This window comes from uncultured Sphingomonas sp. (assembly GCF_964250165.1).
Taxonomy (GTDB): Bacteria; Pseudomonadota; Alphaproteobacteria; order Sphingomonadales; family Sphingomonadaceae; genus Sphingomonas.
Map to the genome: position 1 here is coordinate 1,320 of NZ_CAXUEK010000013.1, position 54,636 is coordinate 55,955.

Consider the following 54,636-nt stretch of genomic DNA (forward strand, 5'->3'; position numbering starts at 1 on the left):
CCCGCGCTCAAACCGCGCATCCGCGCCGCGACCTGGATCGGCAACCGACGCTGGGATCTGCGCTTCGACAGCGGTGAGACGCTGAAGCTGCCGGAAGAGGATGCCGGCGCCGCGCTGCTCGATTTTGCCCGGCGCGACGGCGCGCATCCGCTGCTCGGGCGGGGCTGGATCAGCTTCGACCTGCGCAATCCGGACAAGCTGGTCGCGCGCAAGCCCGATCCCGACGCGCAGAAACAGGTTGCCGATCCCGGCGAACCCGTCAGCATGGGCGCGCATGCGACCGGCATGGAAGGATAAGGCATGGCCAAGGCAGCCCCCGAAGGTCTCATCACCGCGCTCGACATCGGCTCCTCCAAGGTGTCGGCGATGATCGCGCAACCGGGCGACGGCGGCGAGCTGATCGTGCTGGGCACCGGCCAGCGCGAGAGCCGCGGCGTCAAGCGCGGCTATATCGCCGACATGACCGCCACCGAGGCGGCGGTACGCGAGGCGGTGGAGCAGGCTGAGCGTATCGCCGGGCTCAACATCGAGAATGTCTGGGTCGGCTTCTCCGCCGGCGGGCTGGTCAGCGACGTGGCGGAGGTGGAGTTCGAGCTGGGTGGCCACCGCGTCGAGCAGGGCGACATCGACGCGCTGCTGGCGGCCGGGCGCAACTCGATCGATCCGCAGGGCCGCATGGTGCTGCACGCGCAGCCGGCGCTCTACACGCTGGATGGGCTGACCGGCGTCAAGAAGCCGCTGGGGCTGCACGCCGACCGGCTCGGTGTCCACATCCATGTCGTCGCCGCGGACGGCTCGCCGGTCCGCAATCTCGATCTGTGCGTCCGCTCGGCGCATCTGGAGGTGAAGTCGATCATCGCCGCCCCCGTCGCGACCGGGCTCGCCTGCCTCTCCGACGAGGAGCGCGAGCTGGGCGTCGCGCTGGTCGAGCTGGGCGCGGGGATCACCAACGTGTCGCTGTTCGCGGGCGGGATGTTGGTGGGGCTGACCAGCCTGGCGATGGGCGCGGCCGACATCACCGACGACATTGCCTCGCATTTCGGCACGCGCCGCGCGCAAGCCGAGCGGATGAAGTGCTTCCATGGCTCGGCCAATGCGAGCCCGCGCGACAATCACGAGATGATCCCGCTGACCGGCCTCGGCGAGGATGACGACAAGGCGGACGGCGCGCAGATCAGCCGCGCGCATCTGATCGCCACCATCCGCCAGCGGCTGGAGCACCAGATGGCGGAGATCCGCAAGGCGCTAACCGCGCTCAAGTTCGAGGGGCCGGTCGGGCGGCAGGTGGTGCTGACCGGCGGCGGCGCGGAGCTGAACGGCATCGCGGATTACGCCCAGGCGGCGCTCGGCCGCTCGGTGCGGATCGGCCGCCCGCGCGGGTTGACGGCGCTGCCCGAGGCGCATGGCGGGCCGGCCTTCGCGACGCTGGCGGGGCTCGCCTTCTATGCGGCGGCGGACCCGATCGACCTCCGGAGCGTCGCGCCCCAGCAGACGGTGCATCGGCCCAAGGGCGCGGGGCTGGTCCGCAAGCTCATCCAGGCCGCGCGCGCGAATTATTGAGGGCGCCCGCGTTTTCCTGCTGGAACCGCGCGAATCCTTGGGGCACAAAGGTTAACATGACCGCTTCGATGCGGTCCGGGGTGGGCGGAGAGTCAAAGATGAGCATCGAGTTCCTGACGCCGGAAGTGGACGAGCTGACCCCCCGCATCGCGGTGATCGGCGTGGGCGGCGCGGGCGGCAACGCCATCGCCAACATGATGCGGGCGGACGTGCAGGGGGTCGATTTCCTGGTCGCCAACACCGACGCGCAGGCGCTGAAACAGTCGAATGCGCCGCATCGCATCCAGCTCGGCGCGAAGATCACCCAGGGCCTGGGCGCGGGCAGCCGGCCGGAGATCGGCCGCGCGGCCGCCGAGGAGACCATCGACGATCTCGCCAAGCGGCTGGAAGGCACACACATGTGCTTCATCGCCGCCGGCATGGGCGGCGGCACCGGCACCGGCGCCGCGCCCGTCATCGCCAAGGCGGCGCGCGACATGGGCATCCTGACGGTGGGCGTCGTCACCAAGCCATTCGCCTTCGAGGGCAATCGCCGGGCCAAGAGCGCCGACGGCGGCATCGAGGAGCTGCAGAAATATGTCGATACGCTCATCGTTATCCCCAACCAGAATCTGTTCCTGATCGCCAACGCGAACACCACCTTCAAGGAGGCGTTCAGCATGGCGGACGAGGTGCTGCAGCAGGGCGTGCGCGGCATCACCGACCTGATGGTCATGCCGGGCCTCATCAACCTCGATTTCGCCGACGTCCGCTCGGTGATGCAGGAGATGGGCAAGGCGATGATGGGCACCGGCGAGGCGTCGGGCGACAACCGCGCGCTGGAAGCGGCGCAGAAGGCGATCGCCAACCCGCTGCTCGACGGCGTGTCGATGCAGGGCGCCAAGGGTGTCATCATCTCCATCACCGGCGGCGACGACATGCGCCTCCTGGAGGTGGACGAGGCGGCGAACCATATCCGCGACCTGGTCGATCCCGACGCGAACATCATCTGGGGATCGGCGTTCAATCCGGAGCTGGAGGGCAAGATCCGCGTCTCCGTGGTCGCGACCGGGATCGAGGCGCAGGCCCGCCCCGCCGCCGTCACTGCCGCGGAGCCGGCGCGGAGCTTCGGCTTCGGCGGCGCGCCGCGGCGGGACGAGCCGGTGTCCTTCCGCCCGCAACAGGCGCAGCCTGCGCCTGCGCCCACGGCCGAGACTGCCGCGCCCGAGACCGGCGGGGCGGAGCCGCTGGAGCTGACCGAGACGGCGACTGTCGCCGATGCGGCGCCGGAAACGGCCGACGCCGCCAATGAGGAGCTGGTGCTGGGCGCCGATGCGATCGTCGCGCAGCCGCCGCAGACCTATGCCGACGACGCCTATGGCGCGCCGCCGGCACAGCCGGACGAAGCGGGCCGCCGTCGCTGGCTGTCCCCCGGCAGCGAGGCCGACGCCGCGCCCGTGGCGCCGACGCCGCGCGTGAAGCTGGGCGGCACGCTGTTTGAGCGCATGTCCAACGCCGCCCGCGGCGCGACGCGCGAGGAGGCGGCGGACGCGGAGCAGCCGATCGACATCCCGCGCTTCCTCCACCGGCAGGGGAATCAGTAGGGCGCAGCGCGGCAGCCGGCCACGACCGGCTGACTCGCGCAAGCGCGGCCGGCGGCCCGGCCCGGCCCGTCCGACGACGCGGCTTGGCCGCAGCGGTACGCCATGCATCGTCATGCCCGCCTTGTGCCGGCATCCACGCTTGGTTCGTCCAAAGCTCCCGGCGACCGGGCAGCGCAACGGTGGACCCCGGCACAGGGCCGGGGTGACGAGGGGGATGTCGATCCCTCACTCGGCGGAAGCGCACCGCGGCGAAGCCGCATCGTCGAACGGGCGCTTGCGCCCGCCGGTCGCGCTTGCGCGTCTTGGTCGCAGACTGGCTGCGGCCATGCGCGCGGCGTGTTGGTCGCCGCAAAGCCTCCACTCATCGCGCGTCCGTTGCCCGCGATCCGACCGCGGCGTCTAAGCTTCCGCCCACACCATGCCGCTCCCCCGCTTCACCGCCATCGCCCTGGCGCTCGCCCTCGCGCCCGCGCCGCTCCTCGCCCAAGCGATCGTCCAGCCGCTCGGCACGTCCGATGCCGACCAGCTCGCCGATCAGGTCCGCCGGCTCGGCGCGAACCCGCTCGACCTCGATGCGCTGCTCACCGCCGGCGAGCTGTCGACGCGGCTGGGCGACCTGACCGCCGCCGCCGCCTTCTTCGCGCGTGCCGAGAAGATCGATCCCCGCAACGCACGCGCCAAGGCCGGCGAAGGCGCGATCCTGGTCCGCTCCGAACGGCCCGGCGAGGCGCTGCGCTATTTTGGGCAGGCGGAGAGCCTAGGCTTGCCGCCCGCGCGCTTCGCGGCCGACCGCGGGCTCGCCTATGATCTCCTCGGCGATCAGCCGCGCGCGCAACGCGATTATCGCGCGGCGCAGCAGGCCGGCGACAGCGACGAGGTGCGGCGGCGCTACGCGCTGTCCTTCGGCATCGCCGGCCGCAAGCAGCAGGCGCTGGACCAGCTCGCGCCGCTCATCCGCCGCAACGACCGTGCCGCGTGGCGGGATCGCGCGTTCATCCTGGCGATGACCGGCGACGGGGCGGAGGCGCTGGTCATCGCGCAGACGATGATGCCGCCGGGCAGCGCGCAGGGGCTGCGCGGCTTCTTCGCGCAGCTGCCGAGCCTGCCGGCGATCGATCGCGCGTTCGCGGTGCATTTCGGCGAGGTCCATGCGACGGCGGCGCGGCTCGCCGACGCCCGGCTCGCGCCCGCGCTGACGCCGCTGTCGCCCGAGCCGGAGCCGGCCGTGCAGGTCGCGGCCGGCACGCCGATCGTCACGACCGGATCGGGCAAGGGCAAGAAGGGCAAGCGATCGCAGGTCGCGGCCCCGTCCGCGCCCCTCCCGCTCGTCGCCGCCGCGCCCGATCCGGCGCCGCCGCCCTACCAGCCGCCCGCCTATCAGCCGCCGGCCGATCGCGCGCCGGTTGCGGTCGCGGCGGCCGATCGGCCGCTGACGCCGGGCGAGCAGGCGAGCCTGCTGGCCGCGGGGCTGCGCTCCGGGTCGTCGCGCCGCTCGCGCCCGACGCCGACGGCCGGGAGCCTGGCGTCGGCGGCGCGCCCGCTGACGCCGGCGGAGCAGGCCAACCTCGCCGCCGCGACGATCGGGCGCAACGCTGCGCCCGCACGCCGAGAGGCGGCAATCGCCGCGGCATCGCCGATCCTGCCCACCACGTCGTTCACCGCGCCGTCGCCGCGCGCCGTCCTGCCGAGCGTGGGTGCGGGCGCGAACACGCCGGCGACGCCCGCGGCTCCCTTGCCGGCGGTGGCGCGCCTGGCCCCAGCGCCGGTCGCCGCCGGGAGCGATGCCGCCCGTGGAGGCCTGATCCCCGCGGCTCCCGGTGGTCCTGCCCCGGCCGCGACGAGCGTGGCCGCGCGTACGCCGCCCGCGCCGCTGATCGTCGCCACGCCGCCGGTCGTGACGCCGGTGCCGGCCATCGGCCTGGCAATGGCCAATGTCGCGCCCGCTCCGGCGGTGACCGGCGTGCCCTCGGCCCAGCCGACCGCGCCGGCAGCCGTGCTGCCGAACGTAGCTCCCGTGCTCGCCTCGCCTTCGGCCACGGCACCGGCAGACACCGCGATCGCAAGCGCCACGCCCTCGGCGCCGGGAGACGCAACGCCGACGCCTAGGCCCGCGCGTTCCGCTCTGCCCACGACACTTGCGTCCGTCCCACCGTCTGCGCAGGTCGCAGCCCGTAGGCCGACACCAGGCGCGGGTCGGATCGGCCACACGCAAGCCGACGCGATCCTCGCGCGGATCGTCGCCGGCTTGTCCATCCCGGCCTCGGAACTCGACGTCACCGGTCCGGCGCGTGCGGCGCCGGGGGCGCGGGCGAGCGCGTCCGGCCGCATGGCCGCCGGCAAGGCGACGGCCGCGGCGAAGACGCCCGATCGCCGCACCGTCGTCGATCGCGGTAGCCCGGCGGAGGCCGCGTCCCTCTCGCGCGGCGAGCGGCGGGCGGTCGCGCAGAAGCTCGCGGCGGGCGAGAGCCTCAGCCAGGAGGAGACGGCGGCGTTGCTCGCGGGCGCCGACGTGCGTCCCGCGACCTGGCCGGTGACCCGCGCCGAGCGTCGCGGCGTCGCCGCCGCGATCGCGGCCGACCGGCCGCTGACCCGCTCGCAGCAGCGCGTGATCGCGGCGTCGGTGGCGGCGGACGCACCCGCGCGGGGCGGCAAGCGCGCCGTCGCGGCGAGGGACGATACGCCTGCCGCGCCGACGCCGCGCGAACGCCGCGCGCTGGCGGCGAGAGTGGCCGCGGGCACGCCGCTGGGCGATGACGATCGGGCGGCGCTCGGCCTCGGCGACGTGACTCCTGCCAAGGCGCCGCCGACCCGCGCCGCGCGCCGGGCGCTCGCCGCCGCGGTGGCAAGCGGCGAGCCGCTCAGCCACGTCCAGCAGCGCCAGCTCGCCGCGCTCACGGACGCGGACGCGCCCGATGCCAGGCCCAGGCGCGGCGGCGTGAAGGACGCCGACGATGCGCCCGCGCCCAAGGGCAAGCGCGGCAAGGACACCGACGACAAACGCGCCGCCAAGTCGGAACCGAGCCGCATCTGGGTGCAGGTGGCGGGCGGCGCCAACGAGGGCGATCTCACCAAGGCCTGGGCGGCGACCAAGGCCAAGGCGCCGGGCGCGTTCGCCGGGCGGCAGGCCTGGACGACGCCGCTGCGCGCCACCAACCGGGTGCTGACCGGCCCGTTCAAGACGGACGCTGCGGCGCGCGCCTATGTCAACCAGCTGGCGAAGGGCGGCGTCTCCGCGTTCGCCTTCACCAGCGACGCGGGGCAGAAGGTCACCCGACTGGGAGACGAATGACGCCGTCCCCCTGGGCCAGCTACCCGGCCGAGAGCCGCGGCCGGCTCCATCCCGAGCCGTCCGACGCGCGGCGCGGCCCGCGCGACGCGTTTCAGCGCGATCGCGACCGCGTCATCCATTCCATCGCCTTCCGCCGGCTGCGCCACAAGACGCAGGTGTTTCTCGCCCCCGACGGCGATCATTTCCGCGTGCGGCTGACGCACAGCCTGGAGGTGGCGCAGATCGGCCGGACGCTCGCGCGCGCGCTCGGGCTCAACGAGGATCTCACCGAGGCGATCTGTCTCGCCCACGACATCGGCCACCCGCCCTTCGGCCATGCCGGCGAGGACGCGCTCAAGGCGGCGCAGCAGGAGACGGGCGGTTTCGACCATAATGGCCACACCCTGCGCGTGCTGACGCGGATCGAGCGTTCCTATCCCGACTGGGATGGGCTCAACCTGAGCTGGGAGACGCTGGAGGGTCTCGCCAAGCACAACGGACCGCAGCGGCATCCCGGCTGGGCGCTGCGCGCGGTGGACGCGCAATGGCCGCTCGCGCTGGACAGCTGGCCGTCGCTGGAGGCACAGGTCGCCGCACTCGCCGACGACATCGCCTACGACAATCACGACATCGACGACGGCCTGCGTGCCGGGCTGCTGACGCTCGACCAGCTGATGGCGCTGCCGCTGGTCGCGCAGGGGTGGACGGCGGTGCGCGCGCGCTGGCCCGATGTCGCGCCCGACCGCCTGGCGCGCGAACTGGTGCGCACGCAGATCGGGACCATGGTCAACGATCTTCTCGCCGAGACGCGCGCACGGATCGCCGAGGCGAAGGTGGACAGCGCCGACGCGGTGCGCGCCACGCCCTACGCGCTGGTCGGCTTTACCGCCGGGATGCGCGAGGCGGAGCGCGACCTGAAGCGCTTCATGTACGCCAACCTCTATCACCATCCGCAGCAGCTCACGGCGGCGGCAGCAGCGCGCGACGTGGTGGCGGGGCTGTTCGCCGCGTTCCGGGCCGAGCCGGCGCTGATGGGCGAGGGGTGGGGCGACGCGCCGACGGACGAGCCGGACCGGAGCCGCCACGTCGCGGACTATATCGCCGGCATGACCGATCGCTACGCCGTCGCCCGCTACCGCGCGGTGATCGGCCCGGTGGACATGCCCGACGGGCTGTGACGGGTGCTCGCCCTCCCGCCGCGAGCGTGCGGCGGGAGGACGAACAATCGGCTCAGCGCGCCGCCAGCGTCACGGCGCCGCCGCGGGGCGCCGGAAACGTCACGTGCTGACCACCGGACACGCCGTCGACCAGATCGCCGTCGACCACGAGATGGAATTGCGAGCCGCCCGGCAGGCTGCGGCCGTCGATCACCTGCCGCCCCTTGGCGTCCGGGGTGACGGAATAGATATAAGTCACGCCGGATCGCGTGAACCGCTGCTCCGCGCCCTGCGCCCAACCGCAGGCGGGCAGGGAGACGGCGGCGACTGCCAGAAGCTTGTAGAGGTTGCGCATGATCGAACTCCCGCGATGGATGGCGTTGAGCCGGTCAGGTCCCGTCCTGTGCGATTATTGTGCAGCGCACCTAAGATGCAGCACGATCGGTTGCAAATGCATACCGATCAGTCACGAATGCACCGGACGCATCCGGCATAGTTTTGCGACACGCGGGGTATAGCCACGCCGGCGAGAGGAGCGGATCATGTCCGACTCGAGCATCGCGCTCAATCGCTTCGGCCTCGGCGCGCGGCCGGACGAGCCTGTGCCCGCCGATCCGAAGGCTTGGTTGCGCGACCAGTTCGCCCGCTTCGAGCCGCGCCCGCCCGCGCTCGCTGCTGCGCCGGCCAGCGGGGCGGTCGCGGCGGACCTGCGTGATTATTTCGTGCAGCTGCGTGCGGCGCGGCAGGCCTCCATCGGCGCGCAGTCGCAGCCGGCGCCGGTGCCGGACCTGTCGCCCGCCAGTCCGCTCGTTCCGTTACAGCCGATGCCCGCACCCGGGGCGATGGCGCCGGCGCTGCCCGCTCGCTCGGATGCGCAGATGCAGGTCCGCCAGGTCGCGCGGCGGCAGGCGGACGGGCAATATGGCGGCGCGGTCGCCGCCCGCGCCGCCGCCGCGCTCGTCACGCCCGCGCCCTTCGTGGAGCGGCTGGCGCATTTCTGGGCGAATCATTTCGCGGTCTCCGCCGACAAGCTGGAGCTGATCGGGCTCGCCGGCACGCTGGAGTTCGAGGCGATCCGCCCCCATGTGCTCGGCCGGTTCGGCGACATGCTGAACGCGGTCGAGCGCCATCCGGCGATGCTGCTCTATCTCGATCAGGCGGTGTCGATCGGCCCGGCCAGCCCGTTCGGCGCACGCGCGGCGGCGCGGGGCAACCGCAAGCTCGGGCTGAACGAGAATCTCGCGCGCGAGATCATGGAGCTGCACACGCTGGGCGTCCGCAGCGTCTATACGCAGGCCGACGTGACCGAGTTCGCGCGCGCAATGACCGGCTGGACGGTGGGCGGGATCGGCAACGGGCCGTTCGCGCGCGTGCTCGGGACGGATGGCGAGGCCGGCCGGTACGTCTTCGCCGCACCGCTGCACGAACCCGGCGACCGCACGATCCTGGGCCGGCGTTACCCGCAGGCCGGCGAGGCGCAGGCGCAGGCAGTGCTGAACGACCTTGCCAACCACCCGGCGACCGCGGCGCACCTCGCCACCAAGCTCGCGCGGCACTTCGCCGGCGATGCGCCGCCGCCGGCGATGGTGGCGCGGCTGCAGGCGGCGTTCCTCCGGTCGGGCGGCGATCTGCCGACGGTCTATCGCGCGATCATCGATTCGCCCGAAGCGTGGGTCCCACAGCCGCTCAAGTTCCGCACCCCTTGGGAATGGTCGCTCGGCTGCCTGCGCGCGCTGGACTATCGCGAAACGCCGGCGGGGCCGCTGGTCGGCCTGCTCAACCAGCTCGGCCAGCCGACCTGGCGGCCGGGCGCGCCGGCCGGCTATGACGACATCGCCGCGAGCTGGGCCGGGCCGGACGCGGTGCTGCGCCGGGTCGAGGCGGCCGAGCGCCTCGCCGCCCGCGCCACGCAGATCGACGCGCGCGCCGTCGCGCCGAAACTGTTTCCGGCGGCGCTGCAGCCCGCTACCGGCCAGGCGCTCGATCGTGCCGAGAGCCCCGGCCAGGCGCTGGCGCTGCTGTTCGTCTCGCCCGACATGATGCGGAGGTGATCCCATGCTCGCCCGACCCCTGATCGATGGCGCCCTGACCCGCCGCACGCTGCTCGCCCAGGGCTCGCTTGGGGTATTGGCCAGCGCCTTCGCGCCGCGTATGGCGTTCGCCCGCGCGGCGTCCGACCGGCGGTTCGTGTTCATCATCCAGCGCGGCGCGGCGGACGGCCTCGGCACGATCGCGGCGACGGGCGACCCCGCCTTCGCCGGCGCGCGCGGCGATCTCGCGGCGGACTTCGCCACGGGGACGAAGCTCGACACCATTTTCACCCTCCACCCCGCCATGGCGCAGGCAGCGGCGCTCTACGGGCAGGGGCAGGCGCTGTTCGCGCACGCGGTCGCTTCCCCCTATCGCGACCGCTCGCATTTCGACGGGCAGAATGTGCTCGAGACGGGTGGGGCCGGCGCCTACCAGGTCAAGGACGGCTGGCTGAACCGGCTGCTGACGCTGCTGCCGGCCGACGAGGCGCGCGCGATCGCCATCTCCGCGACCGTGCCGCTGGCGCTGCGGGGCCGGCACGAGGTGGCCTCCTACGCGCCGTCGTCGCTCCCCGCGGCGTCGGACGACCTGCTGATGCGCGTCGGCCAGCTCTATGGCGGCGACCCGCAGCTCCACGCGCTGTGGAGCGAGGCGATGCAGACCCGGATGCTCACCAGCGACCTCACCGCCGACAATGGCCGCAACGCCGCCGCCACCGGCCAGCTCGCCGCGCGGCTGCTCCAGCCCGCCGACGGCGCGCGCGTGGCGATGATCGAGACCGGCGGGTGGGATACACACGCGGGCCAGCGCGGCCGGTTGGCGGCGCAGTTGAAGGGGCTGGACGCGATGGTCGGCGCACTCAAGGCCGGGCTGGGGCCGCTCTGGGCGGACACGCTGGTGCTGGTCGCGACCGAGTTCGGGCGAACGGTGGCGGTCAACGGCACCGGCGGCACCGATCACGGCACCGGCGCGGCGGCGATGCTGTTCGGCGGCGGCGTGAAGGGCGGCCGCGTCCTCGCCGACTGGCCGGGGCTGGCGACCACCCAGCTCTACGAGGCGCGCGACCTGCGGCCGACGACGGGGCTGGACGCGCTGATCGCCGGCGCGGTGGCGGAGCATTTCGCGGTCGACCCGGGGCGCGCGCTGCCGACGCTGTTCCCTGGCGGCGGGAGCGGTCGGCCCAGCGACGGGCTGCTGCGGGCCTGAACGGCTGGTGTGGTGCTTCAGAGCCAGGCAGGTTTCGGCCGTCGTCGGTCACTTGCGACCGATCCGAAGTGAGGCCTAGGCTATCAGCTATGGCCGCAGTTGTGACGCTGAGGGTTGCCCGCCCGACCGACGATATAGAGGCCCTGCTTCCCTTTTATCGGGAGGGCCTCGGCTTTGATGTCCTGTATCGGTTTACAAACCACAATGGCTTCGACGGCATCATGCTTGGGAGCAAGGGCGCACCATATCATTTCGAGTTCACGAAAGCGCATGGCCATGTTGCCGGACAAGCCCCGACGCAGGATAACCTTCTGATCTTTTACCTGCCCGCTGTCGAGGAATGGCAGGCGGCGGTGGATCGGATGGAGGCTGCGGGCGTCCCGGCGGTTCCAGCGTTCAATGCCTATTGGGATAAGCAGGGCAGGACCTTTGAAGATCCTGACGGGTATCGGGTCGTCATTCAAAATGCAGCATGGAAGGGCTGATTATTGTCAGCCTTTTAATGCGACCCATCAACGACTCGGTGCTTGGATTTGGCCGGAAGCTGCCGTTTCGTCATCCTGGGTTTCAGCGGGATCCCGCTCCGTCCTAAACCGCGCAAGGCAGGGTGATGCCGGATCACGTCCGGCATGACGGAAGAGGCCGATAGACCAACGTTGCACCTCTTCTGTCCTACGCCATAGCGCCCCCGCTCTTTCTCAGCTTCGCTCCAGCACGGCCAACCTTCGCGCCCACGCACCCGAGAGGGCGCCCACCTTGGCGACGTTCGCTGATGGTGCGAACATGGCGTTCTCGCCTCAACTTCCGCGCCGCAAGCCCGGTTTGCCGGGGTGGCATCGTTCCGCTAACGCCCAGCCATCATGACGCTGTACACCCGTTTCGCCGCTGACACCGACGCGGCGCTGGACCGGCTGGTCGCCGCCGGCGCGCTACCGGGCGGGCTGGACCGCAAGGCGGTGACGGTCGAGCCGCCGCGCGACGCCGGCCATGGCGATCTCGCTACCAACGCCGCGATGGTCCTCGCCAAGCCGGCAGGGACCAATCCGCGCGCGCTCGCGACGGCGCTCGCGGCTGAGCTGGGCGCGCTGGATGCGGTGGCGTCGGTCGCGGTCGCCGGGCCGGGGTTCATCAACCTGACGCTGACCGACCAGGCCTGGCGCGACGAGCTCGCCGCGATCGCCACCGCCGGCGCGGATTACGGGCGCTCGGACGCGAATGCGGGCGTGACGGTGAACATCGAATATGTCTCCGCCAACCCGACCGGGCCGATGCACATGGGCCATTGCCGCGGCGCGGTCGTCGGCGATGCGCTCGCCAGCCTGCTGGAGTTCGCCGGCGCGCGGGTGATCCGGGAGTATTACGTCAACGACGCCGGCGCGCAGGTGGACGTGCTCGCCCGCTCGGTCCAGCTGCGCTACCGCGAGGCGCTGGGCGAGACCGTCCGCATCCCCGACGGGCTCTACCCCGGCGATTATCTTGTGCCCGTCGGTCAAGCGCTTGCGGCCGAGTTCGGCGATCGGTTCGCAACCACGCCCGAGCCGGAATGGCTGCCGCTGTTCCGCGCCCGCGCGGTCGCGGCGATGATGGACCTGATCCGCGCCGACCTGAAGCTGCTCGGCATCGAGCACCAGGTGTTCGCGTCGGAGGCCGCGCTGCAGGCCGCCGGCAAGCCCGCCGCCGCCGAGGCGGAGCTGCGCGCGCGCGACCTTGTCTATGACGGCGTGTTGCCCGCGCCCAAGGGCGAGACGCCGCAGGATTGGGAGCCGGTCGAGCTGCCGCTGTTCCGCTCCACCGCGTTCGGCGACGACCAGGACCGGCCGATCCGCAAGTCCGACGGCAGCTGGACCTATTTCGGCGCGGACCTCGCCTATCACTTCCAGAAAAGCCAGGCCGCCGACCAGCTGATCGATATCTGGGGTGCCGACCATGCCGGCACCGTCAAGCGCATCACTGCCGCCGTCGCCGCGCTGACCGGCGGCCGGACGCGTTTCGACGTCAAGCTGATCCAGATGGTGCGGCTGCTGCGCAATGGCGAGCCGGTGAAGATGTCCAAGCGTTCCGGCAACTTCGTGACGCTTGCTGACGTGGTGGATGAGGTCGGGCGTGACGTGGTGCGCTTCACCATGCTGACCCGCCGCTCCGACGCGCAGATGGATTTCGACTTCGCCAAGGTGGTCGAGGCGTCGAAGGACAACCCGGTCTTCTATGTCCAGTATGCGCATGCCCGGATCGCCTCGCTGCACCGGCGCGCGGACGAGGCGAGGCTGACGCTGCCGCCGGCCGATCTGTCCCTGCTCGGGACCGAAGAGCTTGGCTTGGTCCAGCTCGCCGCACAGTTCCCGCGCGTCGTGGAGACCGCCGCCGCGATGCGCGAGCCGCATCGCATTGCGTTCTATCTCTATGACTTGGCGGCTGGGTTTCACGCGCTCTGGAATGCCGGCAACGACGATCCGGCGCGGCGCTTCCTCCAGGTAGACGATCCGGCCGTCACCGCCGCGCGTCTGTCCTTGGCGGATGGCGTGGGGCAGATTATCCGCAATGGGCTCGGCATCATGGGGGTCGAGGCGGTCACGGAGATGAGCTGATGGCGTCCGACGAGATCAGGGTGGTGAACCATGAGGACCGGCTGCCCTGGCTGGAGACCGTCGAGCCCGACGAGCCGGACGGCGCGCCGCTCGGCCGCGTGGTGGCGCTGGTGCTGCTCGGCCTGGCGGTGCTCGCGGCGATCGTGTTCGGCGTCTACAAGCTCCAGCACCGCCAGCCGGCAGGCGGCAGCGACGGCGAGCTGATCCAGGCGCAGGCGGGCGACTACAAGGTCAAGCCCGCCGATCCCGGCGGGCTGAAGGTCAAGGGCGAGGGCACGGCCGCGGTCGCGACCAGCGACGGCAAGACCGGCAGCGGCGCGATCGATCTGAAGCAGGTGCCGGAGGCCCCGGTCGCCGGCCATCGCGCGCAGCCGCTGCCAGCGACGCCCGCGTCGGCGGGGCGCAATGCGGTCGCCGCCGTGCCCGCGGCCGGCGGCAAGCTGGTCGCCAGACCGCCGGTCGCCACCGCCGCCGCGGCGGCGCCGGGCGCGGCGTCGGGCGGATCGTTGGTGCAACTCGGCGCCTATCCTAGCGAGGCGGTGGCGAACGCGGCGTGGACGCGCTTTGCCAAGCGGTTTGCCTATCTGGCGGACCTCGGCAAATCGGTGCAGCCGGTCGCGGCGGGTGGGCGCACGCTCTACCGGCTGCGCGTCAACGCGGGCGGCGCGAACCAGGCGGCGGACATTTGCGGCCGGCTGAAGGTGGCGGGCGAGAGCTGCTTCGTGGCAAGTTGACGCTTACCAGGCTGGCATGACGAATCGAGGGCGAGCCGCTAGATCGTCGCGATGAAGCCCGTCATCTTCGGCATCGCCGGCCTCCAGCTCGACTCCAGCGAGCGCGCCTTCTTCGCCGATGCCGCGCCGCTCGGCTTCATCCTGTTCAAGCGCAACGTCGCGACCCGCGAACAGGTGCGCGCGCTCACCGACGCGCTGCGCGACCTGACCGGGCGCGACGACCTGCCGATCCTGATCGACCAGGAGGGCGGGCGCGTCGCCCGACTCGGGCCACCCGAATGGCCGGCCTTTCCCGCCGGCCCCGCCTTCGACCGGCTGTACGACATCGCGCCGATGTCTGCGATCCAGGCGATGCGCGCCAATGGGGAAGCGCTGGGGCTGATGCTGAGCGAGGTGGGGATCACAGCCGACTGCGCGCCGATCCTCGACGTTGCGCGGCCGGACACGACGGAGGCGATCGCCTGCCGCGCCTATGGCGCCGAGCCGATGCGCGTCGCGGCGCTCGGCCGGGCGATGCTGGCGGGCCTGCGCGCCGGCGGCGTGGTCGGTATCGTCAAGCACATGCCCGGCCATGGCCGCGCGGTGCAGGACACGCACCATGACCTGCCCACCGTCGCCGCCGCGGCCGCGGAGCTGGAGGCCGACCTCGAGCCGTTCCGCACGCTGCGCGACGCGCCGATGGGGATGACCGCGCATATCCTCTTCTCCGCCTGGGACGCCGCGCGGCCGGCGACGCTCTCCCCGGTGGTGGTGGAGCAGGTGATCCGTGGCCAGATCGGCTTCGACGGGCTGCTCATGACCGACGATATCGACATGAAGGCGTTGAGCGGCACGCCGGCGGACAAGGCGGCGGGCGCGCTGGCGGCCGGCTGCGACGTCGTGCTCGATTGCTGGGCGCGAATGGCGGAGATGGCGGCGATCGTCGAGCGGATCGACGACTGCGGCGCGCGGACGCTCGCCCGGCTCGACCGTGCGATGGCGATGCGCGATGCGCCCGCGGGCGAGATGGCCGCGCTGATCGCACGGCGCGACGCCTTCCTGGCGCTCGCCGATGGATGACACGCTCGCCCTCGCGCTCGATCGTTGGGAGGAGCCGCTCGGCCTGCTGCTGCCCCATGCGGCGGCCTCGGAGCGGCGGGCCTGTCGACCCGGTTGACGTGCTATTAGCGAAGGATGTGGAAAAGGACGCCGAGGACGCCTAGATGCGTTCATGGTCTCCAGGAGTTAGCGCCATGGGCGGTTTCAGCCCCATTCACCTGCTCATCCTCGCCGTCGTCGCCATCCTGTTGTTGGGCGGCGGACGCTTCTCCAACCTGATGGGCGATGTCGCCAAGGGTGTGAAGAACTTCAAGAAGGGCATGGCGGAGGAGGACGAGGACATCCGCAAGCCCGCCGCCCGGCTGGAGGCGAAGGCATCGGCCGATCCGGCCTTCGACCGGGAGGGCAAGCGCGTCCGCGAAGACCGCTGACGCCGCCCGCCCCGGCGACCGTTCCCGCGCATGTTCGATATCGCTCCGTCCGAATTGCTGCTGGTCGCCGTCGTCGCGCTCGTGGTGATCGGCCCCAAGGACTTGCCCAAGGCATTGCGGGTGCTCGGCTACTGGGTCGGGCGCGCGCGGGGCGTCGCGCGCCAGTTCCGCGCCGGTTTCGACGAGATGGTCCGTGAATCGGAACTCGCCGAGATGGAGAAGAAATGGGCATCGGAGAACGAGCGCATCATGCGGGAGCATGATGGCGGTGCCGAGGCGGACGTGGCCGCCTCGCCCGCGCCGGAGATTGCCGCGGCCGAGCCGGTAACAGCCGATCGGGACGAGCCGACGCTCCCGCCGTCCGAGCCGTCGGACGCGGCCGAGCTGGTCGATCGGGCCGCGGTCCACGCGCGAATGCGCGAGAGCCGCGGCGGACCGCCCGTCGCCGACGCGCCGGTGATGGTCGAGCGGCCGCATGTCGCGCCCGCGCCGGGCGCCGCCACGCCGCCCGCGGACCCGGCTTCGTCGTGAGCGACGACCTCGACGCCAGCCGCGCGCCGCTGCTCGACCATCTGATCGAGCTGCGCCGGCGACTGCTCTACAGCATCGCCGCGCTGGTCCTGTTCTTCGGCGTGTGCCTGTATGTGGCGCGCGACATCCTGCGGCTGCTTGTCGCGCCGCTGCACATGGCCGGGCAGTCGGAGCTGATCAATACCGACGTCTATGGCGGCTTCCTGGTCGAGGTGAAGGTCGCCTTTTTCGCCGGGCTGATGCTCGCCTTCCCGATCATCGCCAACCAGATCTGGCGGTTCGTCGCACCGGGGCTCTATCGCAAGGAGAAGCGGGCGCTGCTGCCGTTCCTGCTGGCGACGCCGGCGCTGTTCACCCTCGGTGCCTCGCTCGCCTACTTCATCGCCATCCCGCTTGCGCTCAAGTTCCTGCTGGGCTTCCAGGGCGATCTCGGTGGCGTGACGCAGCGCGCGCTGCCGGACGTGAACAGCTACCTCAAGTTCGTGATGCAGTTCCTGTTCGGCTTCGGGCTCGCCTTCTTGCTGCCGGTGCTGCTCATGCTGCTGGAAACGGCGGGGATCGTGACGCGGGCGCAGCTGGTGGCGGCGCGGCGCTATGCCATCGTGGCCAATTTCGCCGTGGCTGCGGTGCTGACCCCGCCGGACATCGGCTCGATGCTGCTGCTCGCGCTGCCGCTGGTGCTGCTGTATGAGCTGGCGCTGTTCGGAATCTGGTTCACCGAGCGCCGTCGCGCCCGCGAAACGGCTGTGATTACTGCCGACGACTAAGCCGCGATCAGCAGCAGGTTCGCCGTTGATCGGCCAACTCCTCGTGCCCAAACGAATTAAGGCCCAGAAGCGCCTCCAGGGGGGGGGGAGGGGAGACGCTTCCGGGCCTATGTCGTGGATAGCGAGAGCGGGGGGGCATATTTCGCTATCCGAAGAGTAGAACGGCGCTTCAAGAGAAGGGTTCCGGCGCCCCGATATTTTTTGTCGTCAGGGCCGTCCGACCACCGCAAAGGCGATCTCGTAGGCGCCGACCATCGGATCGTGGTGGAGCGGGGCACGGAGCTGACGGGCGAGGCCCTCCATCACCCGCGCATAGCGGGTGACGGCCAACGTCCGCAGCCGATCGGTTTCGATCAGCGCACGCGAGACGACGCGGAGTTTCGCGCGGTCCTGCTCCTCGCCGGCGCGAACCGCGATGCGGATCTGCGCCCGAGGATCGCAGCCCATCGCCAGCTCGACCGCCTCGGTGATCAGGAAGGCCAGCGCGACGCCCACATCCTGGTTCACGCATAGCGACTCGATTTCCAGCGTAATGCCCAGACCATGCGATTCCGGCGGCGCGGTGGCGCGGATGTTCGCGGCCAGCTCGCCGATCATGGTGCGCAGATTGAGCCCGCGATTGTCCTCCAGCTCGGCGAAATGGTTGCGGTGCACCACTGCCAGCGCATCCACCCGCCGCTGGATGGAGCCGTAGGCGGCGCTCGCATCCGCGCTGATCGCTCCGCGGGAATGGAAGTTGATGAGGCTGGAAATGACCTGGAGGTTGTTCTTGACGCGGTGATGCACCTCGCGCGTGAGCTTGGTCTGGCGCTGCAGCCCCTCGGCAAGCCCCGCCTCGTGGATGGCCACCGTGCGGCTGATCGCGCGGAAGGTGTCGCCCAGCTCGCGGATCTCGGCGGCGGGCAGCGGACCGTCGGCGCCGACGTCGATCACCTCGCCCGGCGTGAAGGCGGCCACGCTGGCCCGCAGCCGCCGGAGCGGCCGGATCAGCAGGCGGTCGACGACCATCCAGGCGATCACCGCCGCTGCCGCCCACATCAGCAGCGGCAGCAGCATCGCGACGACCAGCGAGGAGGTGATCGGCGCGCGGCGCATGCTGGTGCGCAGCGACAGCCTGCCCACGCCGAGATCGGAGCGCAACGTCTCGATGCGATCGAGCGGGCCGGCGGCGGCCATCGTCTCCAGCACCAGGCTGTCGTCGCCGAGCGTCAGCGCGCTGCTGAGAGGCGTGCTGCGGCTGGTCGGCCGGCCCAGCGCCGCCAGCGTCGCGCGGGGGAACAATGCGCGCGCCCGCAGCCCATTCGGCGCGGTGCGCAGCGTCAGCAGCACGCCCGTTCCCGGCAGGATCGCGGCGGCCACCGGGGATCCGGCGATGCGCGTGACGGCGTGCGACGGCACCGGCTCGCCGCATAGCACATGGCCGGCGCGGTCGAGCACCGCGAAACTGGTGCCGCTGGAGGAACGCTGCGCGAACACGCCCTGTGCGCGCGCGCAGCTCGGTACGTCCTGGGGATCGTGGCCGAGCGCCGTCACCGCGGCGGTCAACGCGGTCATGTCGCCGATCAGCTCGGTTGCGATCACCCTCGCGCTCTCGTTGCTCACGACATGCAGCCGCGAGCGCGTCTCGGCGTCCGCCAGCCGGGTGGTCTGCAACGTCGCGAACACCGCGATGAGCGCAAGTGGCAGCAGACCGACGCTGAGGATCAGGAACAGCTTGGCTCCCGTGGGCAGTCGGGCCAGGGCAGGCAGGGCAGAAATGCTGCGGCGGTCAGCGGGGCCCGGGCGGACGGTGGCCATTTCCCAGCATCAATCGAGCTTGCCCAGCAGGGCCAGGAACTCGTCGGGCACCTGTTCCTCCACCGTCTGCTGGTACACGGACCGCAAGGCTTCGCCCATCGCACTGTCGTCGGCAGGCTTGCTATCCTCGCTGCGGGGGCCGGAGCGGCGATCGAACTTCTCGGCCAAAGCGGTTACTTCCCCCTGATCCTCCGGGTCTGCGCGTCGTTCGTGACGGACCGGAGATACGGCGCGGCCACGGTTCGCAGTCCCCCGCGTTCCGCGACCGCAACATGTTCTGAGCAATCTGCGATGGTGGAAACCAAACAGCCATTCGTCGGTTCCAGTGGAAGCGGGGAAAACCGGTTCATAGTGGGACGGCAGGGCTTCCGAAAATCGGGGCTCGCGCGTAGCGACGCAAGGCGGCCGCGCTGTCCGACGGTCAAGGAGTGAATGTCGCTTATGTCGTTGGGTCAGCAACTCGCACCGCACCTCCCTTTCCTGCGGCGCTATGGCCGGGCGCTGACCGGCAGCCAGCAGCAGGGCGACAAATACGTGCGCGCGACGCTGGAAGCGATCGTCTCCGCGCCCGACCAGTTCCCGCGCGGGGTCGAGCCCCGGCTGGGGCTCTACCGCATGTTTCAGGGTATCTGGAACTCGGCCAATTTCGATGAGACCGGCGCGGAGTCGGCTGGCGACACGGATTCGCAGGAGGCGATCGCGCGCGCGCGCCTGGCGCAGATCACGCCGCTGTCGCGGCAGGCGTTGCTGCTGACCGCCATGGAGGGCTTCACGCCCGAGGATGCGGCTTATCTGATTGAAGTCGAGCCGGACGAGATCGAGCAACTCGTCACCGAGGCGCTGCAGGAAATCGAGAAACAGACCCATTCCCGTGTCCTCATCATCGAGGACGAGCCGATGATCGCGATGGATATCGAGACCATCGTGCGCGATCTGGGCCATGAGGTGACGGGCGTCGCGGTCACCCGCGACGAGGCGGTGGCGCTGGCGATGGAGGACCGTCCCGGCCTGGTGCTCGCCGACATCCAACTGGCGGACGACAGCTCCGGCATCGACGCCGTCAAGGACATCCTCGCCGAGTTCGAGGTGCCGGTGATCTTCATCACCGCCTTCCCCGAGCGTCTGCTGACCGGCGAGCGTCCGGAGCCGACGTTTCTCATCACCAAGCCGTTCCAGCGCTCGACGGTCAAGGCCGCGATCAGCCAGGCGCTGTTCTTCGACCAGAACACGGCGCCGGCCCCGGTCGCCTGAGCGCGGCGGGCACGCATCCAAAACGACGCAGGAAGGTTGAACGCGCATGCCCGATCCCGAGGACACTCCGCACCTGAATGCCACCGAGGCGCGGGGTGCGGCGACGCCGGGCGTCGCACGTTATGTCTTGGGCATCTCGCTGGTCTTGGTGATCGTCGCGTTTTTCCTGGTCTGGAAGCTGGCTTAATCTGAGGCAATCTGCCCGGGCTGGCGCTGGCGGCCCGCCTTTCCTATGTTGCGTGCGGGGCGCTGGCCGCCCGGCGTGGGGGTCGACTTTTTCCGATGACGGACAGCGTGCGCAACGACGAGGATGAAGCGGCAGACGCGCGCCCGGCGTTCGAGCATGTCTCGCTCTCCGATCCCGAGTTCAAGACGCAACTGGCCCAGGTCATCCCGCACCTGCGCGCGTTCGGTCGATCACTGTCGGGCAGCCGCGACCTCGCCGACGATCTCGTGCAGGAGACGCTGCTCAAGGCCTGGGCGGCGCGCCAGCGATTCCAGGCCGGCACGAACATGCGTGCCTGGACCTTCATCATCCTGCGCAACCTGTATCTCAGCCAGATGCGGCGCGCGCGCTTCAAGGGCGAGTGGGACGATCTGGTCGCCGACCGCATCCTCGCCGCGCCCGCCAGCCAGGACCGGCACGTGGAACTGGGCGACATGCAACGCGCGCTGCTGCACCTGCCGCAGCCGCAGCGCGAGGCGCTGATCCTGGTCGGCGCGGGCGGGTTCGCCTATGAGGAGGCGGCCGAAATCTGTCAGGTGGCGGTCGGCACGATCAAGAGCCGCGTGGCGCGTGGCCGGGTCGCGCTGGAAGCGCTGCTGAGCGACGGCGCGTTGCCGTCCCGCCGGTTGCACGAGCAGGACCCGGACAAGACCGCGCTCGACACGATCATGGGCAGCGTCGAGGAGCTGAGCCGCGGGCGTTGACGTCGCGGTCATGCTGGCGGGCGATCGTCTCGCCGACGCGATCGCTCGGGCGCGCGCCCATTCTCCCTTTCTGGCGTCGGCGCTGCAACGCGAGCCGGCGATCGCTTCGGCCTGTGAGGCAGGCGCGCTGACCCTCGACCTGGCGGAGATCGCCGCCGATCAGCCGATCACCGTGCGGCTGAGGCGACGACGACGCGCGCTCGCATTGACGGTGGCGCTAGGCGATCTGGCCGGGCTGATGGACCTGACCGCCGTGACCGGCGCGCTGACCCGCTTCGCCGACGGGGCGCTCGACGAGGCGATCGCGGCGGCCATTTTCGAGCGCACCCCCGACGCCGAGCTGCGGGGCTTCACCGCGATCGCGCTCGGCAAGCAGGGCTCGGGCGAGCTGAACTATTCGTCCGACATCGATCCGATCCTGCTCTACGATCCCTCCACGCTGCCGCGCCGTGCGCGCGAGGAACCGGCGGACGCGGCCGTGCGGATCGCCCGGCGCGTCGTCGAGCTCCTGCAGGCCCGCGACGCCGACGGCTACGTGCTGCGTGTCGACCTGCGGCTGCGGCCTTCGCCGGAGGTCACGCCGATCGCGCTGCCGGTCGATGCCGCGATCGGTCATTACGAAAGCCAGGCGCTGCCCTGGGAACGCGCGGCGTTCATCCGCGCGCGCGCGGCGGCGGGCGATCTGGCGCTCGGGCGGCGCTTCCTGGCGGCGGTGCGCCCGTTCGTGTGGCGGCGCGCGCTCGATTTCGGCGCGATCGGCGAGATCCGGGCCCTGACGCACCGGATCCGGGACCATTATGCCGGCGGCCAGGCGTTCGGCCCCGGCTATGACCTGAAGCGCGGGCGCGGCGGCATCCGCGAGGTGGAGTTCTTCGCGCAGGTGCAACAGCTGATCCATGGCGGCCGCGACCCGAGCCTGCGCGCGCCGGCGACGCGCGATGCGCTGGCGGCGCTCGCGGCGGCGGGGCGGATCGGCGCGGACGAGGCCGCGTCCCTGACCGAGGCCTATACGGCGCTGCGGACGATCGAGCACCGGCTGCAGATGGTCGACGATCGGCAGACGCACACCTTGCCGAGCGGCGCCGCGCTCGACGGCGTCGCGCGCCTGCATGGTCTGACCGACGGCGCGGCGCTGCTGGCCATGCTTAGGCCGCACGTGGCCGCGACGGCGCGCCGCTACGACGCGCTCGATGACGGCGCGCCTGCGGGCGCATCGCTCGATCTGCTCGGCCGCCTGGGCGAGACGGGGGCGCAGCGCGTGGCGCAGTGGCGCGCGGCCACCTATCCGGCGCTGCGCAGCGCCCCCGCCCAGGCGGCGTTGGAGGCGGTGCTGCCGATCCTGCTGCCCGCCTTTGCCGCCGCGCCGGAGCCGGACAAGGCGCTGCTGCGCTTCGACCGGCTGCTGGAGCGGCTGTCGAGCGCGGTCAATTTCCTCCGGCTGCTGCAGGCGCGCCCCGGCCTCGCGCTGCTGCTAACGCAGGTGCTGAGCCACGCGCCGCCGCTCGCCGAGGAGCTCGGGCGGCGGCCGGCGCTGCTCGACGGGCTGATCGATGCCTCCGCGCTCGCGCCGGTCGGAGATGTCGAGGCGCTGACGGCGCTGCTGCGCGCGGGCGATGTCCACGATTACGGCAGCCGGCTCGATCATGTCCGCCGCGTCGTCGGCGAGCTTCGCTTCGCATCGGGGGTGCAGATCGTGGCGGGCGCCGCGGACCCGCTGGCGGTGGCGGGCGGCTACTCACGCATCGCTGAGGCAACGCTCGAGGTCCTGGCGGAAGCGGCGGTGGCCGAGTTCGCGCGTGCGCACGGCCGGGTGCCGGACAGCGAGCTGGTTATCCTCGGCCTCGGCCGGTTGGGCGGCGGCGCGCTGACGCACGCCTCGGATCTCGACCTCGTCTACCTGTTCACCGGCGATTTCCGGGCCGAGTCGGATGGCCCCAAGCCGCTGGGGGCGACGCTCTACTACAACCGGCTGGCGCAGCGGGTGACGGCGGCGCTGTCGGTGCCGACCGCGGCGGGGCCGCTCTACCCCGTCGATACGCGGCTGCGGCCGTCGGGCGCGCACGGGCCGCTCGCCGTCAGTCTCGACAGTTTCGCCCGCTATCAGCGCGAGGAGGCGTGGACCTGGGAACACATGGCGCTCACCCGCGCCCGCCCGATGTTCGGCTCGCCGTCGGCGCGGGCGGCGACGCAGGCGGTGATCGACGGCGTGCTCGCGGGCGACCGGCCGGTGCGCGACATCGTCGCGGATGCGGCCGCGATGCGGGCGGAGATGGCCGCGCACAAGCCGCCGCAAGGCCCGTTCGATGCCAAGCTGCTGCCGGGCGGGCTGGTCGACCTGGAGTTCGCGGTGCATGTCGCGCAGCTGACGCGGCGCACCGCGTTCACGCCGCGGCTCGACCGGGCGGTCGATGCGCTGGTCGCAGCCGGGCTCGCCGCTCCGGCGCTGAGGGACGCCCACGATCTGCTCACCGGCCTGCTCGTCACGCTGCGGCTGGTCGCGCCCGATGCCGCCGCGCCCGACCCGGGCACCGCGACGCTGGTCGCGCGGGCGCTGGGGTTGCCGGACTGGGCGGCGGTGGTTGCCAGCCTTGCCGCCACGCGGCAGGAGGTGGAGCGTTATTGGCGCGAGGTGACGGGCGATGGAAACGGGAACGGCGCTGCCTGACGTGACGGTGACGCTGGCGGACGGGAGCGCGCAGGCGCTCCCCGCGCTGGCGGGTCATCCGGCGGTTGTATACTTCTATCCCAAGGCCGACACGCCCGGCTGCACGCGCGAGGCGGAGGACTTCACCGCGCTGGCCGACCGGTTCGCGGCCGCCGGCGTGGCGGTGATCGGGATCAGCAAGGACCCGCCCGCGGCGCTCGCCAAATTCGCGGCGAAACGCAACCTGACCGTCCGGCTCGGCAGCGATGAGAGCGGCGCGGCGTCGGACGCGTTCGGCGTCTGGGGCGAGAAGCAGATGTACGGGCGCACCTATATGGGCGTCGAGCGCGCGACCTTCCTGTTCGGCGCGGACGGGCGGCTCGCGCATGCCTGGCGCAAGGTGAAGGTGCCCGGGCATGCGGAGGCGGTGCTGGCCGCGGCCCGCGCGCTCTAGTGGCGAAACTGAAGGTCTATCGCACGCCGATCGGCTTTCACGACGCCTATGTCGCCGCGCCCAGCCGGAAGGCGGCGCTGCAGGCCTGGGGCAGCGACGCCGACCTGTTCGCCCGCGGCATGGCGGAAGTGGTCGACGATCCCGCGCTCGCCGCCGAGCCGCTGGCGCATCCGGGCGAGGTGATCCGCCGCTCGCGCGGCTCGGCGGCGGAGCAGCTCGCGGCGTTGCCGCCGGACCGCCCGAGACCGAAGGCGGCCAAGCCCACCGAGCCGACCGCTCGCCGGCCGCGGGCGAAGCCGCCGCGGCCCAGGCGCGACGCGCTCGACGCCGCCGAGCAGGCGCTGGCCGACGCCGAAGCGCGACAAAGCGCGGAAGACAAGGCGCTGGCGGCCGAGGAGGCGGAGCTGCGCCGACGCCGGGAGCGGGCGCGGGCGGATCACGCGGCGACGATCGAGAGGCTGGAGAAGGCGCGGCTGCAAGCGGAGCGAGGCTATGCCGAGGCGCTGGCGAGATGGCAGGCGGCCGACTAAACTCGGCTGTCTCCCACCCTTCGTCATCCCCGCGCAGGCGGGCATCCATTATCGCCGCATCGGCTGCCAACGTCTATGGACGCCGTCTTCGCAGAATGACGGGCGGTTTTCCGGTTCGATGAGGCCTAAGGCCGCGGCGGCACCAGCGCCGGCACCTGCCGGGCGGAGTCGGCGGGGTCGATGCCGGGGCGGAAGCCGGCGGGGATCACCTCCTCGCCGCGCAGCGCGCGCGCCGCGCGGGCGACCGCCTCGACCACGCGGGGGTAGACGCCGCAGCGGCACAGCACGGTGATCGCCTGCCTGATCTCCGCCTCGCCCGGATGCGGGTTCTTTCGCAGCAGCACCGATGCCTGCATGATCATGCCGGGGATGCAGAAGCCGCATTGCGGGACCTGCGCGGCGAGGAAGGCGAGCTGGAGCGGGTGGTTGCGCTCGCGCGACAGGCCCTCGATGGTCGTCACGTAACTGCCCTCGATCGCGCCGATCTTCACGCGGCACGCGGGCAGCGCGGCACCGTCGACATCGACGATGCACGCGCCGCAATCGCCGGTGCCGCAGCCATATTTCGCGCCGGTCAGATTGGAGGCATCGCGCAGGGCCGCGAGCAGCGGCGTCGCCGGGTCGAGCCGGTACTCGACCGGCTGGTTGTTGACGGTGAAGCGGGTCATGCGCCGTGCCCGAGCGCGGCGATCTCCGCCTCGGCGAACCCCAGGTCGCGCAGCACCGCCGCGTCCTCGCGCGCGCCGGCCATGGCGGGCGCCACGGTGCCGCTGGCGGAGTAGCGCGGCGCGGGCGCGGGCTGGGCGACGCCGCCGGCCGCGACGAACGTGGCGCGGGCACGGTTGTGCGGGTCGGCCAGCGCCTCCTCGAAATCGAGCACCGGCGCGAAGCAGACCTGATGGCCGGCAAAGGCCGCGATCCATTCGTCGCGCGTGCGCTCGCGGAAACGGCGCGTCAGCTCCGTCTTCAGCTCGCCCCAGGCGCGCGGGTCCATCTGCCGATCCCAGCCCGCATCGGCCAGCGCCATCACCCGCCGGAGCTCGGCATAGAATTGCGGCTCGATCGCGCCGAGCGAGACCCATTTGCCGTCCGCGGTCTCGTAGGTGTCGTAGAAATGCGCGCCGGTGTCGAGCAGGTTGGTTCCCCGTTCGGTCGACCAGCGGCCCGCCGCGCGGAACCCCCAGATCATGCTCATCAGCAAGGCCGAGCCGTCCGTCATCGCGGCGTCCACCACCTGCCCCTCGCCGGTGCGTTGCGCGTGGAGCAGCGCGGCGAGCATGCCGAAGGCGAGCAGCATGCCGCCGCCGCCGAAGTCCGCGACCATGTTGATCGGCGGCGTCGGCTTCTCGCCCGCGCGGCCGAAGGCGTGCAGCGTGCCGGAGATCGCGAGATAGTTGATGTCGTGCCCGGGCTCCTGCGCCATCGGCCCGGTCTGGCCCCAGCCGGTCATGCGGCCGTAGACCAGGCGCGGATGGTCGGCGAGCAGCAGGTCGGGGCCGAGCCCCAGCCGCTCGGCGACGCCGGGGCGGAAGCCCTCGATCAGTCCGTCGCTCCCCCGCACAATGCGGCGCACCGCCGCGACCGCCTCGGGCTGTTTGAGGTCGAGTGCGATCGATCGGCGCGAACGGAGGAGCGGGTCGTGCGCGTCGCTCGTCATCCCGGCGCCGGCGCCGCGATCGATGCGGATCACCTCCGCGCCATGGTCCGCCAGCATCATGCCGCAGAACGGGCCGGGGCCGATGCCGGCGAGCTCGACGATGCGCAAGCCGGTGAGGGGGGCGTCGGCCAAGGCTTGCTCCATCCGTCATGCCGGGCCGGTCCCGGCATCCACGTCGGACATGAGGACCGACGCTTGCAGCTTGGGCGACGGTGGACCCCGGCACAAGACCGGGGGTGATGGGTCAGCCGGAGCCGAGCAGCGGCGACGCCTTCCCGAGCGCCAGATCGGCCTCGGAGAAGCGGATCGGGGTGCGCAGGCCCGGCAGCGTCGCGCCGTCCTCGCGCGTCACCTCGATGCGCATGCCGCGCGCGATCACCTGCGGGTCGTCGAACGCCTGCGCCACGGTGTTGATCGGGCCGGCCGGCACGCCCGCGGCCTCCAGCGCGCGGAGCAGCTCGTCGCGATGACGCAGCCGGGTCAGCGCCTCGATCGCGGCGAACAGCGCGCCGCGATGCTCGATCCGGCCCGGGTTTGTCGCCCATTCCGGCCGCGCCTCCAGCCCCGTCGCCGCGCAGAAGCGGCGGAACTGGCCGTCATTGCCGACCGCCAGGATGAACCAGCCGTCGGCGGTGGGGAAGACGGCGTAGGGCGAGACGTTCATGTGCGCGTTGCCGACGCGTGGCGGCGTGACGCCCGACAGGAACCAGTTCATCGCCTGATTGGCGAGCACCCCCGTCATCGTGTCGAGCAGCGCCATGTCGATGTGCTGGCCGCGTCCGGTGCGTTCGCGCATGGTCAGCGCCGCCTGAATGGCGATGACGCCGTAGAGGCCGGTCATGATGTCGGCGAAGGCGACGCCGATCTTCTGCGGCTGCCCGTCCGGCTCGCCGGTCAGGTCCATGATGCCGCTCATGCCCTGGACGATATAGTCGTAGCCGGCGCGGCCCGCATACGGCCCGTCCTGACCGAACCCGGTGATCGAGCAATAAACCAGGCGCGGGTTGAGCGCGGCCAGGCTGGGATAGTCGAGCCCGTATTTGGCGAGGCCGCCGACCTTGAAGTTCTCGATCAGCACGTCGGCGTCGGCGACCAGCGCGCGCACCGCCGCCTGGCCTTCGGCGGTGGTGAAATCGGCGACGACCGACCGCTTGCCGCGATTGCAGGCGTGGTAATAGCCGGCGCTCTCGCTGCCGTCCGGGTCACGGACGAACGGCGGGCCCCAGGTGCGGGTGTCGTCGCCGGCCGGGCTCTCGACCTTGATCACCTCGGCGCCGAGATCGGCGAGCACCTGCCCCGCCCACGGGCCGGCGAGGATGCGGGCGAGCTCGATGACCTTGAGGCCGGTGAGGGGAGTGTTCGTGGTCGTCACCGCCGTTCAGGATGCGCTGATCGACAGAAGATCGACGCCCGACTTCTTCAGGACCAGCACGATGGCGATCAGCGCCAGCGTGTAGAGCAATGCCGACAGCATGTTGAGGAGGATGGACCGAACGGCATTGCCCTTGAGCGCATCCTTCAGGATGGCGGGGCGGGCTTCGTCAATCGCGCCCGATGCGTATTCCGCCAGGGCGGAGGTCGCCGCATCCGTCGCGTTCTGGATCAGCTGCGGCGTCCATGTGGCCGCATAGGCCGCCAGCTCCGCCGGTTCTGGATCGCGGCCTCGCTCTGCGTTGAAGGATTGGATCCATTCACGCTTGGACGTCTTGTAAATCGCATAGGCGACCATGCCGAGCAGCTTGTCATCGCCCTCGACGACCAGCTTGGTGAAGATGGGATTGTGCGGCACCGGCGCAGCTACGTCTTCTGACCCTTCTGCGTCAGCGCGCTGGCGGCAAGCGACTTGTTCGCGCGCGCCGACGCTTTGCCATAGGCCTCAGAGCTCATCACCTTGGTCGTGTGGCCCGAGCTGGACACCTCGCGAAAGACGCCGCCCGAGCGCGTTCGGCTGTCCTTGGACACGGTAAAGCTTTTCGAGGCCATGGCCTAATCTGGGCTCCCTACCCGCTGACGTCAACGTGGTCCTGTGCTCGTCCTGTCCGCGTCGCGAAAGCGGGAGAGGGCTGTCGTCAGAACGCGCTCAGCCCCGTGATCGCGCGGCCGAGGATCAGCGCGTGGACATCGTGCGCGCCCTCATAGGTGTTGACCGTCTCCAGGTTCATCAGGTGGCGCATGACGTGATACTCGCCGGCGATGCCATTGCCGCCGTGCATGTCGCGGGCGTGCCGGGCGATGTCGAGCGCCTTGCCAACATTATTGCGCTTGATGAGGCTGACCATCTCGGGCGCGAACTTGCCCTCGTCCATCAGCCGGCCGACGCGCAAGCTGGCCTGCAGGCCGAGCGCGATCTCCGTTTCCATGTCGGCGAGCTTCTTCTGGAACAGCTGGCGGCCGGCGAGCGGCGTGCCGAACTGCTTGCGGTCGAGGCCATAGGCGCGCGCGGCATGGAAGCAGAACTCGGCCGCGCCCAGGCTGCCCCAGCTGATCCCGTACCGCGCGCGGTTGAGGCAGCCGAACGGGCCCTTGAGCCCGGCCACGTCGGGCAGCAGCGCGTCCTCGCCCACCTCCACCTCGTCCATCATCACCATGCCGGTGATCGAGGCGCGCAGGCTCAGCTTGCCCTCGATCTTGGGCGCGCTCAGCCCGTCCATGCCCTTTTCGAGGATGAAGCCGCGGATGACGCCGTCGTCGGTCTTCGCCCAGATCACGAAGACGTCGGCGATCGGCGCGTTGCTGATCCACGTCTTGGCGCCGGAGACGACGTAGCCGCCGTCAGTCTTCGTCGCGCGCGTCGTCATGCCGCCGGGGTCGGAGCCGGCGTCGGGCTCGGTCAGCCCGAAGCAGCCGATCCATTCGCCGGACGCGAGCCGGGGCAGGTAGCGGCGCTTCTGCGCTTCCGAGCCATAGGCGTAGATCGGATACATCACGAGGCTGGACTGGACACTCATCATCGAGCGGTAGCCGGAGTCGACCCGCTCCACCTCGCGCGCGACCAGGCCATAGGCGACATAGCCCGCGCCGACGCCGCCATATTCCTCCGGCACCGTCGGTCCGAGCAGCCCCAGCTCGCCCATCTCGCGGAAGATGGCGGGGTCGGTATGCTCGTGCTGGAACGCCTCGACGATGCGCGGCATCAGCCGATCCTGCGCATAGCCGCGCGCGGTGTCCCGGATCAGCCGCTCCTCCTCGCTCAGCTGCTCGTCGAGCAGGAACGGGTCCGCCCAGTCGAATCTGCCCATCCCGGCCATCGCGCCTCTCCTTGTGCGGAGACGCGCTAGGGGGCGGGAGGGGCGGCTGTCCAGCGGATCGCCATCGGCTCCGTTATCTTCAAATGATCTTCAGGCTCAAATCATTGTTCGAGGACCAGCAGCTCGATCACCGCCTCGCCGCTCACCACCTCGGCGGCGCAGCTGGCGACGAACCAGCCGGCCAGCGGCAGCTCGGCTTCGGGCAGCATGGCGAGCCAGTGGGCGAGCGGCGCGGCGTCGGCGGCCGCGTGCAGCCGGTGGCGCGCGCCGGTAAAGGTGGCGGTGGCCCAGGGCGTCTCGCCCGCATGCGACAGCTCGACCGCGCAGCCTTCATCGGCGGCGGAGCGGGCCAGCGCGCGGAGCAACTGCCGGTGCAGGCGTGGCGTCCGGCTCACGGCTGCGCGTCCGCCATGAAGGCCTTGACGCGATCCGTCATCCGCGGGCCGGGTTGCCGCCCCCGCCGCAGATCGTGGACCAGCCGCGGGTCCTTGACGGCAAGCCGGCCGAACTTCGTGACGGGCATCCCCATCATCCGGCAATAACGATCGATCTCGACCAGCAACGACATAGGCCATCCCCGACTCCGGCTACTCTGTTCCCGTTCTGTTCCGAGGACATTTCCTACATGTCCATAGGAAAAATCCTATGATAAGGAGAGGGCATGGCGACGGGCGATCCACGGGAGCGACTGCGGGCGCTGGCAGGCGAGCGGGGCGACAGCCTGGCGGCGCTGTCCGCGATGCTGGGCCGCAGCCATGCCTATCTCCAGCAATGGATCACGCGCGGGTCCCCCAAGCTGCTTACCGAACGGGACCGGCGGGCGCTGGCCGACTATTTCGGCGTGGACGAGGCGGCGCTGGGTGGCCCGCCCACGGTCGCGGCATGGCGCGCGCCACGGCTGGACGTGGCGGCGTCGGCGGGGCCGGGCGCGCTGATCGATGACGAGGCGGCGCTGGGCGCGAGCGCGGTGCCACCGGAGCTGGCGCGCGCCTTGGGGCTGCAGCGGGGCCGCGCCGCGATCATCCGCGTGCGCGGCGATTCGATGGCGCCGGGGCTGGCGGACGGCGACGAGTTGCTGGTCGACGAGGCGTCGTCCTCGCCGGACGCGCGCGGCGGGGTGTATGTGGTGCGGCTCGACGGGGTGCTGCTGGTGAAGCGTGTGCGACGCGGCGCGCGCGGTTATGTGGTGACCAGCGACAATCCCGATGCGCCGCCGGTCGGGGCGGGCGACGTGCAGGTGATCGGCCGCGCCGTCTGGCAGATGCGGAGGCTCTAAATCTTCCCCGTCCCGGGAGGATCAGCGATCCCGCCGCCAGACCAGCAAGGCGGCGATGACACCCAGCGCCAGGCCGGCGAGGAACCAGATCGTCGGCTGCCGCAACGCGAAGCCGATCGCCGCGCCCCCCGTCGCGCCGAGCGCGACCAGGACGCCGCCGGCGGCGGAAGGGCGAGGCTGAGGCATAGCCGCGGTTCTGCCACGTCCGTTGGCGAGGCACCAGCGTCGCCAGCAATGGGCTTCATGAGGAGCGCGTCGCGAGAACGGCTGCCAATGGGTGGAAAGCAGACACTCGTCGTGCAAGGCTCACCATGTGGACACATCGCCGACTAGGAACCGCCGCGCGTGGCTGTTGCTGCCGGTTGTCATCGCCGTCGCTCTGCCTCTCTGGCAGACGCAATTACGGGATGGATGGCTGGAGATGGCGGTCGGTAGCTTAGCGTGGCTGTTCTGGATCGCGGTGGTCGTCTGGGCGGTGCTGACCTTTGTCGCAATACGTTGGCACCGGGCGTGGTGGCTTCTCCTTACCGCGCCAGTCGTGCTCTACCCGGTTGTCATTACCCTTTTCGTAGTCGCCGCCTGTGCAACGGGAGATTGCTTCTAAGGGGGAATGTCCGCTTTTGGGCGATAGCCGACATTCGCAGCGGCGGCGGCCGCCGAGGTCCGTGTGTGGTGGGAAGCCGAAGGTCCGCTTTCGCAGCGCGTTGGCTTCAAACGAATCCGCCGCGATCTCCGTCGAGCACAGCCAGCGGCGCACCGATCACCGCGGTGCGCGCGCGTAGCGCCGCACGAAGGTAGGGCATGGGCAGCGCCAAGAAGCGGCGTGCAGTCATAGTCAGGAACTCGCGCGCGTCGCGGCCAAGGTGCGGCGCGTCATGGTAGCCCGGCGGCACGACCGGCATCGCGGAGTCCGTCATGAGAGCCGGGACGAGCACGCGCAGCAGCCGAGCGCGCCGGCGCACCAGGCCCGGCGCGTGGCCGATATAGCGTTCGCTCATCCGCCCAACCCGGCAGCGCGACAGTCCTAGGTGCGCTGACGCATCACCAAGGGACAAGCCGTCGCGCTCAAGCGCCGTCGCCACGGCTGCCGCGTCTGCCTCGTCAGCGTGTGCAGGCGGCAGCCGATCCAGGAAGAAGGCGTCGAGCAGCGGCGCGACTTGCTCTGCCTGATCCGAAGCGTGCAGCGCCGCCACAAGGTCGGTAACCCAGTCCCGCCCGAGGGCCTCGACGAACATGTCATCCGCCGGCTCCACCCGATCGCGCAGCTCGGCGGCCGGACGTCGGCTGAACCGTGCCCAGCCAGCGGGGGTAAGATCTAACGCTACCGATACGCCACCGCTGCCGGCAAAAGGGATAGGGCTGGTGGTCGGGCCGAACACCACCGCCCGACCTAGCTCAATAGGCGCACGTCGACGCAGGCGCGCGCTGACGGGCCCGCTGGCGAGCACGATCCACAGCTGTGCGCGCCCCGGCAGCACCCAATCGTCCGGCCCCGTCCAGACCGCTGGATCGGCGTCGAGCACCGCATAGGCCGGGATCAGCGCCCGCAGCTCCGCTGCTGGTCGCTCGAAGCGCAGCGCGGTGCCGGGCGGCAGGCGGAACGCCTCCGGGTCGACGCCGGGAACAAGGCTGCCACTTCGTATCAATGGCATATGCGGGTCCGTCAGGCGAAGGCCAGCGCCACCCGCCGCCGCATCGCGACCCCCACCAGACCGAAGCCAGCGATCATCATCGCCCACGAGGCGGGCTCGGGAGTCGGAGAAGCTACAACAGCACGACGCGTTACAACATTCGATGTTGAATAGTAGACGCTGTTAGTTCCTGGCGCCGAGTAAACCAGATACATGCTAAACGTCACGTCTCCGCTCGTGTTAAAGTAGAAAGCGTTGTAGAACTGGCTCGTGCCAGAACTGACGTCGCACACAGCGCCAGTGCACTTGTCACCGAAGATGATGCTGTTGCTATTATTAATATAGCTGGCCGTGACGGGCGTGTAGGCGCTGCCCAAGGTTGAAGTGAAGTTGTTCACTGCGACAGTGCCACTGTAATTGGTAGTGTCATAGGTCAATCCGATGGACCCACTGATAGCAGAGTTTGGTCCAGATGTGAAAACCGACGTAAAGTCGTAAGTCGCGGTAATCACTGTCGCGTTTGCTGACCCAGCCACCATCGTCGCGGCAAGCGCCGCCAAGCCAATCTTCATACTCAAACCCCCACACGGCGTGCATCCAATTGCCTCGCCCCAGCGCAGGCGTTAACAGGCCGTTTACGACCAAGCGACGGCCTTTTCTTACCAAAAGCATTAAGTTCCGGATCGGAACGCCACATGCGATAAATGCTAGGATGGGCTTGTCCCCATAGCTGCCGTTACCGTCACGAAGCAAAGAAGCACGATCGCCCGCGTGGCAGTCTCAGGTACGGCTTGCGTGCAGGGGTCGCGTACTCGTCGACCGCCGGTGGCCGCTATTGGGCGATAGCCGACAGGCAGCTAATTCAGATTGAGCCACCCCTCGCTCAACCCGCCGCCGAGCCAGCGGTGTTGCGCGGCGGCCACGGCGACGAGCCGATGCGGCGTTGCGGTGCGCGGGGCTGTCGCGCCTCGCATGGGGCGGCTAGAGGACGCCATGGTGTTCCGCATGGGGCGGCTCGCTCCGGCGGCCGCCGCGTCCCTGCTCGCGCTGTCCGCCCCGCCCGCCGCGGCCCAGATCGCGCCGGTGCCCGCGCCTGCGAGCGCGTCGGCGCCGCAGGTGGAGCCGCCGCCGCTCGATCCCGCCGCGCCGCTGGCCGAATTGCCCGGCATCGGCGTCGACTGGCCGGACCTGGCCGGCGCGCCCGCGACGCCGGTCGCCGCCGCCGAGGCCGACGCGGCCGCCGAGCACCGCTATACGTGGCGGCTCGACGGCGTGGACGGCGTCGGCTCGGCGGTGCTGCGCCAGCGGTTCGACCAGCTCTCCGCGCTCAACGCGCACGATCGCCAGCCCGCCAACGCCGCGCAGCTCGATCGCCGCGCGCGCGACGATGCCGAGCTGCTGCGCTCGCTGCTGCGCGCCGCGGGCTATTACGACGCGCGGGTCGCGACGCGGGTCGAGGCGGGCGCGCGGCCGCTGGTGGTGCTGGCGGCGACGCCGGGCACGCTCTACCGCCTGGCCGGGGTGACGCTGGCGGGGCTGGGCGCGGCGGGCGGCAAGACGGCGGGGCTGACCGAGACGTTCGGGGTCAAGCCGGACGATCCAGTCGACGCCGACGCGATCAGCAAGGGCGAGGCGGCGCTGAAGGTCGCGGTCGGGCGGCAGGGCTTTCCGTTCGCGCGGGTCGGCGAGCCGGAGGTCGTCGTCGACCACGCGACCAAGACCGCGACGCTGGCGATGACCGTCGAGCCCGGCGCGGCGCTGAACTTCGGGCGGATCGTCGCTGCGCCGGGCAACCGGGTGTTCGCGCCCGATCATGTCCAGGAGATCGCGCGCTGGGGTCCGGGCGACCCGTACGACGCCGGCTCGCTCGACGACCTGCGCCGCGCGCTGATCCAGACCAGCCTGGTCTCGTCCGTCGACGTGACGCCGGTGCCGGGCGCGGCACCGGGCACGGTGGACATCGCGGTGAAGACCGAGCCCGCGCCGGTCCACACCGTCGCCGGCGAGCTCGGCTACGGCACCGGCGAGGGCGCGCGCGCGGAGCTCGACTGGACGCACCGCAACCTGTTCCCGCCCGAGGGCGCGCTGACGCTGCGCTCGGTGCTGGGCACCGAGGAGCAGCTCGGCTCGGTGATCTTTCGCCGGTCCGACTTCCACGAGCGCGACCGCTTGCTGACCCTGCAGCTCGCCGCCGCGCACACCCAGCGCGATGCCTATGACGCGCGCACGCTGTCGATCTCGGGCGCGCTGGAGCGCCAGACCAACATCTTCTTCCAGAAGACCTGGACCTGGTCGCTCGGCGCGGAGCTGGAGGCGTCCGACGAGCAGGACGTGATCGTGTCGACCGGGCAGCCGCGACGGCGGACCTATTTCATCGGCGCGCTGCCGACCAGCCTGACCTATGACGGCTCCAACGACCTGCTGAACCCGTCGACCGGCTTCCGCCTCGGCGCGCGGGTCAGCCCCGAGCTGTCGCTGCAGGGCGCGGCGTTCGGCTATGCGCGCCTGCAGTTCGACGCCAGCGCCTACCAGCCGATCGGCGGCGTGGTGCTGGCGGGGCGCACGCGGCTGGGCACGATCGCGGGCGCGCCGCGCGACCAGATCGCGCCGTCGCGGCGCTTCTACGCGGGCGGCGGCGCCTCGGTGCGCGGCTATGGCTATCAGGCGATCGGGCCGCGCGACCCCAACAACGATCCGATCGGCGGCCGGAGCCTGGCCGAGTTCTCGATCGAGGCGCGCGTCCACGCCTTCGGCAGTTTCGGCGTGGTGCCGTTCCTCGACGCCGGCAACATCTACACCTCGCCCCTGCCCAAGTTTTCGGGGCTGCGCTACGGGGCGGGGCTGGGGGTGCGCTATTATTCCAATTTCGGGCCGATCCGCGTCGATGTCGGCACGCCGCTGAACCCGCAAAAGGGCGACACGCGGGTCGGCGTCTACGTGTCGCTGGGGCAGGCGTTTTGAGGCGCGCGCTCGCCTGGCTGGCGGGCGGCGTCGCGGCGCTGCTGGCGCTGGCCGCCGCGGTGCTGCTGCTGGTCGATACCGATCTCGGCCATCGCTGGGTCGCCGAGCGGATCGACGGGGTGAAGACCGCCACCGGGCTGCGCTTCGCGGTCGGGCGGATCGACGGCTCGCTCTACGGCGACGCGCGGCTGAGCGACGTGCGGGTCTATGATCTCGACGGGCTCCTGTTCCAGGCGCCGCAGGTCGAGCTGGGCTGGCGGCCGTGGCGCTGGTTCGCCAACAGCCTCGACGTCGAGCGGCTGGCGATCGGGCAGGCGACGCTGTTCCACGCGCCCCACACCCGCCAGACCGGCCGGCGCGGGCCGATCCTGCCGGCGTTCGACATCCATGTCGGCCGGCTGAGCGTCGCCCGGCTGCTGCTCGCGGCGCCGGTGCTGGGCAGCGCGCGGGTGGCGCGGATCGGCGGCCGCGCGGACATCCGGCGCGGGCGCGCGCTGCTCGATCTCGCGGCGATCGTCGCGGGCAGCGACCGGCTGCGACTGACGCTCGACGCGGAACCGGACCGGGACCGGTTCGACGTGGGCGTGACGGCGCGTGGAGCCGCCGCCGGCGCGCTCGCGCAGCTGGGGGGGTTCCGCGCGCCGGTGGCGCTGGACGTGGGCGGGCAGGGCAGCTGGTCGCGCTGGACGGGCGCGGCGGTCGGCACGCTGGGCGGGGCGCGGGTCGTCGACCTGAAGCTCGCGGCGACCGGCGGCCAGTATCGGCTGAGCGGCGCGCTCGCGCCTTCGGTCGTGCTCCACGGCAAGCTGCAGCGGCTGACCGCGCCGCGGATGCTGGTCGACGGGACCGCGACGCTGGCCGACCGGCAACTGCGCGGCGCGCTGGCGCTGCGGACGCCGGCGCTGGCGGCCAACGTCACGGGCGGGCTGGACCTGGCCGCGCGCGCCTATCGCGACGTCCGCGTCCGGCTGCGGCTGCTCCGCCCGCCCGCCCTGTTCCCCAACATGACCGCCGACGCGATGGAGCTGCGCGCGATCCTGGACGGCCCGACCGCGACCGCGCGGTTCGACTATCGCCTCGACGCGCGCCGCTTCGCCTTCGATACCACCGGCTTCGAGAACGCCCATGCGGCCGGTTCGGGCCGGCTGTCGCCCGCACCGGTGCGGCTGCCGGTGCGCTTCACCGCCACGCGGGTGACCGGCATCGGCGACGTGGCGGGGGGCATCCTGCGCAGCCTCACGGTATCGGGCGTGCTGCGCGTGACGGCGTTGCAGGTGACGGGCGACGATCTCCAGCTCCGCTCGGACAAGCTGGCCGGGCAGGTCGGGCTGTTCGTCGATCTTCAGAACGGCCGTTACCAGATCGGCCTCAACGGCGTGCTCGGGCGCTATCTGATCCCCGGGCTGGGCGTGGTGGATGTGCGATCGGAGCTGCACGCGACACCTGGCGCGGGCGGCCACGGCACGCGCGTGATCGGCCATGGCACCGCGCAGATGGTGCGGCTCGACAACGCGTTCTTCCGTTCGCTGCTGGGCGGGCTGCCGCACATCGAGACCGGGCTGGAGCGGACGCCGGACACGGTCCTCCACTTCAACGGCTTACGGCTGACCGCGCCGAGCCTGCAGCTGACCGGCAACGGCTATCGGCGGCGCGACGGCACGGTCCATTTCGAAGGGAGCGGCACACACGTCACCTACGGCCCGGTGCAGCTGGTGCTCGACGGCCAGATCGACCACCCGACGCTCGACCTGCGCTTGCCGCTGCTCAACAAGACCTTGGGGCTGCGCGAGGTGAGCGCGCACCTGGACCCGATGCCGACCGGCTTCGCGTTCCGGGCGGCGGGGCAGTCGCGGCTCGGGCCGTTCGTCACCGGCGGCTCGATCCTGCTGCCGAGCGACGGTCAGGCCTCGATCATGGTCGCCGCGCTCGACGTGATGGGGACCCGGGCGAGTGGCCAATTGCTGATCGTGCCCGGCGGTTTTCAGGGGCGGCTCGGCGTGGCGGGCGGCGGGCTGGGCGGCGAGCTGCTGTTCCGGCCGATCGGCGCCATCCAGCGGATCGAGACGCATCTCGACGCCGACGGCGCGCGGCTCGGCGGCGGCGGGACGACGCTGCGACGCGGCCATCTGGACCTGACGACGTTGCTCGATCCGGCGGGCACGCGGCTGGAGGCGAGCGCGACCGGCGCGGGGCTGGCGCGCGGGCGGCTGCGGCTGGCGCGGTTCAGCGGCTCGGCCAGGCTGGTCGACGGGACGGGCGAGGTGCGCGCGGCGATCTCGGGCACGCGCGGTCGCGCGTTCGACATCCGCACGGTCGCGCAGGTGAGCCCCGCCGGCGACGCGATCAGCGCCGACGGCACGCTCGACGGTCGCCCGATCCGGCTGCTCGAACCCGCCCGGCTGACGCCGGAAGGCGACGGCTACCGGCTCGGCCCGACCCGGCTCACCTTCGCCGGCGGCCAGGCGCAGATCGGCGGCACGTTCGGCGGCAACCGCATGAGCGTCGACGCGAGCCTGGCCGACGTGCCGCTCGCCGTGCTCGACATCGGCTATCCGGGCCTGGGCCTCGGCGGCACCGCGTCGGGCACGCTGAGCTACGCCTCGGCGATGGGCGCGGCCCCGACCGGGCGGCTGAACGTGACGATCCGCGGCCTGACCCGCTCCGGGCTGGTGCTCACCTCGCGCCCGGTCGATGTCGGACTGGCGGGCGTGCTCACGCCCGACCGGCTCGGCATGCGCGCGGTCGCCGCATCGGGCGGCAAGACGGTGGGGCGGGCGCAGGCGCTGCTGACGCCGCTGGGGGGCGGCGATCTCGCGACGCGGCTCGCCAATGCGCCGCTGGCCGCGCAGCTGCGCTATGCCGGGCCGGCCGACACGCTGTGGCGGCTGACCGGGGTCGAGCTGTTCGACCTGTCCGGCCCCGTCGCGATCGGCGCGGACGTGAGCGGGCGGCTCGCCCAGCCGGTCATCCGGGGCAGCGTGCAGGCGCAGGGCGCGCGGATCGAGAGCGCGACCACCGGCACGGTGCTGACCGACGTCGCCGCGACCGGCCGGTTCGGCGGCTCGCGGCTGGCGATCGACCGCTTCGCCGCGACGGCCGGGCGCGACGGCAAGGTGAGCGGGACCGGGCAGTTCGACTTCGCCGCCGCGCACGGGATCGGCCTCGATCTCAAGCTCCAGGCCGAGCATGCGGTGATGATCAACCGCGACGACATCGGCGCGACCGTCACCGGTGCGCTGACGTTTCGCTCGGAGGGGCAGGGCGGCACCATCGCGGGCGACGTGAGGCTCGACCGCAGCCGCTACCGGCTCGGCCAGGCCAGCGCCGCGAGCGCCGCGCCGCAGCTCAACGTCCGCGAGATCAACCTGCCCGGCGGCGGCGAGGAGGACGAGGCGCCGCCCGCGGCGTGGACGCTGGCGCTGCGCGCGCGGGCGCCCAACGGACTGCTGGTGAGCGGGCTGGGGCTGTCGAGCGAATGGTCGGCAGACCTGCAGATCGGCGGCGCCCCCGACAACCCGGCGATCAGCGGCCGCGCCACCCTGATCCGCGGCGATTACGAGTTTGCCGGGCGCGAGTTCCAGCTGGAGCGCGGGGTGATCCGCTTCGACGGGGCGGTGCCCGCCAACCCCGCGCTCGACATCGCCGCCGACGCGGACACGACCGGGCTGTCGGCCACCATCCGCGTGACCGGCACGGGGCTGAAACCGGAGATCAGCTTCACCAGCGTGCCCGCGCTGCCCGAGGACGAGCTGCTGTCCCGCCTGCTGTTCGGCACCTCGATCACCAACCTGTCCGCGCCCGAGGCGCTGCAACTCGCCGCGGCGGTGGCGGCGCTGCAGAACGGGGGCGGGGGCCTCAACCCGATCAACGCGATCCGCCGCGCCGCCGGGCTCGACCGCCTGCGCATCCTGCCCGCGGACCCGCAGACCGGGCAGGGCACCTCGATCGCGGCGGGCAAATACGTGACGCGGCGGCTCTACGCCGAGATCGTGACCGACGGGCAGGGCTATTCGGCGACCCAGGTGGAGTTCCAGGTCACGCGCTGGCTGTCGCTGCTCTCCAGCATCTCGACGCTGGGCCGGACCAGCGGCAACCTGCGGGTGTCGCGGGATTACTGAGCCGCGGGCCAGACTTCCAGCTTGAGGCCGGGAATATCGCGGAAGTCGGAGCCGTTAATCGTGACTAGCGTCAGCTCGTGAACGATCGCCGTGGCGGCGATGAGGCGGTCGAGCAATCGTGGGCGCGAGAAGCCGGCGGCGCGAATGATGCGGCCGTACGTGTCCACGATCGGCCGATCGAGGGGGAGCACCATCACGAAGCTCAGGAGATCATCATAGCCGCGCAGGCGATTTCGCAGCAGCGGCTCCGACGCCACGAGACCGGCTTGTAACTCTACGACCGATATCAACGAGAGATTGATCGGTTCCGTTTGTGTGGCCGCCCAGGAAACGAAGGGCTCATCGCCATCCCGCAGGTGAATGGCGACGTTGGTGTCAATCAGGAAAGCCAATCAGATGAGCCCTGGACGGTCCGGCGCCTCAAACGGTTCGCGCGTCCCAACCTCCCGGTACGGCGCGTCGGCCCATGCAGCGCGCAAAGCGGCGGCGAGCGCCTGGTTTTTCCGCAGCGCCGCCTCCGGATCGACTGCGGGCCTGATCGTGAGGCCAAGACCGCTCTTCTCGATCGTGACCTCCGTTCCAGGCTCGAACCCCAACTCTTTCGGCAGCCGCACCGCAGCGCTATTGCCGCTTCTGAACACCTTTCCCTTGACGATCGCGTTCATGCTGCCTCCGTAGTCACGCGTATATACACGTGACCGGAGGTATCTGCAACGTCACGCCGCCTCGCCGACGATCGTCTTCACCTCCATGAAGTCGACCAGCCCGAACTTGCCGCCTTCGCGGCCGTTGCCCGACTGCTTGTAGCCGCCGAACGGGGTGCCGCCGCCGCCGCCCCATGTGTTGATCGAGACCAGCCCGGCACGCAGGCGCGGCGCGACCTTGGCGGCCGCGGCGGGGTCGCCCGAGATGGTGGCGGACAGGCCGTAATCGGTGTCGTTGGCGAGGCTCACCGCCTCTTCGGCGTCGGCATAAGGCGTCAGCGTCGCGACCGGGCCGAACGTCTCCTCGCGCCAGATGCGCATCTCGGGCGTCACGTCGGCGAGCACCGTCGGCTTGATGTAATAGCCGGCGTTGCGGCCATCGGGGCGGCCGGGGCCGCCGGTGACGAGCGTCGCGCCCTCGTCGATCGCGGACTGGATCAGCTCCTGGATCTTGTCGAACTGCGCCTTGTTGACGACCGGGCCGATATGCTGGCCCATCGTCGCCGGATCGCCGACCTGGGCGGACTCCATGATGCCCTTCACCACCTGCGTCGCCTCGTCCAGCTGGCTGGCGTGGACGAGCAGGCGGGTCGGCGCGATGCAGCTCTGGCCGCTGTTCGCCAGCACGCCCTGCACGGTGGGGGGAAGCACCTGGCCGAGATCGGCGCCTTCCAGCACCAGGTTCGGCGCCTTGCCGCCCAGTTCCTGGTGGACACGCTTGACGGTGGGCGCCGCTGCCTGCGCCACCGCGACGCCGGCGCGGGTAGAGCCGGTGAAGCTGACCATGTCGACGCCCTTGTGCGCGGACAGCGCCGCGCCGACGCCGGGGCCGTCGCCGTTCACCAGGTTGAACACGCCCGCGGGCACGCCCGCCTTGTCGAGCACCTCGGCCAGGATCACCGCGCAGGAGGGACATTCCTCCGACGGCTTCAGGATCATCGTGTCGCCGGCCGCCAGCGCGGGGGCGACCTTGGCGCAGATCTGGTTGAGCGGCCAGTTCCACGGCGTGATCATCGCCACGACGCCGATCGGCTCATGGACGACGCGCGCCTTGCCGATCCGCTCCTCCCACTCGAACTCGCCCAGCGCCTTCAACGTGGTCATGAAATAGCCAAGGCCCGCAGGCACCTGCGCTGCCTGCGCAAAGCCGATCGGCGCGCCCATCTCCTCGCTCACCGCCTGGGCGAGATCGGGGATGCGCGCCTTGTACTCCTCGATCACCCGCTCCAGCAGCTGGGTGCGCTCGGCGACCGTGGTCCGGCTGAACGTCTCGAAGGCGCGACGCGCCGCGGCGACCGCCTTGTCGGCATCGGCGGCGCTGCCGAGCGTGATCTCGGTGACCGGCTGCTCGGTGGCGGGATTGATGACCTCCGCGCGGCGGCCGCCGTCGCTATCCACCCATTGACCGTCGATATAATGCTGCAGATGGCTGTTCATCACCGCTCTCCTGGCCTCGCTTTGAACCGGGTCATGCGGCGGGGGTTCACGCGTTGCAACCGGAAACGGATGAGGTGACGGGATGGCGCGGGCGGCGGTGATCGAGCGGACGGGCGGGCCGGAAGTGATCGGGTGGCGCGACGTCGCACTGCCGCCGCCGGGGCCGGGCGAGGTGCGCGTGCGGCACGCCGCCGTCGGGCTGAACTATATCGACACCTATTTCCGCAGCGGGCTGTATCCGGTCACGCTGCCGAGCGGGCTCGGCGCCGAAGCCGCGGGCGTGATCGAGGCCGCGGGCGAGGGCGTCGACCTGCCGGTCGGCGCGCGCGTGGGGACCTGGGGGCCGGCGCTGGGCGCCTATGCGACCGCGCGCAACGTCGCCGCCGAGGCGCTCGTGCGCCTGCCCGACGATGTCGAGGACGAGACCGCGGCCGCGATCCTGCTCAAGGGCGCGACGGCGGCGTTCCTGGTCGAGGACTGCGCGCGGGTGCAGGCAGACCAGACGGTGCTGGTCTGGTCCGCGGCGGGCGGCGTCGGCCATCTGCTGGTCGGCTGGCTGAAGGCGATCGGCGCGACGGTGATCGGCGTGGTCGGCACCGCCGCCAAGGCCGATGCGGTGCTCGCCGCGGGCGCGGACCATGTCTTGCGGCACGACGCCGACGACGTGGCCGCGCGGGTGCGCGAGCTGACCGGCGGCGTGGGCGCGCCGGTGGTGCTCGACGGGGTCGGCGCGGCGACGTGGGAGGTGTCGCTGAAGAGCGCGGCGCGACGCGGGCTGATCGTCAGCTACGGCAATGCCGGCGGCGCGGTCGAGGGCGTCAATCTGGGCGTGCTGGCACGCCACGGCTCGCTGTTCGTCACGCGGCCGACGCTGTTCGACTATGCGGTCACGCCCGCCGACCGGCAGCGGCTCGCCGACCGGGTGTTCGCGATGCTGCGGCAGGGAGCGATCCGGCCGGAGATCGGCCAGCGCTGGCCGCTGGAGCAGGCGGCCGACGCGCATCGGGCGCTGGAGGCGGGGAAGACCCGGGGGAGCACGGTGTTGCTGCCCTAGCCTCCCTCGGGCTCACGCTAACCTGGCGGGTGTCCTCGGCAGGTCGTTGCAGTCGGTCGAGCGATCGCCTCGCCGACCCGGCAGCAGGCCGCGGATCGCCCGGCGGACATGGTCGGCGTCAGGCGTGCAGCGGGGAGGGCTACCAGCATCGGGTTCTCCTTACGGAGTCGGCGGCGCAGTCTGGCCGAACACACCCACCAGCTCGCCCCGGGCAAGGACATGACCCTTCATCTGCGCAAGCACCGCCTCCCGGTCCGCGCCGGCCGGGGCCGACAGCGTCGTGTCGAGCGCGAAGACCTGGAAGTGATAGTGGTGCGGCAGGTCGCCGATCGGCGGGTGCGGGCCGCTGAAGCCGACGACGCGCATCGTCGTCGTTCCCTGCCGCGCCGCGACGGGCGGCGGCGTCTCGGGTCCGATCGCCACGCCTTCGGGCAGGCCGGGGGTGGCGATGTTCCAGACGAGCCAGTGGGTCACCGGCTTGATCCTGCCGTCCGGGTCGTCGACGATCAGCGCATAGGCCTGCGTCCGCGCCGGTGCGCCGCGCCAGGCCAGCGGGGGCGAGACGTTGTCATCGTATTTCGTGTAGCGGCGCGGGATCGGCCCGCCGGCGGCGAAGGCGGGCGAGACCACCGTGAGGCGGCCGTCGCCGCGCGTCTCCACGCGATCCATGGCGATCGGGCCAGGCGGTGGCGCGGTCGGCGCCTGCGCGAGAGTCGCGGCGGCGGCAGACAGCGGGGGCAGCATCGCGGCAAGCGGCTTCCATCGGTGCACGACCGGCTCCTTCATCCTGTTGCGCGCCCAACGCTCACGTCCAATAGAGGATGCGCGCGGCCGGCAGCGTCGCGGCGATCTCGCGTTCGAAGAAGCGGCGCAGCGCGGTCATCGTCTCGGCCGGGTAGACGTGCTTGACCCCGCGGAACTTGGTACGCTTCTCGACGCGGGCGGTGGGATCCATCTCCAGCGCCGAGCCCGGATACCAGCTGTCGAGCACCGCCTTGGAGCCGGGCGTGAAGCGGTGCGTGATGAGCTCCACGGTCAGGTCGAGGCCGTCGACGCCCGCCAGCGCGGCCGCGGCGTCGGCGAGGAGGCCGGCATAGGCCTGCTCCCACCCTTCCGCGGCGATGATCGGCGCGATCGTCAGCCCGACCTTGTAGCCGGCGCGCGCGACTTGCCCGAGCGTCCGGAGGCGCGCCGCGACCGGGCTGGTGCCGCCCTCGAACCGCGCGAAGCGGGCCGGGTTCACCGAGGCCCGCATCCGGGTCTTGCCGCCATGCGCCAGTTCGAGCAGCGGCGCGACGGCGGCGAATTTGGTGGTGAAGCGCAGCTGCGCGTCCGCCTCCCACGCCCCGACATAGTCGATCAGCGCCGTGAGCGAGCCCGTCAGGTGCTCCAGCGCGAGCGGATCGGTGTAGCAGGACGCTTCATAGGTGGTGCCCTCGCCGGCGCGGGCGCGCGAGCGCGAGGTGACGCGGCCCTGGCCCAAATGGCGGGGCAGCTCGTCCAGGATCTCCGGCAGGTTCGCGTAGACGCGGGTCACCGGCGGGCCGGTCAGCGAGCCGGCGAGATAGCAGTAGCTGCAATGCGCGGGGCAGCCCTCGGCCAGGTCGACGCGCCAGTCGGCCGACGGCGCGATCGGCTGCAGGCGACGCTTCGACGGCGGCGCGACGACCAGCGCCAGCGTGCGCTTCGCTTCGGCGTAGCGGCGGCGGGGATCGTCGGGCCAGGCAAAGGCGAGCCGGTCGTTGCCCTGCTCGATGATCTCCACGCCCAGCGCCGTCGCGCGCGCGACGATCGCGCGGCCGTGCTCCCAGCCCAGCGACGAGCGGGTGACCAGGAGGCGGCGCGGGGTCCATGGCTTGACGTCGGTCGTGGCGAGGGCGGCGGCGGGGGGCATCATCCGTCCAACCCGCGAAACGGTCGGCGGGTGCCGGACGGCTGTGCGCGCGGGCAACAGTTTGGCAAAATGGCGATCGGGAGCAACGTTCTAGGTTGCGCCGGCCATGCCGCCGTGCTTTGGCCTCGCCGAAGTCGGAGAGGAAAGGGAGTTTTCAATGAAGCTGGCCAAAGCCATCATGACCGCCGCCGCCATGTCGTTGGCGGCCGCTCCTGCGCTCGCCGCGCCGGCGGCTAACCCGGCCGCGAGCCTGTCGGTCGCCAAGTCGGTCCGCTCGGGTGCGTCCGCCAAGCACGGCAACGAGCTTGCCGGTGGTGGCCTGATCGTCGCGATCGTGGCCGCCGTCGCGGTGATCGTCGCCGTCGTGATCGTCGCCTCGGACGACAACAGCGACAGCAACTGATTACGGATCGCCTCCACAGGTAGAGAAAGGGGACGCCGCGGCGTCCCCTTTTTTGTGCATCCGCCCGGACGGCGATGGGCGAAACCGGCGTGCGGCGCGGCGTGATGCCGCGCCGCGATCGGCGTCAGCCGCTGTAATACATGTCGTATTCGACCGGGCTGGGCGTCATCTCCCAGCGCGCGACCTCTTCGTATTTCAGCTCGACATAGGCCTCGATCTGATCCTTCGAGAACACGTCCCCGCGCAGCAGGAAGTCGTGGTCGGCCGTCAGGCTTTCCAGCGCCTCGCGCAGCGATGCGCAGACCGTGGGGACGTCGGCGAGCTCGGCGGGGGGCAGGTCATAGAGGTTCTTGTCCATCGCCTCGCCGGGGTGGAGCTTGTTCTGGATGCCGTCGAGGCCGGCCATCAGCAGCGCCGCATAGGCCAGATACGGATTGGCGAGCGCGTCGGGGAAGCGCACCTCCACCCGCTTCGACTTGGCGCCCGTCCCGTAGGGGATGCGACACGACGCCGAGCGGTTGCGCGACGAATAGGCGAGCAGCACCGGCGCCTCATAGCCCGGCACCAGCCGCTTGTAGCTGTTGGTCGACGGATTGGTGAAGGCGTTGATCGCCTTGGCGTGCTTGATGATCCCGCCGATGAAGAACAGGCACATGTCGCTGAGGCCGGCATAGCCGTTGCCGGCGAAGCTAGGCTCGCCGCCGTTCCAGATCGAGAAATGGGTGTGCATCCCCGAGCCGTTGTCCTCCTTGATCGGCTTGGGCATGAAGGTCGCCGTCTTGCCGTAAGCGTGCGCGACCTGGTGGACGACGTATTTGTAGACCTGCATGCGATCGGCGGTCTGGGTCAGCGTGCCGAAGGTGAGGCCCAGCTCGTGCTGCGCGGCGGCCACCTCATGGTGGTGCTTGTCGCAGGGCAGGCCCATTTCCATCATCGTCGAGACCATCTCGCCGCGGATGTCGACGGCGGAGTCGACCGGGGCGACCGGGAAGTAGCCGCCCTTGGCGCGCGGCCGGTGGGCGAGGTTGCCGCCCTCATATTCCCGGCTGGTATTGGTCGGCAGCTCGATGTCGTCGATCTTGAAATAGCTGGTCGCGTAGCTGGTCTCGAACCGGACATCGTCGAACAGGAAGAACTCGGCCTCGGGGCCGACATAGACGGTGTCGCCGATCCCGGTCTGGCCGAGATAGGCCTCGGCGCGCTTGGCGGTGGAGCGCGGATCGCGCGCGTAGAGCTCGCCGGTCGAGGGCTCGACGATGTCGCAGATCAGGATCAGCATCGGCGTCGCCGAGAACGGATCGACATAGATGGCGTCCAGATCCGGCTTCAGGATCATGTCGCTCTCGTTGATCGCCTTCCAGCCCGCGATCGACGAGCCGTCGAACATGAAGCCGTCATCCAGCTCGTCCTCGCCGACCACGCCCGACACCATCGTCAGGTGCTGCCATTTGCCCTTGGGATCGGTAAAGCGCAGGTCGACCCACTCGATCTCCTCGTCCTTGATGCGCTTCAGGATGTCCGCTGCGGTCGCCGCCATTCGATGCTCCTCGAGAAAATAGGGGCGGACCGCGGCCCGCCCCGGACCCGTCAGTAGTGATAGGCGCGTTCGCCATGCTCGCCGATGTCGAGCCCCTCATGCTCGACCTCCGGCGACACGCGCAAGCCCCAGACCTTGTCGATCGCGAAATACAGGATGGCCGAGACGACGCCCGACCAGATGAGCGTGGTGAGCACGCCCTCGCACTGCACCCAGACCTGATGTCCCATCAGGTATTCGCCTGGAACCATCGTGCCCGGCTTGGTGGTGTAGTCGGCGATGCCCTGGCCGCCGAACTTCGGCGCCGCGAGGATGCCGGTCATGATCGCGCCGGTGATGCCGCCGATGCAGTGGACGCCGAACACGTCGAGCGAATCGTCATAGCCGAACTTCGACTTCACCGTGGTGACGAAGAAGAAGCAGATCGGCGAGACCATCAGGCCCAGGATCACCGCGCCCATCGTCCCCGCATAGCCCGACGCCGGCGTGACCGCGACCAGCCCCGCGACGACGCCCGACGCCGCGCCGAGCAGCGACGGCTTGCCCTTCACCACCTGCTCGGTCAGCAGCCAGCTCATCGCCGCCGCGGCGGTCGCGATCATGGTGTTCATGAACGCGACCGAGGTGACGCCGTTCGCCTCCAGGTTGGAGCCGGCGTTGAAGCCGAACCAGCCCACCCACAGCAGCGACGCGCCGATCATCGTCATGGTCAGCGAGTGCGGCGGCATCGGCTCGCGCGGATAGCCGATGCGCTTGCCGATGATGAGGCAGCCGACCAGGCCGGCGATCCCGGCGTTGATGTGGACGACGGTGCCGCCGGCGAAATCGAGCGCGCCCTTCTGAAACAGCCAGCCCGCGTCGGCATTGGCCGCGTCCAGCGCCGCGCCGCCCTTCAGCGCCGCATTCGCGAGCGCGTCCGGCCCTTCCCAATACCAGACCATGTGCGCGATCGGAAAATAGACCAGCGTCACCCAGAGCGCGACGAACAGCATCAGCGGCGAGAACCGCACCCGTTCGGCGAAGCTGCCGATGATCAGCGCCGGCGTGATCATCGCGAACGTCATCTGGAACAGGACGTAGGTGAGCTCCGGGATATAGACCCCGTTCGAGAAGGTGGCGGCCTGCGCGTTGGCGTCGACGCCCTTCAGGAAGGCCTTGGACAGGCCGCCGAAGAACGGGTTGCCGCCGGTGAACGCCTCCGAATAGCCCCATGTCACCCAGATCACGCCGACCATGCAGACGATCATCAGCACCTGGGTGAGCACCGACAGCATGTTCTTGGAGCGGACCAGCCCGCCATAGAACAGCGCCAGGCCCGGGACCGACATCATCAGCACCAAGAGCGTGGAGACCAGCATCCAGGCATTGTCGCCCTTGTTGACCGTGGCCACCGGGATGGCGGCGCCCGGCGGCGTCTGCGCGAAGGCAGGATGGGCGGCGAGCGCCGCGATGCCGAGCGTCGCGACGGCGAGCCCGGCCTTGGTCAGGCGGTTCATGAGTGTCCCCCTTGTCACAACGCGTTCTCGTCGGTCTCGCCCGTGCGGATGCGCACCGCCTGGCCGAGATCGAGCACGAAGATCTTGCCGTCGCCGATCGAGCCCGTGACGGCGGCCTGCTGGATGGTCTCCACCACCCGCCCGGCCAGATCGTCGGCGCAGGCCACCTCCAGCTTGATCTTGGGCACCATGTTGGTGGCGTATTCGGCGCCGCGATAGATCTCGGTCTGCCCCTGCTGGCGGCCGAAGCCCTTGACCTCGGTGACGGTGAGCCCGGCGATGCCGATCCCGGTCAGCGCCTCCCGGACCTCGTCGAGCTTGAACGGCTTGATGATGCTGATGACGAACTTCATGCCTCTCCCCCCTCGCTTAGAAGCTGAAACCGATCGACCCGACCACGCCGCCCTTGCTGATGTTGCGGTTGTGGCCGCCGCCGGCGGGGTAGCTGAACAGGTCCTTGTCGGTGTCGACATAGGCCGCGCTCAGCGTCACCGCCTTCCACGTATAGGCGGCGGTCACGCTCCAGTCGGTGTAGCGCTCGCCGAAGGTGATGTAGTTGCGGTCGAACGAGTGGCCGAGATGGCCGGTGACCGTGAGCCCCGTCCTGGGGATAGCGGCGGCGAGCTCGGCATAGCCGTAGATACCCGCGCTCTTGCGGCCGTCGAGCGCCAGCCCGGCCTGTTTCCAGGCGAAATTGCCGCCCAGCTTGGCGCTGAACGGCCCCAGCGTGTGGCTGACATTGGCGTAGGGCTCGAAGAAGTCGGTATTCGCTCCGTTGTTCTGCGGATAGACGTAATAGAGGACGCCGCTGTCGAGCGTGGTGCCGCCGTGGAACGCGTGCTTGTAGCCCGCGATCAGGTCGAGCTCGGCGTCGCTGCCGTTGGCGATATAATCGTCGATCGTGCTGCCCCAGAAGCTGGCGTAGAAGCCCGAGCTGTGGGTCACGGTCGCGGTGCCCTGGACGGCCACGCTCTTGTTGGTCTGCGACAGGCCGCGGAACCGATAGTCGGTGACGATCGCCGCGCCGCCGGTGACGGCGACTGCGGGCGGTGGCGCCGTGTCCTGTGCCGCCGCGGGTGGAATCAGCGACAGGCCGGCCAGGGCCGCGGTGGCAGGTAAGACGATCCGCATCGCGATGACTCCCCCCTTGAAGGCAGCCTGTCAGACGCTCTCCCGGCCGTGACCACGATCGCGCCGCGTCACTGATTGGTAACAGACTATCAGCCGAAACGTCGGTCGCAACACTTTATTGCGGCGCAGCGAGTTTTCTTGAATTGACCAGGCGTGCAGCTTCGCCCGGCCTTGCGAAAACGGGTCAGATCGCCGCGTCGTCGCGGTCGCCGGTGCGGATGCGCAACGCCGACTCGACGGGCAGCACGAAGATCTTGCCGTCGCCGATGCGGCCGGTCTGCGCGGCGGCGGCGATGGCCTCGACGCAGCGTTGCGCCAGCCCGTCCTCCACCACCACCTCCAGCTTCACCTTGGGCAGGAAATCGACGACGTATTCGGCGCCGCGATACAGCTCGGTATGGCCCTTCTGCCGGCCGAAGCCGCGGGCCTCCAGCACGGTGATGCCGGAGACGCCGATCTCGTGCAGCGCCTCCTTCACCTCGTCGAGCTTGAACGGCTTGATGATCGCCTCGATCTTTTTCATGCCCGCCGCTCCGCCGAAGATGCCGGCCCGGATCGTGCCAGCGGCGGGGTGTGGGGGCAAGGCCGTCGTTCGAGGACGTCGCGCACCCGTTCGGGCGGGCTCCCCGTCACACCGGCCCGGTGCCTGGGTCCATTCCCGAGTTTGCCCGGACGTTCGGCGCCAGTCGGTCGTTGAAGAAGAGCGGCGGTGGATGCCGGCGCGAGGCCGGCATGACGGCGAGCCCGGCCTCAGCCGTCCTGCCGCGCCAGCCACGCCTCCAGCCACTTGATCGTATACTCGCCGGCCTGGAACTCCGGATCGTCGAGCAGCGCCTGGTGGAGGGGGATGGTGGTGGTCGGCCCCTCGATCACGATCTCCTCCAGCGCGCGGCGCAGGCGGGCGAGACAGCGCTCGCGGGTGGTGCCGTAGACGATCAGCTTGGCGATCATCGAGTCGTAATAGGGCGGCACGCGATAGCCGGCGTAGAGCCCCGAATCGACGCGGACGTGCATGCCGCCGGGCGCGTGATACTGCTTCACCAGCCCCGGCGAGGGCGCGAAGGTGCGCGGGTCCTCGGCGTTGATGCGGCACTCGATGGCATGGCCGCGGAACTGCACCTCGGCCTGGGTGCAGGACAAGGACTCGCCCTCGGCGATACGGATCTGCTCGCGGACCAGATCGAGGCCGGTGATCATCTCCGTCACCGGGTGCTCGACCTGGAGGCGGGTGTTCATCTCGATGAAGTAGAAGGCGCCGTTCTCCCACAGGAACTCGATCGTGCCGGCGCCGCGATAGCCCATGTCGGCCATCGCCTTCGCCACCACGCCGCCCATGTGCGCGCGCTCCTCGGCCGTGATGACGGGGGAGGGGGCCTCCTCCAGCACCTTCTGGTGGCGGCGCTGGAGCGAGCAGTCGCGCTCGCCCAGGTGGATGGCGGCGCCCCGACCGTCGCCGAACACCTGGAACTCGATGTGGCGCGGATTGCCGAGATACTTCTCCAGATAGACGGTGGCGTCGCCGAACGCCGCCTTCGCCTCCGAGCCCGCCTGCTGCATCAAGGGTTCGAGCTGGTCGGGCGTGTCGCACACCTTCATGCCGCGGCCGCCGCCGCCCGACGCCGCCTTGATGATGACCGGATAGCCGATCCGCGCGGCGATCGCGCGCGCCTCCGCCGGATCGCCGACCGCGCCGTCCGAGCCGGGCACCAGCGGCAGGCCGAGCGCGCCGGCGGTGCGCTTGGCCTCCACCTTGTCGCCCATGGTGCGGATGTGCTCGGGCTTGGGCCCGACGAAGATCAGGTTGTGGAGCTCGACGATCTCGGCAAACCGCGCGTTTTCCGACAGGAAGCCATAGCCCGGGTGGATCGCGTCCGCGCCGCTGACCTCGGCGGCCGAGATGATGTTGGGGATGTTGAGATAGCTGTCGGCGGCGGCGGGCGGGCCGATGCAGATCGCCTCGTCGGCGAGGCGGACGTGCATCGCGTCGCTGTCGGCGGTGGAGTGCACCGCGACCGTCTTGATCCCCATCTCGTGGCACGCGCGGTGGATGCGCAGCGCGATCTCGCCGCGATTGGCGATCAGGAGCTTGCGGATCCTGGGCATGTCAGTCGAGCACGACCAGCGGCTGGTCGAACTCCACCGGCTGGCCGTTCGCCACCAGCACCGCGCGCACCGTGCCCGCGGACGGGGCGGTGATCGGGTTCAGCACCTTCATCGCCTCGATGATCAGCAGCGTGTCGCCGGCGGCGACGCGCTGGCCGGGCGCGACGAAGGGCTTGGCGCCGGGCTCGCCGGACAGATAGACCGTCCCGACCATCGGCGACTTGACCGCGTCGACGGGTGTGGCGGGGGCGGACGCGCCGGTCTCGGCCGGTGCGGGAGCGTCGGGCGGCGCGACAGGAAGCGCGGCGGCGTGATGGATCACGGCGGGCGCAGGCGCGGTGACGGTCGCGGCGGTGCGCGCGACGCGGATGCGCACGCCCTCGTCCTCCACCTCGATCTCGGTCAGGCTGGTCTTGTCCAACAGCTCGGCGAGCTGACGGATCAGCTCCATGTCCAGGGTGCGGTCTGCCATGCGCGGGTCCTGTCAGAAGCGCGCGGCGGCTTCAAGCGCGAGCAGGTAGGACAGGGCGCCGAACCCCGCGATCGTGCCGCGCGCCGCCTGGCCGACCAGGCTGACGTGGCGGAAGGGCTCGCGCGCATGCGGGTTGGAGAGGTGGACCTCGATCACCGGCGTCGCCACCGCCTTGATCGCGTCGTGCAGCGCGACCGAGGTGTGGGTGAAGCCGCCCGCGTTGAGCAGCACCGCCCGGGCGGCGCGCGCCTGCGCCTCGTGCAGCCAGTCGACCAGGTGACCCTCATGGTTCGACTGCCGCATGTCGATCGTGAGCCCCAACGACCGCGCGCGATCGTCGAGCCGCCCGGCGATGTCGTCCAGCGTGTCGGAGCCGTAGATCTCCGGCTCGCGCGTCCCGAGCAGGTTGAGGTTGGGGCCGTTCAGGACGAAGACGGTGTCGGGCATTCGGGTCTCGCAATTTACGTCGGGCCACTTATAGAGGCGGTGCAGCCATGGCCACCTATCCTGACAATCCCGGGTTTTCGCTCGATATTCGCGAACATATTGCTCGCATCGACAAGTCTCAGGCCGAGCTGAGCAGGATACAAGGCGAGCTCAACAGGTGGCAGCTCGAAGAAATGAAGATGCGGGCCGAAACTGCGAAGATCGAGCGTGACACCCGGCTTGCACCGTGGTCAATGATCCTCATGGTGCTGGGCGCGGCTTCGGCGTTCTTCGCAGCCGGCGCCGCCTTCATGAAGCTCGCCGCTGGCTGAGGCCGGGCTCGCCATGTCCCACACCGACGGCACCGTCTCCATCACCGTCAACGGCGAGCACCGGCGGGTCGCCGCCGGGCTGACGCTGGCGCAGCTCGCGACCGAGATGGGGCTGGTGCCCGAAAAGGTGGCCGTCGAGCGCAATCTGGAGGTGGTGCCGCGCTCGACACTGGCGCAGGTGTGCGTGGAGGACGGCGACGACCTGGAGATCGTCCATTTCGTCGGCGGCGGCGACCACGCGGGCGCCATCGATACCGACGGCTGGACGGTGGCGGGGCGGACCTTTCGCTCGCGGCTGATCGTGGGCACGGGCAAGTACAAGGATTTCGCGCAGAACGCCGCCGCGCTGGAGGCGTCGGGGGCGGAGATCGTGACGGTGGCGGTGCGTCGGGTGAACGTCAGCGACCCCAAGGCGCCGATGCTGACCGACTTCATCGATCCCCGGCGCTTCACCTACCTGCCCAACACCGCGGGCTGCTTCACCGCCGACGAGGCGGTCCGCACGCTCAGGCTGGCGCGCGAGGCGGGGGGGTGGAACCTCGTCAAGCTGGAGGTGCTTGGCGAGGCGCGCACGCTCTACCCCGACATGCGCGAGACGCTGAAGGCGACCGAGACGCTGGTGCGCGAGGGCTTCGAGCCGATGGTCTATTGCGTCGACGATCCGATCGCCGCCAAGCAGCTGGAGGAGGCGGGCGCGGTGGCGATCATGCCCCTGGGCGCGCCGATCGGCTCGGGCCTGGGCATCCAGAATCAGGTGACGATCCGGCTGATCGTCGAGGGCGCGGGCGTGCCGGTGCTGGTCGACGCCGGTGTCGGCACTGCGAGCGACGCGGCGGTGGCGATGGAGCTGGGCTGCGACGGCGTGCTGATGAACACCGCCATCGCCGAGGCGAAGGACCCGGTGATGATGGCGGCCGCGATGCGCGCGGCGATCGAGGCGGGGCGGCTCGCCTATCGCGCCGGGCGCATGGGCCGGCGGCGCTACGCCGATCCGTCGAGCCCGCTCGCCGGCCTGATCTGAGCGGAACCTCCCCCGGGCCCGAGCGATTATAATCTGTGTCATCCGCGGCCCAGGGGTCGCGAGCACAGGAGACAGATCATGGGCGAGCTCACCGACAAGATCAAAGGCAACGTCAACGAAGCGATCGGCAAGGCGAAGCAGGCGGTCGCCGGCGACCCGAGCGATCCCGCGCGCACGCACGAGGACGACAAGCTCGAGGCGGAAGGCGCCGGCCAGGAGCTGAAGGGCAAGGGCCAGCAGGTCCTCGGCAAGGTCAAGGGCGCGCTCGGCGACGACGTCTGAGCATAGTGCCGGCTGCGCCAGCATCCCGGCGAGCCCTGATCCCTTTGACGGGATGAGGCAATCGGGAGGGCGGCGTCAGCTCGAACGATCGAGGTTCGTCACGGCGGGGCCGTTCCGGGAGACCGGGGCGGCCCTTGCTTTTGGGGGCTCGAATAGACCGTCTTGGGCAGGGAACGCTGCGTCGCGAGCATGAGCCCGCCGTCGATATCGGCGCGGCACCCGCCATTGGCGAAGGACGCAGCAAAGGAGGCTCGGAACCAGGTTCCGAGCCCCCAATGCGTCACCCGTCCGGGTGGTCGATCAATCCCGATCGTTGGTCAGGAATGCCGGGGCGAACTCCGGTGCGGGGCCATCCTCGCGGGTGCCCTCGGCACGCGGGGGCCGCGGACCGCGGTCGCCGCCCTCGCGGCGCGGGCCGCGCTCGCCGTCGCGGCGTGGACCACGGTCCCCGCCGTCGCGACGCGGGCCGCGATCGCCGCCCCGATCTCCGCCCCGATCTCCTCTGGGACCACGATCGCCACGGTCACCGCCGCTCCGCTCACGCGGCTCGCGCGCCGGGCGGCTGTCCTCGAGCTCGGCGCCGGTCTCCTGATCGACGACGCGCATCGACAGGCGGACCTTGCCGCGCGGATCGATCTCCAGGACCTTGACCTTCACCGCCTGGCCTTCCGACACCACGTCGGTCGGCTTCTCGACCCGCTCGTTCTTCATCTCGGAGACGTGGACGAGCCCGTCCTTGCCGCCCATGAAGTTCACGAACGCGCCGAAATCGACGATGTTGACGACCTTGCCGTCATAGACCTTGCCGACCTCGGCCTCCTCGACGAGACCCTTGATCCACTTGATCGCGGCCTCGATCTGCGCCGGGTCGGACGACGACACCTTGATGACGCCCTCGTCGTCGATGTCGACCTTGGCGCCGGTGGTGGCGACGATCTCGCGGATCACCTTGCCGC

The 54,636-nt window shown here is 70.8% G+C and carries 56 protein-coding genes; 28 read left to right on the forward strand and 28 right to left on the reverse strand.

The features are described from left to right. Positions 1-57: 57 nt before the first annotated feature. The 5 genes from ACFE64_RS04415 to ACFE64_RS04435 all read left to right on the forward strand — a co-directional run bounded on the left by ACFE64_RS04415 (position 58) and on the right by ACFE64_RS04435 (position 7,589). Positions 58-297, forward strand: a complete 240-nt coding sequence (locus ACFE64_RS04415) for a hypothetical protein (protein WP_375391300.1) — start codon at positions 58-60, stop codon at positions 295-297. Positions 298-300: 3 nt separating this feature from the next. Beyond that, on the forward strand, positions 301-1,560 hold the full coding sequence (gene ftsA, locus ACFE64_RS04420; RefSeq protein WP_375391246.1) for a cell division protein FtsA: 1,260 nt from the start codon (positions 301-303) through the stop codon (positions 1,558-1,560). 98 nt (positions 1,561-1,658) lie between these two features. After that, positions 1,659-3,143: a cell division protein FtsZ gene (gene ftsZ / locus ACFE64_RS04425; protein WP_375391247.1), complete on the forward strand. Its 1,485-nt coding sequence runs from the start codon at positions 1,659-1,661 to the stop codon at positions 3,141-3,143. A 418-nt stretch (positions 3,144-3,561) separates the two neighbouring features. Continuing rightward, entirely contained in the window at positions 3,562-6,432 is a 2,871-nt protein-coding gene (locus tag ACFE64_RS04430; protein ID WP_375391248.1) for an SPOR domain-containing protein, read from the forward strand. Then, the gene (locus tag ACFE64_RS04435; RefSeq protein WP_375391249.1) at positions 6,429-7,589 is read left to right on the forward strand and encodes a deoxyguanosinetriphosphate triphosphohydrolase; all 1,161 of its coding nucleotides are present in this window, start codon (positions 6,429-6,431) and stop codon (positions 7,587-7,589) included. The genes ACFE64_RS04430 and ACFE64_RS04435 overlap by 4 nt, the downstream gene beginning before the upstream one ends. Before the next feature lie 52 nt (positions 7,590-7,641). Here the strand turns inward: ACFE64_RS04435 and ACFE64_RS04440 are convergent, their stop codons facing one another. Beyond that, the gene (locus ACFE64_RS04440; protein ID WP_375391250.1) at positions 7,642-7,923 is read right to left on the reverse strand and encodes a hypothetical protein; all 282 of its coding nucleotides are present in this window, start codon (positions 7,921-7,923) and stop codon (positions 7,642-7,644) included. 187 nt (positions 7,924-8,110) lie between these two features. Here ACFE64_RS04440 and ACFE64_RS04445 point away from each other — a divergent pair, with 187 nt between their 5' ends. From ACFE64_RS04445 to tatC, 9 genes are all read left to right on the forward strand, one after another. Continuing rightward, on the forward strand, positions 8,111-9,619 hold the full coding sequence (locus ACFE64_RS04445; RefSeq protein WP_375391251.1) for a DUF1800 family protein: 1,509 nt from the start codon (positions 8,111-8,113) through the stop codon (positions 9,617-9,619). A gap of 4 nt (positions 9,620-9,623) precedes the next feature. Next, positions 9,624-10,805 carry a DUF1501 domain-containing protein gene (locus ACFE64_RS04450; RefSeq protein WP_375391252.1) on the forward strand — a complete coding sequence of 394 codons (1,182 nt, stop codon included), beginning with the start codon at positions 9,624-9,626 and terminating at the stop codon, positions 10,803-10,805. Positions 10,806-10,894: 89 nt separating this feature from the next. Further along, positions 10,895-11,290 (forward strand): VOC family protein, encoded by a 396-nt coding sequence (locus tag ACFE64_RS04455; RefSeq protein WP_375391253.1) that lies wholly within the window; start codon positions 10,895-10,897, stop codon positions 11,288-11,290. Positions 11,291-11,665: 375 nt separating this feature from the next. Continuing rightward, on the forward strand, positions 11,666-13,390 hold the full coding sequence (argS, locus tag ACFE64_RS04460; RefSeq protein ID WP_375391254.1) for an arginine--tRNA ligase: 1,725 nt from the start codon (positions 11,666-11,668) through the stop codon (positions 13,388-13,390). Next, positions 13,390-14,124: an SPOR domain-containing protein gene (locus tag ACFE64_RS04465; RefSeq protein WP_375391255.1), complete on the forward strand. Its 735-nt coding sequence runs from the start codon at positions 13,390-13,392 to the stop codon at positions 14,122-14,124. The genes argS and ACFE64_RS04465 overlap by 1 nt, the downstream gene beginning before the upstream one ends. Positions 14,125-14,175: 51 nt before the next feature. Next, positions 14,176-15,183 (forward strand): glycoside hydrolase family 3 N-terminal domain-containing protein, encoded by a 1,008-nt coding sequence (locus ACFE64_RS04470; protein ID WP_375391256.1) that lies wholly within the window; start codon positions 14,176-14,178, stop codon positions 15,181-15,183. Positions 15,184-15,356: 173 nt separating this feature from the next. Continuing rightward, positions 15,357-15,593 carry a twin-arginine translocase TatA/TatE family subunit gene (locus ACFE64_RS04475; protein ID WP_375391257.1) on the forward strand — a complete coding sequence of 79 codons (237 nt, stop codon included), beginning with the start codon at positions 15,357-15,359 and terminating at the stop codon, positions 15,591-15,593. A 30-nt stretch (positions 15,594-15,623) separates the two neighbouring features. Next, the gene (tatB, locus tag ACFE64_RS04480) at positions 15,624-16,124 is read left to right on the forward strand and encodes a Sec-independent protein translocase protein TatB (RefSeq protein WP_375391258.1); all 501 of its coding nucleotides are present in this window, start codon (positions 15,624-15,626) and stop codon (positions 16,122-16,124) included. After that, positions 16,121-16,891 carry a twin-arginine translocase subunit TatC gene (gene tatC, locus ACFE64_RS04485; protein ID WP_375391259.1) on the forward strand — a complete coding sequence of 257 codons (771 nt, stop codon included), beginning with the start codon at positions 16,121-16,123 and terminating at the stop codon, positions 16,889-16,891. The genes tatB and tatC overlap by 4 nt, the downstream gene beginning before the upstream one ends. A gap of 207 nt (positions 16,892-17,098) precedes the next feature. Here tatC and ACFE64_RS04490 read toward each other — a convergent pair whose 3' ends face one another. Continuing rightward, the gene (locus ACFE64_RS04490; protein ID WP_375391260.1) at positions 17,099-18,688 is read right to left on the reverse strand and encodes a sensor histidine kinase; all 1,590 of its coding nucleotides are present in this window, start codon (positions 18,686-18,688) and stop codon (positions 17,099-17,101) included. A 9-nt stretch (positions 18,689-18,697) separates the two neighbouring features. Continuing rightward, positions 18,698-18,856: a NepR family anti-sigma factor gene (locus tag ACFE64_RS04495; RefSeq protein ID WP_375391261.1), complete on the reverse strand. Its 159-nt coding sequence runs from the start codon at positions 18,854-18,856 to the stop codon at positions 18,698-18,700. A gap of 273 nt (positions 18,857-19,129) precedes the next feature. Between ACFE64_RS04495 and ACFE64_RS04500 the strand changes: the two genes are divergently transcribed. From ACFE64_RS04500 to ACFE64_RS04525, 6 genes are all read left to right on the forward strand, one after another. Continuing rightward, positions 19,130-19,939, forward strand: a complete 810-nt coding sequence (locus ACFE64_RS04500; RefSeq protein WP_375391262.1) for a response regulator — start codon at positions 19,130-19,132, stop codon at positions 19,937-19,939. A 46-nt stretch (positions 19,940-19,985) separates the two neighbouring features. After that, entirely contained in the window at positions 19,986-20,126 is a 141-nt protein-coding gene (locus ACFE64_RS04505; protein ID WP_375391263.1) for a hypothetical protein, read from the forward strand. 95 nt (positions 20,127-20,221) lie between these two features. After that, the gene (locus tag ACFE64_RS04510) at positions 20,222-20,869 is read left to right on the forward strand and encodes a sigma-70 family RNA polymerase sigma factor (RefSeq protein WP_375391264.1); all 648 of its coding nucleotides are present in this window, start codon (positions 20,222-20,224) and stop codon (positions 20,867-20,869) included. 10 nt (positions 20,870-20,879) lie between these two features. Continuing rightward, a complete protein-coding gene (locus ACFE64_RS04515; RefSeq protein WP_375391265.1) occupies positions 20,880-23,534 on the forward strand; it encodes a bifunctional [glutamine synthetase] adenylyltransferase/[glutamine synthetase]-adenylyl-L-tyrosine phosphorylase in 2,655 nt (884 codons plus the stop codon). Continuing rightward, positions 23,509-23,967 (forward strand): peroxiredoxin, encoded by a 459-nt coding sequence (locus tag ACFE64_RS04520; protein ID WP_375391266.1) that lies wholly within the window; start codon positions 23,509-23,511, stop codon positions 23,965-23,967. The genes ACFE64_RS04515 and ACFE64_RS04520 overlap by 26 nt, the downstream gene beginning before the upstream one ends. Then, the gene (locus ACFE64_RS04525) at positions 23,967-24,497 is read left to right on the forward strand and encodes a hypothetical protein (protein WP_375391267.1); all 531 of its coding nucleotides are present in this window, start codon (positions 23,967-23,969) and stop codon (positions 24,495-24,497) included. The genes ACFE64_RS04520 and ACFE64_RS04525 overlap by 1 nt, the downstream gene beginning before the upstream one ends. 125 nt (positions 24,498-24,622) lie before the next feature. Here ACFE64_RS04525 and ACFE64_RS04530 read toward each other — a convergent pair whose 3' ends face one another. The 8 genes from ACFE64_RS04530 to ACFE64_RS04565 form a co-directional block, all read right to left on the reverse strand. Further along, positions 24,623-25,165 carry a (2Fe-2S)-binding protein gene (locus ACFE64_RS04530; RefSeq protein WP_375391268.1) on the reverse strand — a complete coding sequence of 181 codons (543 nt, stop codon included), beginning with the start codon at positions 25,163-25,165 and terminating at the stop codon, positions 24,623-24,625. Then, positions 25,162-26,286 carry a CaiB/BaiF CoA transferase family protein gene (locus tag ACFE64_RS04535; RefSeq protein WP_375391269.1) on the reverse strand — a complete coding sequence of 375 codons (1,125 nt, stop codon included), beginning with the start codon at positions 26,284-26,286 and terminating at the stop codon, positions 25,162-25,164. The genes ACFE64_RS04530 and ACFE64_RS04535 overlap by 4 nt, the downstream gene beginning before the upstream one ends. A 112-nt stretch (positions 26,287-26,398) precedes the next feature. Continuing rightward, the gene (locus ACFE64_RS04540) at positions 26,399-27,526 is read right to left on the reverse strand and encodes a CaiB/BaiF CoA transferase family protein (RefSeq protein ID WP_375391270.1); all 1,128 of its coding nucleotides are present in this window, start codon (positions 27,524-27,526) and stop codon (positions 26,399-26,401) included. A gap of 6 nt (positions 27,527-27,532) precedes the next feature. Beyond that, positions 27,533-27,943 carry a hypothetical protein gene (locus tag ACFE64_RS04545; RefSeq protein WP_375391271.1) on the reverse strand — a complete coding sequence of 137 codons (411 nt, stop codon included), beginning with the start codon at positions 27,941-27,943 and terminating at the stop codon, positions 27,533-27,535. 8 nt (positions 27,944-27,951) lie between these two features. After that, positions 27,952-28,137: a hypothetical protein gene (locus ACFE64_RS04550; protein WP_375391272.1), complete on the reverse strand. Its 186-nt coding sequence runs from the start codon at positions 28,135-28,137 to the stop codon at positions 27,952-27,954. Positions 28,138-28,223: 86 nt separating this feature from the next. Next, complete coding sequence (locus tag ACFE64_RS04555) at positions 28,224-29,402, reverse strand: acyl-CoA dehydrogenase (protein ID WP_375391273.1); 1,179 nt, start codon at positions 29,400-29,402, stop codon at positions 28,224-28,226. A 101-nt stretch (positions 29,403-29,503) separates the two neighbouring features. After that, entirely contained in the window at positions 29,504-29,797 is a 294-nt protein-coding gene (locus ACFE64_RS04560) for a hypothetical protein (RefSeq protein ID WP_375391274.1), read from the reverse strand. Next, complete coding sequence (locus ACFE64_RS04565; protein WP_375391275.1) at positions 29,794-29,970, reverse strand: hypothetical protein; 177 nt, start codon at positions 29,968-29,970, stop codon at positions 29,794-29,796. Before ACFE64_RS04565 ends, ACFE64_RS04560 begins: the two co-directional genes overlap by 4 nt. 93 nt (positions 29,971-30,063) lie before the next feature. On the opposite strand from ACFE64_RS04565, the gene ACFE64_RS04570 reads away from it, so the two are divergent. Then, positions 30,064-30,678: a helix-turn-helix transcriptional regulator gene (locus ACFE64_RS04570; RefSeq protein WP_375391276.1), complete on the forward strand. Its 615-nt coding sequence runs from the start codon at positions 30,064-30,066 to the stop codon at positions 30,676-30,678. A gap of 21 nt (positions 30,679-30,699) precedes the next feature. Here the strand turns inward: ACFE64_RS04570 and ACFE64_RS04575 are convergent, their stop codons facing one another. From ACFE64_RS04575 to ACFE64_RS04585, 3 genes are all read right to left on the reverse strand, one after another. Continuing rightward, positions 30,700-30,864: a hypothetical protein gene (locus ACFE64_RS04575; RefSeq protein WP_375391277.1), complete on the reverse strand. Its 165-nt coding sequence runs from the start codon at positions 30,862-30,864 to the stop codon at positions 30,700-30,702. 524 nt (positions 30,865-31,388) lie between these two features. Then, positions 31,389-32,201, reverse strand: a complete 813-nt coding sequence (locus tag ACFE64_RS04580; protein ID WP_375391278.1) for a hypothetical protein — start codon at positions 32,199-32,201, stop codon at positions 31,389-31,391. 140 nt (positions 32,202-32,341) lie between these two features. Then, entirely contained in the window at positions 32,342-32,869 is a 528-nt protein-coding gene (locus tag ACFE64_RS04585) for a PEPxxWA-CTERM sorting domain-containing protein (protein ID WP_375391279.1), read from the reverse strand. Positions 32,870-33,302: 433 nt separating this feature from the next. Here ACFE64_RS04585 and ACFE64_RS04590 point away from each other — a divergent pair, with 433 nt between their 5' ends. After that, positions 33,303-35,270 (forward strand): autotransporter assembly complex family protein, encoded by a 1,968-nt coding sequence (locus ACFE64_RS04590; RefSeq protein WP_375391301.1) that lies wholly within the window; start codon positions 33,303-33,305, stop codon positions 35,268-35,270. Beyond that, positions 35,267-39,388, forward strand: a complete 4,122-nt coding sequence (locus ACFE64_RS04595; protein WP_375391280.1) for a translocation/assembly module TamB domain-containing protein — start codon at positions 35,267-35,269, stop codon at positions 39,386-39,388. The genes ACFE64_RS04590 and ACFE64_RS04595 overlap by 4 nt, the downstream gene beginning before the upstream one ends. Here the strand turns inward: ACFE64_RS04595 and ACFE64_RS04600 are convergent. From ACFE64_RS04600 to ACFE64_RS04610, 3 genes are read right to left on the reverse strand one after another with little or no spacing between them, the layout of a single operon-like run. Continuing rightward, positions 39,382-39,780 (reverse strand): PIN domain-containing protein, encoded by a 399-nt coding sequence (locus tag ACFE64_RS04600; protein WP_375391281.1) that lies wholly within the window; start codon positions 39,778-39,780, stop codon positions 39,382-39,384. The genes ACFE64_RS04595 and ACFE64_RS04600 overlap by 7 nt on opposite strands. Then, a complete protein-coding gene (locus tag ACFE64_RS04605; protein WP_375391282.1) occupies positions 39,781-40,053 on the reverse strand; it encodes an antitoxin in 273 nt (90 codons plus the stop codon). A 51-nt stretch (positions 40,054-40,104) separates the two neighbouring features. Next, positions 40,105-41,529, reverse strand: a complete 1,425-nt coding sequence (locus ACFE64_RS04610; protein WP_375391283.1) for an aldehyde dehydrogenase family protein — start codon at positions 41,527-41,529, stop codon at positions 40,105-40,107. Between the two features lie 82 nt (positions 41,530-41,611). On the opposite strand from ACFE64_RS04610, the gene ACFE64_RS04615 reads away from it, so the two are divergent. Further along, the gene (locus ACFE64_RS04615; protein WP_375391284.1) at positions 41,612-42,583 is read left to right on the forward strand and encodes a quinone oxidoreductase; all 972 of its coding nucleotides are present in this window, start codon (positions 41,612-41,614) and stop codon (positions 42,581-42,583) included. Between the two features lie 159 nt (positions 42,584-42,742). Here ACFE64_RS04615 and ACFE64_RS04620 read toward each other — a convergent pair whose 3' ends face one another. Both ACFE64_RS04620 and ACFE64_RS04625 read right to left on the reverse strand, forming a co-directional pair. Then, the gene (locus tag ACFE64_RS04620) at positions 42,743-43,354 is read right to left on the reverse strand and encodes a YbhB/YbcL family Raf kinase inhibitor-like protein (protein ID WP_375391285.1); all 612 of its coding nucleotides are present in this window, start codon (positions 43,352-43,354) and stop codon (positions 42,743-42,745) included. A 34-nt stretch (positions 43,355-43,388) separates the two neighbouring features. Further along, positions 43,389-44,477 (reverse strand): radical SAM protein, encoded by a 1,089-nt coding sequence (locus ACFE64_RS04625; RefSeq protein WP_375391286.1) that lies wholly within the window; start codon positions 44,475-44,477, stop codon positions 43,389-43,391. A 157-nt stretch (positions 44,478-44,634) separates the two neighbouring features. Here ACFE64_RS04625 and ACFE64_RS04630 point away from each other — a divergent pair, with 157 nt between their 5' ends. After that, complete coding sequence (locus tag ACFE64_RS04630) at positions 44,635-44,880, forward strand: hypothetical protein (RefSeq protein WP_375391287.1); 246 nt, start codon at positions 44,635-44,637, stop codon at positions 44,878-44,880. Positions 44,881-45,004: 124 nt separating this feature from the next. On the opposite strand, the gene glnA is transcribed toward ACFE64_RS04630, so the two are convergent. From glnA to aroQ, 8 genes are all read right to left on the reverse strand, one after another. After that, a complete protein-coding gene (gene glnA, locus ACFE64_RS04635) occupies positions 45,005-46,417 on the reverse strand; it encodes a type I glutamate--ammonia ligase (RefSeq protein ID WP_375391288.1) in 1,413 nt (470 codons plus the stop codon). A 50-nt stretch (positions 46,418-46,467) separates the two neighbouring features. Then, complete coding sequence (locus ACFE64_RS04640; protein ID WP_375391289.1) at positions 46,468-47,913, reverse strand: ammonium transporter; 1,446 nt, start codon at positions 47,911-47,913, stop codon at positions 46,468-46,470. Positions 47,914-47,927: 14 nt separating this feature from the next. After that, entirely contained in the window at positions 47,928-48,266 is a 339-nt protein-coding gene (locus ACFE64_RS04645; RefSeq protein ID WP_375391290.1) for a P-II family nitrogen regulator, read from the reverse strand. 16 nt (positions 48,267-48,282) lie between these two features. Further along, positions 48,283-49,044: a TorF family putative porin gene (locus ACFE64_RS04650; protein WP_375391291.1), complete on the reverse strand. Its 762-nt coding sequence runs from the start codon at positions 49,042-49,044 to the stop codon at positions 48,283-48,285. A gap of 184 nt (positions 49,045-49,228) precedes the next feature. Next, positions 49,229-49,567: a P-II family nitrogen regulator gene (locus ACFE64_RS04655; RefSeq protein ID WP_375391292.1), complete on the reverse strand. Its 339-nt coding sequence runs from the start codon at positions 49,565-49,567 to the stop codon at positions 49,229-49,231. A 227-nt stretch (positions 49,568-49,794) separates the two neighbouring features. Continuing rightward, a complete protein-coding gene (gene accC / locus ACFE64_RS04660; RefSeq protein WP_375391293.1) occupies positions 49,795-51,147 on the reverse strand; it encodes an acetyl-CoA carboxylase biotin carboxylase subunit in 1,353 nt (450 codons plus the stop codon). Between the two features lies 1 nt (position 51,148). Continuing rightward, positions 51,149-51,619 carry an acetyl-CoA carboxylase biotin carboxyl carrier protein gene (gene accB / locus ACFE64_RS04665; protein ID WP_375391294.1) on the reverse strand — a complete coding sequence of 157 codons (471 nt, stop codon included), beginning with the start codon at positions 51,617-51,619 and terminating at the stop codon, positions 51,149-51,151. Between the two features lie 12 nt (positions 51,620-51,631). After that, positions 51,632-52,066, reverse strand: a complete 435-nt coding sequence (gene aroQ / locus ACFE64_RS04670; protein WP_375391295.1) for a type II 3-dehydroquinate dehydratase — start codon at positions 52,064-52,066, stop codon at positions 51,632-51,634. A gap of 47 nt (positions 52,067-52,113) precedes the next feature. Between aroQ and ACFE64_RS04675 the strand changes: the two genes are divergently transcribed. From ACFE64_RS04675 to ACFE64_RS04685, 3 genes are all read left to right on the forward strand, one after another. Continuing rightward, positions 52,114-52,377 (forward strand): hypothetical protein, encoded by a 264-nt coding sequence (locus tag ACFE64_RS04675; protein ID WP_375391296.1) that lies wholly within the window; start codon positions 52,114-52,116, stop codon positions 52,375-52,377. Positions 52,378-52,390: 13 nt separating this feature from the next. Next, complete coding sequence (gene thiS / locus ACFE64_RS04680; RefSeq protein WP_375391297.1) at positions 52,391-53,398, forward strand: sulfur carrier protein ThiS; 1,008 nt, start codon at positions 52,391-52,393, stop codon at positions 53,396-53,398. 78 nt (positions 53,399-53,476) lie between these two features. After that, positions 53,477-53,680, forward strand: a complete 204-nt coding sequence (locus tag ACFE64_RS04685; RefSeq protein ID WP_375391298.1) for a CsbD family protein — start codon at positions 53,477-53,479, stop codon at positions 53,678-53,680. Positions 53,681-53,980: 300 nt separating this feature from the next. On the opposite strand, the gene ACFE64_RS04690 is transcribed toward ACFE64_RS04685, so the two are convergent. Further along, positions 53,981-54,636 (reverse strand): S1 RNA-binding domain-containing protein (locus tag ACFE64_RS04690; RefSeq protein ID WP_375391299.1); only part of this gene is annotated, 656 nt, incomplete at its 5' end.

Excerpts from the sequence above, each read along its gene's own strand:
- glnA (WP_375391288.1), bottom strand. The coding sequence starts at position 46,417 with ATGGCGGCGACCGCAGCGGACATCCTGAAGCGCATCAAGGACGAGGAG.
- ACFE64_RS04465 (WP_375391255.1), top strand. The coding sequence starts at position 13,390 with ATGGCGTCCGACGAGATCAGGGTGGTGAACCATGAGGACCGGCTGCCC.
- argS (WP_375391254.1), top strand. The coding sequence starts at position 11,666 with ATGACGCTGTACACCCGTTTCGCCGCTGACACCGACGCGGCGCTGGAC.
- ACFE64_RS04605 (WP_375391282.1), bottom strand. The coding sequence starts at position 40,053 with ATGAACGCGATCGTCAAGGGAAAGGTGTTCAGAAGCGGCAATAGCGCT.
- ACFE64_RS04455 (WP_375391253.1), top strand. The coding sequence starts at position 10,895 with ATGGCCGCAGTTGTGACGCTGAGGGTTGCCCGCCCGACCGACGATATA.
- ACFE64_RS04470 (WP_375391256.1), top strand. The coding sequence starts at position 14,176 with ATGAAGCCCGTCATCTTCGGCATCGCCGGCCTCCAGCTCGACTCCAGC.
- ACFE64_RS04505 (WP_375391263.1), top strand. The coding sequence starts at position 19,986 with ATGCCCGATCCCGAGGACACTCCGCACCTGAATGCCACCGAGGCGCGG.
- ACFE64_RS04625 (WP_375391286.1), bottom strand. The coding sequence starts at position 44,477 with ATGCCCCCCGCCGCCGCCCTCGCCACGACCGACGTCAAGCCATGGACC.
- ACFE64_RS04520 (WP_375391266.1), top strand. The coding sequence starts at position 23,509 with ATGGAAACGGGAACGGCGCTGCCTGACGTGACGGTGACGCTGGCGGAC.
- tatB (WP_375391258.1), top strand. The coding sequence starts at position 15,624 with ATGTTCGATATCGCTCCGTCCGAATTGCTGCTGGTCGCCGTCGTCGCG.
- ACFE64_RS04430 (WP_375391248.1), top strand. The coding sequence starts at position 3,562 with ATGCCGCTCCCCCGCTTCACCGCCATCGCCCTGGCGCTCGCCCTCGCG.
- ftsZ (WP_375391247.1), top strand. The coding sequence starts at position 1,659 with ATGAGCATCGAGTTCCTGACGCCGGAAGTGGACGAGCTGACCCCCCGC.
- ACFE64_RS04555 (WP_375391273.1), bottom strand. The coding sequence starts at position 29,402 with ATGGCCGGGATGGGCAGATTCGACTGGGCGGACCCGTTCCTGCTCGAC.
- ACFE64_RS04645 (WP_375391290.1), bottom strand. The coding sequence starts at position 48,266 with ATGAAGTTCGTCATCAGCATCATCAAGCCGTTCAAGCTCGACGAGGTC.
- ACFE64_RS04575 (WP_375391277.1), bottom strand. The coding sequence starts at position 30,864 with ATGCCTCAGCCTCGCCCTTCCGCCGCCGGCGGCGTCCTGGTCGCGCTC.
- ACFE64_RS04640 (WP_375391289.1), bottom strand. The coding sequence starts at position 47,913 with ATGAACCGCCTGACCAAGGCCGGGCTCGCCGTCGCGACGCTCGGCATC.
- accB (WP_375391294.1), bottom strand. The coding sequence starts at position 51,619 with ATGGCAGACCGCACCCTGGACATGGAGCTGATCCGTCAGCTCGCCGAG.
- ACFE64_RS04515 (WP_375391265.1), top strand. The coding sequence starts at position 20,880 with ATGCTGGCGGGCGATCGTCTCGCCGACGCGATCGCTCGGGCGCGCGCC.
- ftsA (WP_375391246.1), top strand. The coding sequence starts at position 301 with ATGGCCAAGGCAGCCCCCGAAGGTCTCATCACCGCGCTCGACATCGGC.
- ACFE64_RS04510 (WP_375391264.1), top strand. The coding sequence starts at position 20,222 with ATGACGGACAGCGTGCGCAACGACGAGGATGAAGCGGCAGACGCGCGC.
- accC (WP_375391293.1), bottom strand. The coding sequence starts at position 51,147 with ATGCCCAGGATCCGCAAGCTCCTGATCGCCAATCGCGGCGAGATCGCG.
- ACFE64_RS04565 (WP_375391275.1), bottom strand. The coding sequence starts at position 29,970 with ATGTCGTTGCTGGTCGAGATCGATCGTTATTGCCGGATGATGGGGATG.
- ACFE64_RS04445 (WP_375391251.1), top strand. The coding sequence starts at position 8,111 with ATGTCCGACTCGAGCATCGCGCTCAATCGCTTCGGCCTCGGCGCGCGG.
- ACFE64_RS04490 (WP_375391260.1), bottom strand. The coding sequence starts at position 18,688 with ATGGCCACCGTCCGCCCGGGCCCCGCTGACCGCCGCAGCATTTCTGCC.
- ACFE64_RS04440 (WP_375391250.1), bottom strand. The coding sequence starts at position 7,923 with ATGCGCAACCTCTACAAGCTTCTGGCAGTCGCCGCCGTCTCCCTGCCC.
- ACFE64_RS04530 (WP_375391268.1), bottom strand. The coding sequence starts at position 25,165 with ATGACCCGCTTCACCGTCAACAACCAGCCGGTCGAGTACCGGCTCGAC.
- ACFE64_RS04570 (WP_375391276.1), top strand. The coding sequence starts at position 30,064 with ATGGCGACGGGCGATCCACGGGAGCGACTGCGGGCGCTGGCAGGCGAG.
- thiS (WP_375391297.1), top strand. The coding sequence starts at position 52,391 with ATGTCCCACACCGACGGCACCGTCTCCATCACCGTCAACGGCGAGCAC.
- ACFE64_RS04610 (WP_375391283.1), bottom strand. The coding sequence starts at position 41,529 with ATGAACAGCCATCTGCAGCATTATATCGACGGTCAATGGGTGGATAGC.
- ACFE64_RS04630 (WP_375391287.1), top strand. The coding sequence starts at position 44,635 with ATGAAGCTGGCCAAAGCCATCATGACCGCCGCCGCCATGTCGTTGGCG.
- ACFE64_RS04500 (WP_375391262.1), top strand. The coding sequence starts at position 19,130 with ATGTCGTTGGGTCAGCAACTCGCACCGCACCTCCCTTTCCTGCGGCGC.
- aroQ (WP_375391295.1), bottom strand. The coding sequence starts at position 52,066 with ATGCCCGACACCGTCTTCGTCCTGAACGGCCCCAACCTCAACCTGCTC.
- ACFE64_RS04685 (WP_375391298.1), top strand. The coding sequence starts at position 53,477 with ATGGGCGAGCTCACCGACAAGATCAAAGGCAACGTCAACGAAGCGATC.
- ACFE64_RS04435 (WP_375391249.1), top strand. The coding sequence starts at position 6,429 with ATGACGCCGTCCCCCTGGGCCAGCTACCCGGCCGAGAGCCGCGGCCGG.
- ACFE64_RS04675 (WP_375391296.1), top strand. The coding sequence starts at position 52,114 with ATGGCCACCTATCCTGACAATCCCGGGTTTTCGCTCGATATTCGCGAA.
- ACFE64_RS04590 (WP_375391301.1), top strand. The coding sequence starts at position 33,303 with ATGGTGTTCCGCATGGGGCGGCTCGCTCCGGCGGCCGCCGCGTCCCTG.
- ACFE64_RS04655 (WP_375391292.1), bottom strand. The coding sequence starts at position 49,567 with ATGAAAAAGATCGAGGCGATCATCAAGCCGTTCAAGCTCGACGAGGTG.
- ACFE64_RS04550 (WP_375391272.1), bottom strand. The coding sequence starts at position 28,137 with ATGGCCTCGAAAAGCTTTACCGTGTCCAAGGACAGCCGAACGCGCTCG.
- ACFE64_RS04650 (WP_375391291.1), bottom strand. The coding sequence starts at position 49,044 with ATGCGGATCGTCTTACCTGCCACCGCGGCCCTGGCCGGCCTGTCGCTG.
- ACFE64_RS04450 (WP_375391252.1), top strand. The coding sequence starts at position 9,624 with ATGCTCGCCCGACCCCTGATCGATGGCGCCCTGACCCGCCGCACGCTG.
- ACFE64_RS04615 (WP_375391284.1), top strand. The coding sequence starts at position 41,612 with ATGGCGCGGGCGGCGGTGATCGAGCGGACGGGCGGGCCGGAAGTGATC.
- ACFE64_RS04475 (WP_375391257.1), top strand. The coding sequence starts at position 15,357 with ATGGGCGGTTTCAGCCCCATTCACCTGCTCATCCTCGCCGTCGTCGCC.